This window comes from Saliphagus sp. LR7, assembly GCF_003344565.1.
In the GTDB taxonomy this organism is placed as follows: domain Archaea; phylum Halobacteriota; class Halobacteria; order Halobacteriales; family Natrialbaceae; genus Saliphagus; species Saliphagus infecundisoli.
The window spans coordinates 54,821-103,565 of record NZ_QPND01000014.1; the positions used below are offsets into that span (position 1 = coordinate 54,821).

Sequence of the window (48,745 nt, forward strand, 5' to 3'; positions counted from 1 at the left end):
GGACCGTTCGCAAAACCGAACCTGAGGTTCAGAGCCCAAACTATTTCAGCGGAAGGGAGGGGGTTGGCGTGAGTCGATCTACCTCCAGCACCGTACGCTACGAGCCCGACTGTCCGGAGTGCGGGTGGATCCTTCCCGAACACTGGCGGCTCGATCACGACCGGAGTCGCTGGGAGTGTCGGTACTGTCGGCGGATCTTCGGCGTTCACGAGGTGCTCCGCCCATGAGCGCGGAGACTACCCGAGAGGTCACTGTCGAGCAGTGGACCAAAGCAATCGAAGACTCACGACTCATCCTCGACGACGGTCTCACCCCAGCGGATATCGCCGCGGAGTTCGACGACGTCGCGCGCGAAACGATGGCTGATCTCTGTCGAGAGGCCGTGCTTCAAGTCGAACGGGATCGGTCCGCAGTGATCCTTGACGACTTCCGCGCGGCCCGTGGTGCGCTCGACGCTGACGACCAAGACGGCGAGGAGGACACTCTGTCGGCCGCGGACTCCCTTGAGGTGATGCTGGACGACGTCGACGGGCTAGCTGACAACGCCGATTCTCACCGTGACGAGCGTGACGGAGAACCAGATGCGTCCCCGCCGGCTGATCGCCAGTCTTCACTATCGAGTTCCGATACCGATTCTCCGGTCGAACCGATTCCGTCTGCGATGGATCGCGACGCGCTTGAGGGCGAAGTCAGTGACAACCGTGAGCGGATCGCGACTCTTGAGGCGCAGGTCGAGACACTCCAAGAAGTCGCGAACCGTGACGTCGCGATCATGCGTGGCGCGCTTCAGGAACTCCTCGGTGGCGACGTCGTCGATGACGTGTCCGATCTCCCCGAGGCCGCCCAACAGTTCCGGGCCGAACACGACCGCGCAGACCGTGTCGTTCGCGAAGGAGCCGTTCCCGACGGCGGGGAAGGCAGTCGGACGAAGGTCGAGCTCGCCACGGATCTCGCCAAAGCCGAGGCCGTTCGTGTCTCGACCAAGGGACTCCAGGGTGGGGCAATCGACTACCCGGACGTCCGGGATATCGCCGACCGCCAGCACGATACCGATCTTCATTCGGGGACGGTCTACGACGCCTTCGATCGACTCAAAGACCGATGGGACTGTTTCGAGGTGAAAACCGGTGGCGACGGGCCAAACACCCAGAACAAGCAGCTGCGGTGTCTCCGTGATGAGATCCCGCAATCACTGCTGAACCAACTACACACGGAGGGTAACTAACGGATGTTCCGTACAAGAACAGGGGATTAGCCCATTCAGCGGGGTTCGATTCACGCTGCTCTCGAGATAGATCCGCGAGGAAAGCCTCCGCCATAAACGCACCTGATACAGCCCACACAGCACCACACTGAAAACAACGGTCGAAGAGCGACGGGTCTCTCCGCTCACTCCGTCATCGTCCGATGATCGTGAGCGGGGTGGGGCCTCTCGTTCTTGTACGGAAGCGACGTTAGTTAACATGTCAAACCAACGATTGCCTGGCGGCGGACGAACGCGCGGTCTAGAGCGTGTTCGAGAAAGAGGCCGGAAGAACGCGCGTACGAACGACTCAGTCCAGCGGGTCTGTCCCGGAGACGTCACTCGTGTGGAGGGAGAATCCGATGTGTAGCTCGCCGAACAGCGATGACGGTCCAGTCCGACTCGAGGAGTGTCCGTTCTGTGGCGTGGAGATCGACGGAAAGGCCCCACCGTTTCATCTCGAAGAGTGCACAGCTTTCTCCCGGGCGTTCGATGTGGATCCACTGCGGGAGCAGACTGGGTCCACTGGTCAGGATTCTCGGGAGAACAGGCAGTCGAGATCACCGGTTGCCAGGAGCGAGACGATTCAACCAGCGAGAACGGCGGGAACCTGGGTTGGGCGGCCTCCATCGGGATTCACCGTCGTCGACGGACAACTCCGGGTTGACGTGCCCACGTTCGAGGCTATCGTTGAGGGGTTTGAACGGATCGAGACGGGCGAATCCCAGCGGACAGTCAGCCGCGAGATCGACGTCGTGCATGAATCGACGCTCCGGCGTCTCTATGCCGATGATGAGCGTCGGCAGATCTACACGGAGCATCGAGCGCCGAATGAACGCATCCAGGCAGCGCTCGATGGCTGGCTCGAAGCAACGAGGCAGGGCTGCTCTGTTGAATAGAGGTGTGGGTGTCAGACAACGGTTCTCATATCCGCGTTCTCCGCTTCCTCGATTTGGTCACTACGGCTGCGAACTGAGCACAAAACCAGCGAAATTTGTTGTCGCTATTCGTCAGTGACGATCAATGTCCCGCTCTCCTGTTCGTCGCCGGCGACAACCGTCCACTCGTTGTTCCCCACTGAGAGGTCACCACACCAGACGCTGTGGTAGCTCGCATAACAGTCGCCGGCATCGATCTCGACTGACGTCGACTCCGAGACGTTCCCCGCCTTGAACGTCACCGTGACCTCGGTGGCATCCTCATCGTGGTTCTGGACCACGATATCGACACTCGCTCTTTCCCCCCGGGCGATTGAGTCGGATGCCGTCACTGAGAGGTCAAGATCAACGGAGGGTGTGTTTTCGCTCGACTCGTTGCCGGCCCCATTATTCTCCCTCGAATTATCGTCCGTTCTACTATCCTCATTTGCAAACTCTACGCCGGCATCCAGCGCGTGGACCGTGGTCCGTTCGGTCGTAACGAAGACTGAACCGTCTGCGAACCTCGGATTGCTAACATCGTTATCGGCAACGAAAGTCCACTTTTCGTCGCCGGTGGCCGTATCCAGCGCGTTCAACTGATAAGCGTCCTCGAAGTCCGTATCAGTCCTGCTTACGACAAAGAGGGTATCCTCAATTACTGTTATCGTTGAGAGCAATAGATTACCGAGCAGAGAGCTCCATCGTTCTGTACCCGTCTCCGGATCTACCGCATGAACGATGCCGTCGTCGCCCTGCCAAACCGCAGTTCCAACGAAGAGTGTCCCATCTGCCTCGGTCACTCTATCGACCGAATTGTCGGCCTTGAACTTCCACTTCTTTTCACCCGAATCCACATCAACGGCGTACAGACTGGCGCACGGCGAGTAGCCGCCGCATGAATCTGATCCGGTATAGAGTGTGTCGCCGATCACCTTCACGAATTGAAGCTGCGGATCTACCCACTCGGGACCGTCTGACGTATCCACCGTAAATCGCCACCGCTCGTCGCCAGTGGCCGCATCCAGCGCGGAAACGTAATACTCGTGCTCGCTCCCTGCGTTCTGTTCACTAGGGCTGTATGCACCAAGGAACAGCGTCCCATCAGCTAGAGACAGGTCGGTCGTCACTCGATTGCCGATGTTGACGCGCCATTCTTCTTCGCCAGTAGCCACGTCCACGGCAAACATGTTTCCATCGCCATCGACGAGGTAGACTGTGCCAGCGGCCGTCTCGGCGAGGAATCCTGGTTCAGGATGGCCGGTGGATTCTACACCGTAACCCATCTTGAACTGCCATCGTTGTTCGCCGGTGCCCGCATCCACTGCGTAGACGCAAAATTGAGAGGGGATGAAGACGGTGTTCTCCGCAACGTGTATCGGCGCACTCAGCTGTTCAAACTCGTCAAACTGCCACTTCTGTTCGCCGGCGTTTGCGTCCAGCGCGTATACTGCGGTCCCCAACCCTTCCTCTACTTCCCGACCGAAGGAATCGTCAGTGGTAGCAAAGACGGTGTCATCAACGACGACCGGCGGATTATTAAATCTCGTGTCATCAACGCCGAATTTCCACTCTTCGTCACCTGTTGATGCAGACAGCGCGTACACACCATCTGGATTGCTCACAAAAAGGGTCTCATTTACCACGGGTGACAATTCAGGACCACGAAGGAAGTCCGAGTTATCGAACTCGACTCGCCATTGTTCTTCGCCTGCGTTCGATTCCGCCCCCTCGTCACCGGCGGCCGTCCCGATACCGAATCCCGAAAGAACGCCGACACCCGCAGCACCTCGCAGGATCCTACGACGGGTTGATGTGATCGATCGAGGTCCATCCGGCATACTGATATTTTCACCCATACTCTCACAGAATACGTTCGTCATGAAAAAACTACTCATTTCTGACCCTTGGCCCATCCTGAACCGAGTAGCGATAGCTTGTCCCCCTATACCGAGCACGAAATTCAGTCCAGGTAGGTCGAAAATAATCCACGAGAACACGCTGGAAGTCGGTCACCCGCGACTGGATCCAGCCGTCGTCGACTCGCTGCTCAGCTGCTAGCGCGTCGGCTATCCGCATAGAAGAGCGTAGTCAGGCCTGCTATCGGGAGTCTCCTGCCTAAATCGGTGAGCGACAGTGCCGCTGAGACCTTGTGCAACATGCCTTTGGAGGAACCGTCGCTGTTGCACAAGGCGAGGCGAAAAAAGGCCGCTTAGGGCCCGATTCGCGGCGGGCCCCGACGCCCGCGGTCGAGCACGCGATCGACGTCATCGCCGGTCGCGACCTCGAGCTGGGCGACGATCTCCGAGCCGGTGGGGATCCAGGCGCCGCGCCGGTACTCGTAGGTGATCCGATCCCAGCCGCCCGCGTTCCGAGGCTCAAAGGCGACCGCTCGGCGCTCTCCCCGATTGGGGACGTACGCCTGAAGAATTCGAGTGTCGGGGTCGGTCATCTGTCGCCCTCCAAGTGGCGTCTCCTGGCGATCGGGGCCGCCCTGAACGTCGCCGTACTCGGCGTCTTGAATGGGGTCATCGATCCCGCCAGGGCGGCCGTGACCGGGGAGGTCGTATGCGTCTGGTTGCTCGCGATCCATCGTCATTCCTCCCCGTCGGGCTGGATCACTCGGCAGACGTCGGCGAGCTCCCGCAGGTCTTCCTTGACCTCGTCCATGTCTTCGCGAGCGCCCTTGAGCGAAGGGGCCTTCACCTTACCCTTGATCTTGTCTTGGTCGCGGGTATCGGTCCCTCTCGTCAACTCAACGGAGATCGACACGCCGACATCGGTGCGCTCGACGCGCTGGGTTTCCTCGTCGCACATCGTTACTGATCTCCGTTGATCGCAGCCACGATGCCGTCTCGGACGAGGTCGGTCACGGCTTCCCACTCTGCCCAGTCGCCGAAGCACTCGACGCCAGGGGTCGGCATCACCTGCGCGACCTCACTGCGGCGGACGGTGGGCATCTCGGGGATGTCGTCGGTGGTCTCGGTCTGTGCGTCCGCAATCGTCTTGAACGTGGACTGTGTTTCGCTCATTGCTGGTTCCCTTCCAGCACGGGGTCGGTGTCTCAAGCACCGGCCTCAGAGTCGGTTTTCCGAGGCCTCCCGCGCTTATTATACAGTATACGACCCAGGCACTTTAATGTTACTACTTGTGCGATGTTGTTGGTCGATTAGTTAGACATATAGTAATCCGTAATGTACTACTTGTGTGGTCAGATAATGCACAATGTGGCGATCAAGATCACGAACGCGACGGAGAAGGTGCTCGACGTCCTCCAAGAGGGGCGGGCAACGCCAGGGTACATTCAGCGCGAGACTGACCTCGCACGGAACACCGTCCACGGCCAGATCAACCAGCTTCTCGCTGCGGACGCAGTGGTCTATATCGACGAACCGACGGGACTCTACGAACTCGTCGAGGATCCGCGTGGCGAGGATGTCAGCGATAGTGGCGACAGGTCCATGATCGAGGCGGTCTGTGGCGATCTCGAGCGCGCCCTCGAAGACCGCGAGTGGAGCGCTGTCGAAGACGCAGCGACTCGACTCGAGTGCGACCTTAAGTAATCAATTCTCTCACTGCAGTCGGTTCTCTCTTGTTGTCTTTGTCGCCACCTGCTCCCATGCCTGATAAGCCTCTCGAACCTTTCTCGCCGGACTGCACCTATATGACCCGCGAGACCCCCAAATTCACCACCCACATCAAGAGAACTACGGTGGGCGAGTTCCAGCGGAACGACTGGCTCACCTTCTCCAATCTGGAGTCTGAACAGTTCCAGTCCGGGATATATAAGGAAAATGAGAATTTATCCGATCGAGAGCCCAGACGGGGTGCTTGCAGGGGCGATCACTGATAGCCCGACATTCATATGACTGATTCTATACTCATGTTCACGGTTTCTGTATCGAACCGGATGAAGAGCCACTATGGGACAATGTATAACGTCTTCAGAGAAGTCTATGATTTGTCTTTTTCATATTGGTCCCGAAAGGAGAGCACGAGTATCTGTTCGGTGAAAAGGAACGGATAGGCTTTCATCTGAGGTGATCCGCTTTGGGGTGATATATGGGGGTTGACGAACCTAAGCCGGACGAAACACAATCACAAGAATTCGTCCTAATACGACTCCTGCATGAAGAGTTCTTGGAAACCTCGCCTCAGAAATTGAATTTACCGTGCGAATACCATCAAAATACTGGCTGAAAATCTTCTCTTGGGATCTCAATTCGAATGTGGCGGGTAAGTTCACTGAGTTGTGTCGGAACAATCAAGGACAAATATTCTTCGTTAGTTTGGTCGGTAGCATTGTCAACCATCCAGACCGGAATCTCTGTCGTTAACTTCCACTTTGGATCAGTTTTACTATTCTGTATGTCGAACTGAATCGCATTCGATGTTTCGCTCTGTTTGGTCACTGCAGAAGCATATAGGAAGTCACTGTGCGATAACCTTTCCTTGGGAAGGGCCCCTTCTAGAGCAATAGGGTAGCCGCCTGGAAAACTCGCAAAGTGTACCAATGTTGAATTTTCCTGAAAATACGTGTTGACGGCTTTTTTAGTGCCCTCATGTGTCGAAGGTTTATACCTGTCATTTATTTCATCTACAATAGTGCGGAGATGGCCGAGTGGGACTAGATAAATACCGTGGGCACGCGCTAGCATAGTAGCACTTGGCGAAAATCCTGATGTCGAAAAGACAGCAAAACACTCAATACGTCGGTCATTTCCTATATCCTTTGTTCTGCTCTCATAATTTTCATCGATGTCCTTCTGGACTGTGATTGCTTCGCGAATGATATCGACCCCAACAGAGTAATTGGCTTTATAACACTTAGCTTCACCGAACAGCCGTATCGGATGGACAAATGGTATAGAGTGCTTATACTGGCCGAACGCATCTAGTTCGTGGTCCGCCCCACGGCCCTCGAATTTGCCGGTGCTTGAGTCAAACTTGGGGTCATCTTCGTTAAGCCGCTCATAGCCTTGACTGAGTAGTATTTTCTGAACTATTCGTTCGAGGATTTTTCCTTTCATACAAATCAGATATGGCTACAGGTTTAAATCTGTATTTCAACTCATCCCCCAAATTTCATTTATTTACTATATTATATTTAATATTAGAATTCATGGCAGAATTTAACCGAATAGGGGATGAGAGTGTCCTAATCCCGAGGAATGAGTTTTTCTCTCCCTCCATCATTTCACCTTCATCATGTAGAAGACGATCATCGGAAGATCTACACGAGGTATCGGACTGAGGCCGAGGAAATCTATACGATCGGAGATGTTGCTTTCTGGTTTCACTCTGACCTCAAATTGGGTTCTGAACCACGCCATTTTGGTCTCAAGTCGAGACCAGCCAGTCGTTGCACTCCATGTCAGCACCGAACCGAATCAGTCAGATCGCAGCGTCAACTAGCTCGGAACGAGAGGCCTACCTCAGTCACGCTGGTTGGACTGATAACCCGTTCACTGGCCGGGCCACGATCAACGAGTACGTGATCCCGAGCGAGGGGACAGTCGCGGACATCGCAAGCGCTCTCCGCGACTACACAGGGCCGGTCCTGATCCACAGCCGGTACTCCGGCGTCGGGAAAACGACGCTCCTTCAGATGCTCCTCGACTCACTTGAGGACTCCTACGACACCGTCGAGATCGGCGAGCACAACATGAGCGCCTACGAACTCTCGGCGATCATCGCCGATGACCTCGGTGTCGGCAAGTCCAGTAGCACGAAACTCACCGAGGCGAAGATCCGTCGTGAGCTCGCAGACGCCGACCGACCCGTACTAATCGGCATCGATGAGTTCGGGCTCAATTCGAAGGACACGCTGCATACGATCCAATACCTGAACGACCTCCCGAACACGCGGGTCCTGCTCACGGGCATGTCCTCCCAGTGGGACGCGATCAGGAGCCTCGGCAGCGACGGCCGGGCCTTCCAGCGTCGTGTCTCCTACGAGGTCCAGCTCGCTCCGTTCGAGCGCGAGGAATTCGGCGAGCTAGTCCGGCGCCGGATTGCGACCTCAATACAAATCGATAACGGGGGGTGGCAGGAGGTCGAGCTCGACCCGATCACCGACGACGCCCTCAACGTCGTCTACGATCGATCCCATGGTGTCCCGGCCGTTGCGACGGCGGCACTCTCCGAACTCTTCGGGCTCGCCGCCTACCGCTATGCGGAGATCGACGATCCGACGATCACGGCGGACCTCGCGAACACGATCGACTACGCTGACCCCGAAGCCGACATGAAAGTGAAGTCAGACTGACCTCGAACAGACACCAGAGTGCAACCAATCAGACACCAAACTGAGACCAATGCCACGAGACAGTATCCTCGATGATGCAGCACAGAGCGACCAGAACGAGACGGACGCCGAACCCGACAGGAAAGGCTCCGACAACGCTGACGACGTCGCTAGTCAAGACAAGGGCGCGGAACGAACGCAGTTCACCCAGCGCTGCCCGCCGTCTGTCCTTGAGGACGTCAAGCACGTCCAAGAGGAGTACGGCCTCCCCTCCCGGAACGCGACGATCAACTTCATGCTGAAGCAGGCAGCAAGGGACCTCTGACCGGCTATATCTTCATATCTCACTTGTTGTTTGATCCCCAAAATTTAATATGTAAGACTTCCTCTTTGCTTGGGCATGTCTAACAAGAATGGGGAGGACGCCTCAGAACAGATCATCGATGAACTTGATGACACCCTTCCAGAAGGAGTTGATCGTCGAAAATTCCTTTACGGATCACTGGGAGTGATCGGTTCAGCGATGTTCGCCGGGTGTATGGGCGATGACGGTGGCAACGGGAACGGAAATGGTGGAAACGGGAACGGCGGCAATGGGAACGGCAACGGAAACGGTGGCAACGGCGGCAACGGCAACGATAGCGGCAATGGAAACGGAAATGGTGGAAACGGGAACGGCAACGGCAACGATAGCGGCAACGGCAATGGTACCGATGAAGAAGGGAACGATAGCGACGCCGAGAACGATAGCGGAAATGGTGGAGAGGGGTCGTTCCAGGATGATACCGAGATCACCTTCACTACACCATGGAACGCTGAACCCACTCACGGGACGGCCCATATTGCTGAGTTAGAGGGATATTGGGAGGATGCAGGCGTTCCCGGCGTTGATGGGGCCGCCGGTAACGGGTCTGACACGGAATCACAGAACATCGGGGTTGGGAATAAGGAGATGGGTATTGCTTCTTTCGCAACTGCAGTCTCTGTCTGGCCTGGTGACGAGGATATCGATTCGCTCAATATGAGCCTCGTGGGTATGGCCAAAGCGCGCCCGCTCCTCTCGCTGATCTGGCGGACTGACGAACTCGAAGACGAGACAGATATCGCCGGCAAAAACGTCATGTTGGCTTCTGGCTTCGCAGCCGCAACGTGGAGCATGTATCCGGCGCTCACCGACGTTGATGAAAGCGAGGTGAGCACCGAAGAGGCCGGAGAGGAAACCGGGCCGCCGGCGCTCGCCAATAACGATGTTCAGGCGATTTGGGGATCGATCGACTTGTTACCCGCCTACGAAGCTGAGACTGACGTTGAACTCGGTGTGACACCGCTGACTTCGTTCGGTGCCATTCCCGGCTTCCCTATCTGGGTTAACAACGAGTGGTACGAGAACAAAGAAAACAACGTTGAGTTCGTCTCGTCAGTTCTGACAGGCTACTATACGGCTCTCAAGTGGGTTCTAACCAATCAAGACGAGTATCTGCAACTCATGCAGGAGGAGGTGAACACCAACCTCCAAACGTGGACTGAAGAGGAGCTTACAGGCCAATATCAAGTGTTTGCTGCTCAGGCGGTTAATCTCGACTGGGGTGAGGAGGGTATCGGGTACTTCACCGAAGAGGGCGTTCAGACAGGGCTTGACGCGGCTGGCCCAGCTCTCCTTGATGATCCCGACATAGTTCCTGCTGCCAGCGAAATGGTCATCATGGAACCGTCTGAAGCAGCAGAGACCGTTGAGTTCAGCGATGAGGAATGGGACCAACTGGCTGAAACCGCCGGGCGATACTGGGATATCTTCGAAGAGGCCGAATCAGGCAACTGATTGCTCCCATCCCAATACAGGCCAGTGAGGACCTTTCGGTTATTTCGTCTCGTATACTTACCCACCGCGGAAAGAGGGATCGATACTTCGATCTGCGAGACGGCTAACGCTCGCTGCTCTGTCGGTCATACACATAGCCGAGACCGCTCCGGAGGGGAAGCCACGGATTGTTGCCAACCATTGGATGGCCTCTTCCTCTTGAACAAATCACTGATAGATCCAACCAACAATGATGGTAGTTAATCGTATAACTAATGTCCGAGCAAAAACCGCACCAAAACTAAGATCAATGGCTGCGAATCACACCCATAATGAGTAATGACACAGCGGACTCTATTACGTCGACGCCAGAAGCAACCGGCGAGAGTACGATAACGTTTGACGGTGTCGACAAAATATATGGAACAGACGCCACCGAAGAGACAGTCACAGCTCTTCAGGGTATCAACTTAGGAATTGAATCTGGAGAATTCGTATCGGTTGTCGGGCCGTCAGGCTGTGGGAAGACAACGCTGTTGCATTTGGCGGCCGGGATCTTGGAGCCAACCAACGGAATCGTCAAAATTGACGGTATCGACGTCCAAAGTTCCGAACACGATCGGAGCAACCTCGGTCTGGTGTTTCAACAGCCCGTCGCACTCGAGTGGCGCACGGTGAGGAAGAACGTATTGCTTCCCGTTCAGATCCTCTCCGATAACGGTGCCCTTGAGGAATCGATGGACTACTACCGCGAGCGAGCGGATGAGCTCCTTTCGTTGGTCGGATTGGAGGGTTTTGAGGACGCGTATCCGAACGAACTCTCGGGCGGCATGCAACAGCGAGTCACGATTACGCAAGCACTCATCTATGATCCCTCGGTGTTGCTGATGGACGAGCCCTTCGGATCCCTGGATGCAATGACCAAGGCCCAACTGAACCTCGAGTTGTTGCGAATCTGGGAAGAAACCAAGAAGACGGTGTTGTTCATCACTCACGATCTGAACGAGGCCGTATTCCTTTCCGATCGGGTGGTTATACTTTCTCCCCGTCCGGGAGAGATCGTCGATACGATCGAGATCGATCTTCCGCGGCCCAGAACGGAGGAAACCCGAGGGTCAGATCGCTTCGTTGAGCTATCTACCAAAGTGCACCAGCACTTCAAACACCAACAATGATCGGGGGGGCAATCGGGGAATTACGCAGTATTGTCTCAGGGGGAAATGCGGATCGCTCTAGAAGCACCCGGGCAAATCAGTGGGCGTTGTCAGTGCTCGGACTCGTCTTCTTCCTCGGCATCTGGCAGATGATTACGACCGTACTGGCACTCAACCCGCAGTACTATCCAGGCCCACTCGACGTTTTCCGGGAACTACAGCGGATCTGGGAGCCGATATTGACCGTATTACCGAATACGCTCACGGCGGCCAGTGTCGGATTCGTGATTGCACTATTTTTGTCGATTGTGCTCGCGATTCCGCTGGTCGCCAGCGATCGACTCGGTCAGGCACTTATGCCCTTTGTCATCGGTATCAACACGATCCCACGGATCGCCGTGACGCCGTTGGTCATCTATTGGGTTGGCTTTCTCGGAGCTGTCGAACTTGAGGCGGCAAACTATGTGATGGCCGTCTGGGTTGCGTTCTTCCCGATGCTGATCGCCGCCATCGATGGCTTCCGGAGCATCGACGAGGCGACGGAAAATATGCTCTCCGTCTATGGTGCTCGAACGTGGCAAGAATTCCGGTACGTTCGATTCCAACGAGCGTTGCCCTTTATTTTCGATGGCATGAAGACCGGGTTCATTCTTGCGATGATTGGAACGGTCGTGGGAGAGTTCGTTAGCGGCACCCCTGGCATTGGTGCGATGGCGAGTTCCGTGATCCGTCGGACTGCGGTCGGGCGAGCGGTCGCAATCGTCCTTGTTCTGGGGCTGATCAGTACGGCCGTTGTATTCCTCATCTATCTGATCGAAAGCCGCGTTATCCACTGGCGGGAATCATCTATCCTCGGGGAGGAATAACGATGGCAACTGAACCACAATCTCGATCACGGATCCGGGCCATTCAGGCGCGTACCTGGATCACCAGCAGGATTCCGACCATCTTTGCTGGGATCATCGTCTTGGTCTTGTGGCAAGTGACTGCGATGGTCATCGACAACAACCGGATCTTCGCGTATCCCGACTACACGTGGCGTCAGATAATGGAGCGCAGTGATACAGTCTTCATCCGAATCGTCGAGACGTTCTCGTCGGTGATCATTGCCTTCCTACTGGCGGTAATATTCGGTGTCCTCCTCGGACTACTGATTGCAGAAATCTATACACTCCGGCAGATGGCGATGCCAATCGTGGTTTTCGCGTATGCGATCCCACACCCGATCCTCGCACCGGTGTTCATTATCTGGTTCATCGTTATGGGCGACGAGATCGTTCTCCTGAGCTTTACGGGCCCTTCCGCATATTTACTAGATTCAGTGACAGCCGAGGAGGCGGCACAGACCTTCGCGATTAACGGCGTCACAACCTTTGGCGCCTGGGTCGGATTCTTCCCTGTCTTTCTCAGCACCATCACCGGCATGAATGCCCTCGAAGAACGTTTCGAACACTTCGGATCCGTCCTTGGAGCGACTCGGTGGCAAATGGTCAGGTACTTCCGGTTCTGGCGTGCGTTACCGAATATCGCTTCGAGCGTCAAAGCGACGGTCCAGCTCTCGATTATCGGCGTAATCGTCGCTGAATTCATCGCTTCCTCCGAGGGAATCGGCTATCAGATCGTCCTTGCCTGGAAGAGTGCTGACTTGGGGTATATGTTCGGTGTTCTGCTCATCATCATGATGGGGGCGTATCTGTTTTATCAGACTGTGGTATGGCTACTGAAGACGTTCACACCACCAGGAACTGTCCAGTGACCGTTCGAAAATCAACTCTACTGGGACCGGCCACAATCCGGATTCGGGTTCTCTTCGGCACGAATTACAGGTCGAAAAGATCTCGTGCGGTCTCTGTCGCAATCTTCTGCCGGTCCGCCTCGTCGGGAACGACCGCCTCTAGGTCCGCGACGATGGTATCAGTGTCCTCCTCATCGAACGCGTAATCAGTCCCGAAAACGAACTGATCAACTCCGACAGTCTCGATAGCCGCTCTCATCGCCGGCTGATGAAAAGAGATCGTATCGAAATAGCAGCCCTTGAGCGTCTCGAGTACCGAACGGGCTGGCGGTGCGTTTGGGTCGTCAATCTCTTGGCGCCCACGATCAATCCGGCCAGCGAGATGGAGGAGCGTCCCTCCCATATGAGGGAGAACGGTATCGAAGTCGTATGCATCGAAGAACCCGTCATAGATCAATCGAGCGATCTGGAAAGTCGTCTCCGTTGGGAAGACCACGAGTGGACTGAGGAACGATTCGTCGGAATCGAGCACGTCGCTTAATGGATTGCCATGCGGATGGAAGAACACAGTCAGGTCGTGTTCGTCGATCGCCTCGAACACTGGGGTCAGGGAGTCATCAGAAAGTTTCCCCTCCGGAAGCGAGGTCGGGAGTGCAATTCCTGAGAGATTCAAATCGGTTGCGATTCGGTCAACTTCATTGACCGCGATGTCGGGTTCCCGCAGCGGAAGCATACCCAGACCTGCGAAGACGTCTGGATACTGGTCCCGTACAGTAGCGAACCCGTCGTTGATCGCGGTAACGAGATCGGTCGACTGTTCGGGAGTAAACGCGCCAGCTAATGGATTCGGCGTTGAAACTGATACGACCGTGCGATCGATGTCGTGATCCTCCATCCATTCGAGCCGCTCCTGTACGTCTGTAAATCCATCATTCAATGGGATGCGATTTCCTGCTTTCACACTCGCCGTGCCCGACCGCTCATGGACCGCGTAGAGTTGATCGCCTGATCGTGTGAGTCCAACTGCTGTGTCCATTTTCAGAAGGCGATCGATGTATGGCTCGGGTAGGAAGTGATTGTGAACATCAACGTACATGGGATTATAATGTGTGTGCTTCACATTAAATGTAGTTGTCGAATATTCAACCAGTGCTATTTCGCTCCAGAATTCTCACGTGGAGCCTTGATCCTTCTCACCTCTATCAACTCGGTCGCCTAGTCAGCAGTTGACGTCTCCTGCACTAATCCTCGGCTCAGGGGAGTCGTTCTATCCGTACCCTCCCGGAACGCGACGATAACTTCATGCTCACCCACGCTGCGAACGATCTCTAGACGGTCTCTCAGGGTGGTTCAAAACCTGGGCGTACCTTCTTCGCTCGTGTTCGTGAACACTGATCGCATGAACCGGCGACAGTATCTTGGCACTGCTGGGACAGCGTTCACGACAGCCGCTCTCGCTGGCTGTGTCGGCTCCGGTAATGAAGGGGAGGACGGCGTCTTCGTCGAGACGGCAGTCAACGAGACTGCGCTCGACGTCGAGTTCCCCGAAGACTCGTCGATCCGGCAGGTGAACCTACTCCAAGACGGCGAGCTCGTCAACCAAGCCAGCCTCCAGGCCGGCGAATACCGCACCTCGATCCAACTCGTGCAGCATGACGACACCCAGATCCAGGGGATCTACCCGCCGGGAGACCTCACGTTGGTCGCAACCGATGACGCCGGCGAGGAGTACGAGCATGAGCAGACTATCGAGCCTGCTATGGAGATCGCTGACGTCCGAGTCCCCGATGACGACTTCCAGCGGCTCTTGGTCGAGGTCGAGAACACCGGCAACGGGCCTGGTGCCCTAGCCCGCCTGGGCGTTCTCGGAGAGGAACTCCACGAGGGGTTCCCCCTTGAGGACGACGCCGCCGGGGCCAACTTCCTCCAGCACCCCGCTGACGAGAGTCCATGGTTCGATAGCCACCCACTCTCGGCCAGGGAAAGCATCGATATCGTGCCGCCGGACCCGGTGCTTGGCTTCGTCGCGATCACCAGCTACGAGCCCGATCCCGAGCCTCATTGGTATGACGACCCGGAGACGCTCGCGGACGAGCTCGGTGGAGAGACGATCGCCGTCGACGTCCCCATACTGACGGCGACCCACAATCTCACTGCCAGCGTCGACGTGCTCCTAGCGGGCGACGTCGTCGAGCGCGGCAGGATGCACTATTTCACCGAGGCCCAGGTCGACGACATCGAGACTTCCACCAAGGCACTGTAGCCGATCGCCCCCTCCCGCCGACCGACCCTGCTGATCCTGTTCTTCACTACTTCCAATAGACGCTCGCGCTACGCTCAAGGAATACAACTGATTCTATCATATGACGGACTACTCTACCCCGAATCGCATAGGCGTGACGAGTGTCCTATAGATCTTCCCCGCCACGCGATCCGTAACTGATCGATCGTTTCCAGGATTCATGAACAAAGCCATGGGAACATCTTATACGCTATGAGCGAGTAGGAGGGAGTAACAACGAGGGGTTTGTATGAGCAGTAACGACACCAAGCACGTCCAAACCGAGCTGAGTGAGGACGAATATAAGCAGTTCCGGGAGTTCGCAAAGGAACACGGATTGTCTCTCAAAGAAGCCGGACACGAGGCACTCATCGAGTGGGTCAACCGACAGCGGAAAGCAGACCCGAACGATCGTGCATTTACCGTTCTCGACGAACTCGAGGCGGACTCTCTCCCGCCTTCGGCGGAGACGGATGCCCGCAACGAAGACGATCTCGTTGATGACTGGCACGGCAGCGATGAGTCGTTCACACTCGCCGACGATCCCTCTGTCCAATCCTGAGATCGCATGGCAGACCCAGTCGAAACATCAATTGGAACGGTCACCGCCGAGCATTTCCGACCAGGTCATGTTCGCCACCAAGTCGCTGTCGGCCCGAAATTCTTGTACGCATTGTTCAATCCTCGCGATCAGATGCATGGCGTCTCACGGGCGTTTATGGCGTTCGTTCGTGACGGGGATCTCCCCTATCGCCGACTCATCGTCAACGATCATATCGTCGACGAGGCAGCAACCCGGCTGAAAAAGCAGGCGTCAATGCAGAACGCAGCGTCGTTCCTGACCACGCTCGACGAAAGCACGCTCTATCGGTTTGAATCCATCTCCGAGGACGTCTTCCGTGACGCCAAAGTGACGTTCGTTGAGTGGACCGATCTGGGTGCCTCATTCACTGATTTCATTGTCGCCGCCCACATGGACGCGTTAGAGATCGATCACATTCTCACCTATGACAAACATTACGATGCATTTGATGTGACGACACTCCCGTATCGTAGTCAAAATTAGTCCGTGCTCGCTTAGTCGCCTAGCCACGCCTGCTGTAGCCAGAGACACCCGAATAGTTGGGCGCCTTTGGAAGTTGCCCTAGCATTCGTCCATATCCATAACGACGCCATCAAGCGAATCGGTTCAGGATCCCCCTCTAAAAGACGTCCCGGCAACTCCTCGCTTTGCGTTTATAACGACCCGTGACTGTCTTTCATTTGTCGGCCCCACCGTTGGTCGACACACCACCCACCGTTCCCACCTTTCGAGACCCTGCCGCCATCCCTGGTTCTGATCCAGGGAGCGGCATTCTCTCTTCCCCCTTTGGCAGCGCTTAGCCGTGCTTTACTCGGTAGAGAGAGTAGAAAGTGAGGAATATTTATATAAGATAACATCCTATAAGCAGTGCGAAATGACACCTACTAATAACGGTAGTGGTGACGACGACCGATACAACGCGAACGTAACTCGGGACGCGCTGCCGATCGGTCGTCGTGGCGTTCTCTCAGCCGTTGGCGCCGGTACGATGCTCGCCGGCTTCGGAACCGGCGTCGGTGCGGCCGATGAACACGGTGACACGCTCCCTACGGCCGAGGTCTCCGGCGGCGAGGTCCACCCGGTCTTCGGGTTCGCGGCGCTCTCCGGTGAGATCGAGCCACCGCTCACTCCCGATCATGAGGTTCAGGCACTCATCAGGCCCCGTGAGGACCGTGAGATTCCGGAGTTCTTCTTCGAGCCGACCGGCTTGGCCGTCGAGCCCGGCGACACGGTCAGGTTCTCGCTTGTGACACCCCACCACTCGGTGACGGCCTTCCATCCCGCGATGGGCTTTGCCCCGCGCGTACCCGAGAACGTGCCGCCGTTTTCCTCGCCCGTCCTGCCTGTCAACGCCTACTGGCTGTATACGTTCGCCGAGGAGGGCGTCTACGACTTCCACTGTGGACCCCACGAGATGTTCGGTCACGTCGGCCGGATCGTTGCCGGATCGGCGACCGGACCCGGTGCGGAGCCCGTGCCCGGCCCCGAGAGCGAGTCGACGGGCGGTGGAGGCGAAGACGAGAGCGAGACTACCGGCCCGGAGCTACGGTCACCGACCGGGACCGCTGCCAGCGTGCTCAACGACCGCTCACTCCAGCCCGAGTGCATCCTCCGCAACGGAACCGTCAGCTGGGAGAAAATCGACGACGAAAACAAACAGCTGGTCCTCTAACCACGCGCTCTCTCCAACGAGAGACCATCGAGCAAGTGGGTTTTACCGAGTGCTTCGGCCGAACCGGTCATTGCAGTCTCCGAACAAAATCCTCTGATCCTCGCGAGAATCGGCAAGAGTAGACCCAGTGAGTGATTGGTGAACCGTTGAGACCTGTCCGTCGACATCAGCCTTCGCTTGTTGGTGGGTTCGAACCAATCCGGCCCCACCACTCATTACCACGTCTCTGACCTGGAGGTTGTCTCTCTCAGATTGCCACTCAGGTCTTGTAGTGGAGCGCCACTCTCGCCGACAGAGCCTGTTCACCCCGCCCGACTGACGCTCGTGTTTCGCTTCGCTTCACACTCGCTTAGTGGATAATCCCTCTTGCTGTAGCCAAGGATCAACCCCCATAGTTGGGCTCCCTCGGAGGTCGCCCAGGACTGCTTTAGATCATCTGAAATCCGGTGTTCAGCACTCCTCCTGATAGCCCATCATCGCTGTTCACAGCCTGGCCTGATAGTCCACTTTTCTCTGATAGTTGATAGTCAGATTTGGCTGGTGCACACACCACTGTTTCCGCTGTTCTCGGAGGGGCTCTCCCACTGCTATAGCACGCCCAGTTTCCCCTCCTCGAGGAGTGACTTTCTCATTCAGTGTCACTGGTCTTCTCCTCTCTGGTGGTGGCTTCGCGCCGCACTGCTCATGGTCTCCCTCTCTGAACTTGGTGGGATTCCCCCTTCTTTTTCTATCATATCTGATAGTCGTTCTGGCTAGTGCTCCTAGACCCATCCGCTCAACTCCCGATGAGGGGGGTTCCTCGAGCTATATACTGTCGGTAACTCAAAACTGACGCAAACTGACGCCAGTTTTTACTATAAAGAGATTGAACCAAGGGTATGGAACCAACCCAGGATCCACACGAAATCGCAGCAGAACTATCGAGGAAGACACATCGAATTCTGGCAGCGATTCGGAACCGAGGTGGCGAGGCAACCACCTCTGAGATCACGTCGGCGACGAACCTCGACAACTCGCTCGTCAATTACCACTACAAGGGGCTGCTTCGCGCCGAGGTCATCGAGAAGATCAGTGAGGGAGACACCTCGCAGGGACTTCCTCGCGAGGGGTTCAGCTATCGGATCACTGATAGAGGCCGCGAGGTACTCTCGGCAGCTCAGGAAGACTACGATATGACGGCCCTCGAGGAAGGGGCAGTTCGCCGGCGCTTCGATCGGATCGAGGACCGGATCGGTGGGATCGAAGATTCCCTCCAGGCACGCAGCGAAGCCGACGACCAGGACGATCGAGACGGCGATCTCGAAGAGCGCGTGGCCTCCCTGGAGAGCGACTTCGAGGACCTCGTGGAGGACGTGGGTACGGTCGTGGAGCGTCTAGAGGAAGTCCGCGAAGAAGTCGGTGTGAGTGAATTATAACAGAAAAGTTATAATTTGGAAAGGTTACCCCTGGCTCGGATTGAGTTCGTCCGGTGCATGATCCTTCCAGACGTCCTTTGCTTCGTCGTCCAGTTGCTCGTTGAAGAAGGCAGTCGCACGCTCATAGTCACTGTATTCTTGGAGACACTCCATATCGCTCATTATCGCCCAGTACGTGCCCTTGTGTTAGACGAGCTCTCGATCCTTGAGCTGAGAGAGGGCCGTACTTACCACCTGTCGATTTGATCGCCGTCCAAAGGGGAAGGAGGGCGACCGGATGGGACACGCAATCTTCATAACCGACCCGCTCGGCTCGCGACTAGCCACGATCAACGGGAATCAGGGGGCTTCAAAGCCATCACTGGGTTCCGCTCGTGAGTGATCGTGTGCCAGTAGAGCACACCGAAGATAGATTCTTCATCACTGAATTAGTTCGGTTCGTCTATGGACGATATGGAGGATTATATCGCGGAGAATCGTGACCATTGGGACGAACTCGCCGAACATCATCCCGAGACCAGCCACTACGATGTCGAGGCGTTTCTCCACGGTGAGTCGACGCTCCGCCAACTCGAACTCGAGGAGATCGATCCTACGAACCAACGCTTGCTCCACCTCCAATGTCACTTCGGTCTCGATACACTCTCGTGGGTTCGAGATGAGGATGTCGGTCATGCAACGGGCGTCGATTTCTCACCGACCGCGATTTCGACCGCACGAGAGCTCCGTGATCAGATAGGCCTGTCCGAAGAGCGGGCGCGCTTTATCGAGAGCGATCTCTACGAGCTCCCGGCCACGCTCTCGGAAGCGTTCGACGTCGTCTTCACATCATATGGAACGATCTACTGGCTCCCGGATTTAGATCGCTGGGCAGAGGTCATCGCAACTCATCTCGAGCCAGGCGGCATATTCTATATCGCCGACGGCCATCCTTTCGCAAACCCGTTCCACTACGAGAGTACTATCGATGATCTTGATGTCGCCCATCCGTACTTCAACGAGGAGGCGATTACCGAAGAGCACGATGGGAGCTATGCTGGCTGGGACTTCGGCTTGGAGAACAAACGTTCACATGGGTTCTCACATCCGATTGGTGAGATCGTAACAGCCCTGAACGATGCCGGCCTACGGATCGAATTCATCCACGAGTTCCCATGGTCGTTCTTCCAGCGCTTCGAGACGATGGACGTCGACGATAACGGACGGTGGTGGCTCCCAGGAAGTGACCACGATCTTCCGCTCACGTTTTCGCTGAAAGCCCAGAATCCGGCCTGAATATAAGGGGGATGGGGGCACGGTGACGGTCCGAGATGATAATCCCAACCGTCGTGGTGGATGAACGCTCCAAGGTCTATACGCCAGTACGAAACTGGAGGGCGACCTCGATGACGTAGACGATTTCTGAGAGATCATTCAGCGATTTGAGGAAATGGGGCTGGTCAATAGAGGGGGTTTTGAACACAATTTGTATAAGCCAAAGCAAAGACTCGAGCTACATGTCTCGCTCGCATTCGCGGCGTGACTTTCTCCAGAAAACCGCTTCGATGGGTATTCTCAGTGGGGTTGCCTCGCTCGCCGGCTGCATGGGGATGGGAGATGGAACGGGCGGGGTGACTACCCACCAGCAACAACACCAGGCGAGCATCTCAGGAAGGGGGCTGAATACTGTCCCGTCAATCAACCCATCCGCAGTCAAGGGCCGGTTTGATGACGTCGAGAACTACGGCGCCGATCCCACCGGCGAGGAGCCGATCAACGAGCACCTCGAAGCCGCCTGGAGCGATGACACGCTGATCGTCCTCCCGAAGGGTGAGTACAAGACGAACCGGAAGTTCCGACAGACGACGACCTCGAACGTCGGTCTGATCGGGCAGAACGCGGTCATTCGTCACGGAGAGGTCAACACGATCCACGGTCACCTCGTCCTCGAGGGCGGGTACCAGGGCGGGACGATGATGTTCCGCCTGGGGACGCCCAGCAACCCCCATGGAGATCTCCTCATCGGGGGCCTCATCTTCGATTGGGGATGGTCCGAGAACGCCGGGATGCAGGCGATCAATGCCTTCGTAGAGGGGGAGGGAGAGATCCGGAATATCGTCTTCAACGGCACCCACTCGCTCGGCACGCACGGGAACATCCGGGCCGCGGCGGGGTCGCCCGACTCGGTCATGCTCGTCGATTCAGTCGACATGGCAGGGGGCGGCCTCCACTTTCGAGATACGATCAACACGCGAACGACCCGCCGGTACGGGGGCTACACCGACCGCCTCCCGTTCGGGCAATCCTGGAGCACACAGGGCGTTGTGGGCCACCCCGATCAGGAAGGAACGTCGGTCTTCAGGAATATCGTTACTGGCCCCTGGCCGGGGAGTCCGATATACGTCCGGGGAGGGTCGGGTCGGAAGATCGTCTCCAAGTGTATCGTCTCGAACGGAGGAAGCAACCAGATCCGAACGAACGGCGGGAACAACTGGGAGCCGGTTGAGTGGCTCGACGGTACGGCTGACTGGCAGGAGGCTCGTGATGGTCCGTACGGGCAGACGACCATAGAGAACTGCCTGTGTGGGGTCGAGGAGGACCCCGAAGGCGTGTATCTGACGCAGACAGGGATTCTCCTTCAGGACGGCCCACAACTCGTCCGGAACTGTGAGATCGAGCTCGGACTCGCTGACGGTCGTGGGGGCGGCGGGACGTACGGCGTAGGGACCCGCGGCGAGAGTGGCGCAGCGCCGGCTGGTCCGGGGAGAGTCGAGAACACCACGATCACGCTCCACGAGAGCACCGATGCGTTCTACGTCTCGCCGTACACAGCCTCCCTCGAGGTCGAGAATGTCGCAATCAATACGGTCGGGTGGGAGGGAACTCGCAGCAACCTCATTGGTGGCGTCGGTCCAAATCTTCTTCAGAACGTAACGCTCAACGGCGAGCCCTTGTAGCGCTGGTTGCGTTCTGGTCTCTGGTTGGTTTCCGACTGGTGTGCTCTGTTGAAGAGGGATGTTCTTGTCCGACCACCAGTTCAGGCTGGCTCATGCATGGCCTCTCGCTACTGATCCTCACTTTGGTGTTTCTCGAAAGGGAAAATCAATCGGGCTATAGAGCGATCTAACGCGATTCCAGTGGAATCAATTGAAGAACAGAGATTCTGTGCGTCCGCCTCATTATCCTCCTGCAGCGTTGTCAGCCCACTCAGGCACTTTCTGGATCTAACTCAACTACCGTCTCAGTCGGTTCGTCGATATCATGCTCAACGGTGAGTGATTCTGAGGCGTACCCCTCTGCGTCCACGCTCACTTCCCAGGTCGCCGCAGGCTGCTTGAAATGGATAATTCCCTTTTCTGCGGTTGAGCCACTAATTTCCTCACTTTCGTCGCTCTGCTGATAGGCTGACACCTCAGCCCCTTCAACCGGTTCATCCGTCTCAGCATCAACTATCTCGAATGTCAACATTTCCGTTTCAAGCTCTGGCCCCAGTACGAACTCTACCTCACTGTCATCGTCAATTTCTCTCGTTTCGTTAATTGATTCATACCCGTCTGCTCCAACACTGATGTGCCAATCACCACACATCGTTTCGAGGGTTGCGGTACCGTTAGCATCAGTGACTGCCGTATCACTGCTGACCTCAGTAATGGCATCTGGTTCGCTCTGGGCGGTCAGGTCTGCGCCCTCAATCGGTTCCCCCTCTTCATCTACCACCTCTGCAGAGACTGTACACGAGTCGGGCCACTCAACAGCCTCAAGCTCAACAGTTTTCGGTTCGCTGCCGACCGTTACGCTGTAAGACTCTGCGCTAAAGGTCGGATGGAATCCATCCGTCACGACGACTTCGGCCTCCCCACTTTCCTCGATTTGGACGGTCAAGCTACCATTCGAATCGACTTCATATGGCGAAGGAGTCGAAGCCAGAACATCCCCATATACCGCGACACGGGCTTCTTCCATTGGCTCGCCAGTAGTCGAATCGATAGCAACGATCGTCAGCGATGTTCCTGCTGACCCAAGAGTCACCTCGCGCTCACGATTGCCGTCGTGAGTATACGTGAGTGTCTTCGAATCGTAGTCAGAATGCGTAATCTCAATTGTATACTTGTTCTCATAAATTTTGTCTGTATATTCTCCATTCGAATCGGTCTCGCCGCTGAATTCCAGGGGGATGTTGGCCTCTTGAGGTTCACCCTGTCCAGTGATCATTGCGCCTTCGACCGGCTCACCTTCAGGATTTGTGACTGTGAGCATTAGAGTAGAGGTATCGACTGCTGCCTCAAGTTCGACTCTCAGTTCACTCTCACCGTTGTGAGTGTGCTCAACGGTCGTTGCTTCGTAGTCAGGATGATCAATCTCAATAGTATATTTGTTCTCGTAAATCCGACTCTCGTGAACCCCATCCGAATCCGTCTCGCCGCTGAACTTAAGAGGAATATCTGCCTCGTGAGGATTTCCCTCGCCAGTTACGGACGCACCTTCAATCGGTTCGCCAGCAGGACCAACGACTTGGGTGGTGATCTCCGACAGGGGTGGCTCAGATGGCGTATCTTCACCATCGGCATTTTCCTCTTCTTCCGTCGCTGTCTCTTCCTCGGCCGGTGTTTCATCATCGGCCTCTTCCTCAGTTGGCGTTTCTTCCTCAGTGGGTGTCCCAGTCGCTTCTTCAGTCACCGTTTCTTCTTCAGTTGATGACTCGTCTTCACTACCTTCAGTCGGTGTTTCTTCCTCAGTAGAACTATTCTCTGAAGTCTCTGTAGCTTCTTCGTCCTCATCGCTCTCTTCAGACTCGTTTCCTAATTCGCCCTCCGTATCAGGTTCTGTACGGTTGCCCTCGTTAGATTCTGATTCGTTTCCGTCTGTATCAGTCTCATTTTCACCCAGATTACCTTCCTGCTGCTCCGCAGTGTCGTTCGATTCTCCGTTCCCGTCGTCCTCAGAAGATGTCTCAGGTTCTCCTTCCTCTGTGGGTTCAGCAGCGCAGCCCGCCAGTATGGTCGTTCCTCCTGCCAAAACTAGGAATCGTCTCCGGTTCCATTGATCTCGATCTGCCATACCGATGGGTGTCACATCCAACAAATAGTTCTGACTGTTTGTTCGTTACTCTGAACAGTAAAATAACTTGTATAGAGCGCTTTGTTGAATAGGGCCATCCCGACCAGTCGGGGACGTCAATCTTCGCGAACATCGTCACCGGTCCGTGGCCGGGGAGTCCGCTGTACGTTTGCGGGGGTGGCGGCCGGAAGATCGTCTCCAGGTGCGTCGTCGCGAACGGCGGGAGTAACCAGATCCGAACGAACGGGGGAACGATTGGGAGCCGATCGAGTGGCTCGACGGGACGACCGACTGGCAGGAAGCTCGTGACGGTCCCTATGGACAGTCGACGATCGAGGACTGTGGGCGCGGTTGCACAAGATCCTGAAGGGGTCTACCTGACTCAGACGGGGTTCCTCTTCCAGGACGGCCCGACGATCCTCCGAAACTGTGAGATCGACCTCGGATTCGCAGAGGGTGGGGGCGGGACGTACGGGATCGGGACCCGAGGAGAAGGCGGCGCAGCGCCGGCCGGACCAGTGACAGTCGAGAATACGACGATCACGCTCCACGAGGACACCGACGCAGTCTACGTCTCCCCGCACACGAACTCGATCCACGTCCAGGACGTCGCGATCGAGACTGTTGGGTGGGAGGCGGGGCTCAACCTAGGGTGTCATAAAACGGTTCACAAGGCGTTTGATTTCATTGCCGCTAAAAGTGAATCCTGTGCTACATACAGGGAATACTCATATCGGTCAGTACAACGAAATAACTATCAGGATATTGGATTCTTACTAAGTATGGAACGCAGACTACTCAAGACAGCTATTGGGATAGCAATGGTGGGAATAGGGCTGGTGCAGGTGTCTCTCTATGCCGTGCAAAGCGAATGGGTACCTACCGGTTTGGGTGTATTCATCTCGCTACTTGGGATTGTGTATCTATGGGCCGAGGTCTACTCAACTGCACAGTAAGCACCCGTACTTAGCAAATAGAGGAACTGAGAACGCGGGTATGAGAACCGTTGTATGACACCCTTGGGGCTCAACCATCTAGTAGGGGTGTGGGGGTCGATCAGGTCCAGGGCGTAACGATCAATGGCGATCAACTACACCGATCGGTGTCAAGAGTGTCATAGAACTGTTCGAATCCCTGTTGTCGTCTCCGAGATATGCTCACTATCGGTACTTCCCAATGTATCGCTATTCCTGAGTGATTTTGCACCGGTTTCCTCAGTGCTGAGGTGGTTCTGATCAATGAGCTGCTGCTTCGAGTGAAATCAGTTCACAACTCACTCAAGAGAATCGTCTCAATCACGAACTGGAACAGAGCTATCGCTCCCCCGTCGATTCGGGTTCGCGCCTGTCGCGGGCTGATCAGCCCGCGACGGCGCTTCGATTGGCCACCGGAATGCCGACGCCGTTTGTCGGCACCTCCCAGATTCGGGCGAGACGCTCATCTAATGCGTGTTCGATCCACTTCCGGAAGCGTTTGAACGGGAACCATGCTGGGCGTGCTCGCCCGCCGCAGCGCGGCTGGGCGAGCACTGCCCAGCCAACCAGCACCCAGAGATTCCGCAGTACGAACGCGACACCGACGTGTACCAAGCGGATCCCAGGATCGCGAGTGGAGGTTGTCGCGAGTGCCTCTCTGAACGTCCGGAAGCTTGTTTCGATGGCTGAGCGCTGCTTGTAGGCGTATTCGACTTGTTTTGGCGTGCGAGCGTCCTGCTCGCACGCCGCGTACGCATGGATGAGCAAGCCAGTCTTTCCTCGCTTTCCTTTGCGATAGGAGACGCAGATCGCCACCGGAAACCGCACTTCTCGCGGGGTTCCCTCGTACATCGCGTATTCGGTCCAGTAGGAGACCTTCGTGTCGAGCAGTTTCATCAGCTTCTTGCCACGGCGGATGAGCGGTGTGATCACCGGAGCGAGTGACTGCATGTGGTCAATTCCGGCGGCGGAGGCGAAGCCTCGATCGGCGACTAGACAGCGGATCGTGAGCCCGAGATCGCCGACGCGGCCGAGAACGCGCTCGGCCGCATCGGCTTTGGTTTCGTCACCGTGCATCCAGGTGAACGCGAGGATGAGAGGCTTGTTTCGACTGATCACGAAGCCAGCGCAGTAGCGATGGCAGTTAGTGGTGCCATCACGAGGAGTAGTTCGGCAGAGTTCGGTGGGGGAGAGATGGTGGCGGCCATGGTAGTGGATATCGACGAAGTCGAGACAGATGCTCCTCGGCGTTGCCTTGAGGAGCATCTGTTGAGCTTGGCGAGCGAGAATGTCGTTAACCGCGTTTTCGAATTGGAGATGGTCGACAGTGGCGAGCCATTCAAGAACGCGATCGCTGCAGGGTGTATTGATTGTCTGGGCGCAGATATCATGAATAGAGGTCTGTTCGACAGCAGCGGAGAGCACGGCAGCCCAGGCCTTTTCGGGGTCGAGGGCCCGACCCTCGACCCCTGGGACAGGAAGTTCTGTCAAGTGCTGAAGCGCTAAGCTTTCGAGGTCTGCCGCCGTAATAGTGGTGTCTGGGTTGGTCAGATCCATACAACCTAGACGCGTTCTAAGATCGTAACGACAGCAGTCATGACGCTACGCTAATCGATTGGGAACTACCGACTATAGGTGCGAACTGAACGACTGCCCTGGCCAAGAATTTAGTACGCAGCCCGTGCCTTCTTGCCATGGACGTTTCAGATTACGTGGTGCTGTTTGTACTCGATGTGATTGCGACCGTGGTCGAATATTTGCTTACATTGCAGTTGGTGGATCGTTCTAATCTGCAGTTCTGAGCGTTACAATCACTCCCTGGACGTACTCGAGAATCATCCCCGCCCGTGAAAGATAGGCCTCGCGAGTTGGGCTTACTCAGCTCAATCTGATTCTCGCGTTACTTTGGACTGCGAACGTCCCAAATCTATATCGGATACCCCCAAAGTGTCTTTTTCCTCAGGGGTGTGTGTTACCTGCCCATGATCCCGAACAGGGACGATGCCAGGTGGTTGCAGTCGAGAGGCTGGTGGTGGGCGTTCGCGCTCGCGCTCGCGACCGTATTGGTCGCTGCCATGAGCGACTACCTCGGGTGGATCGTCTTCGGGGTCTTCCTGTACTACGTCGCTCGACCCGTCTCAAGGCGGCTACACCAACGAGGACTCTCGTCGGGAACGAGTGCCGCTGTGACGCTCGTTCTCGTTATCCTCCCGTTCGTCGGTGTCCTGTTGGTCATTGTGTTACTTGCGATCGTTCAGATCGCCACGCTGGAGGTGACAGATTTTGACGCCGTCCTCGAACGATTCCTTCCGAGAGTAGATACCGACGAACTCCCGACAACCGAACCCGATCTGTATCCGTTCGCGGAGGATCTCGCAACCGATCCACGGCTTAACACCGTTGTACAGTGGATCAGCGGGCTCGTTAGCCGGTTTCTCACTGCGTCGTATCTATTGTTTGTGATGTTTCTGTTCGCGTTCGTTCTGATCCGCGACGAACGCCGGATCGAACGGTGGCTTCGAACCGAAATCATCAGGGAGAAACCCAACGTAACGGCGTACCTACGGCACGTCGACGAGGGGTTGCAGTCGATATTTTTCGGCTATACGCTGACGATTCTCGCGATCATGTCGTTGGCAGGCGTCGTATACACGGTGCTCAACGCAATCGCACCGGCGGACCTCGAGATTCCACAAGTCCTGTTGCTGGCGATCGTGACCGGGCTCGCCTCGGTGATTCCGCTCGTCGGCCGGAACGTCGTGTACGCAAGTATCGTCGGCTACCTCGCACTGACAGCGATTCGAACGGATCCCAGCACTCTCTGGTTTCCCGTCACGTTCTACGTCGCCATGGGTGTCTTCTTTGACGGCATCATCCGGACCTACGTGCGACCGACGCTTTCGGGACGAAGATTTCCGATGAGCCTGATCCTCTTTGCATACATCTTGGGTCCACCAATCTTCGGCTGGTACGGAATTTTTTTGGGCCCGATTATCATGGTCCTCACGGTAGTGTTTGTTCGACGTCACTTACCGAGATTGCTCCACGGCGGTCAAGTCATTCGCGAGACGTCTACCGATCACGATTCGCGGAATCACTGATAGACCGCACTTCTCTCCGAGATAGTACATTGGGGGTATTCCAGCCGTGGCCGATTAAACTGGTTGTCACACCGTTAATTTCGGCCCGAACAGACCCCGATGCACGAAGTTGTTGTATCGGATCGTGCGTTATCTCGATCTGCGAGCCTAACGTGCCTGACTTTACCAGTTAATTTGGATATGTGAGAGTCGTGCCAAATACAGGGTGTGGATCGGTCGCGGAGGGCAACTGCTATATACCGAGTTAAGATCGGTCGGTGTCAATCGAAGGAACTCATCAATCGCTGCAGAGGTTCAGGCTGAATCATCAGATTGAATCCACCAATGAAGTTGTTCTTCGGGGTGGTTCCGGTCGAGGTGTTCTCCCAGAAGTACTCCGGTTTCGAATTCTCGACCGCAAATATTACAGTAATAATGATGGTTGCGCCATGGAGTGGACTCTTTCGTGATGTCTCCTGGTACATGTTCGGTATGTGAACCGTTGTTGCCCAAGATTGACGATCGGATAAACATAGATAGCCGGTCAAAGTGTAGAAATTTCGGATGGTCAACGATGAGTTCGGAAAGGATGGCAAACGGGATGGCGATCAGAACAACTACGATGACGATATCAGCAGAAAGTTCTGCATCAGTTGCGATTAACACCGCTAGAATATCTTCAGTTACGCCAAAGATTATCCCTATTATAAAAAAACTCTAACAATCGTTTGAGTCTGCTGTGATCCATGAGTTCTTTTCACCTTATTGAGATAACTATCCACGTTCGGTCGGTAATAAGTGTCGTACTGAGTGAGTGCCCATTCAATTGGACCTGAACCAGTCAAATTTTTAATGTGTACCGCTTAATTGACAGTTACCGTACAATTCGTACGTTCACGGATTGGCGGACTCAGTATATCAGAATTGACCCGAACGCGATCACCATGCTGCATACATCCTCTCTATTCAGCAGGCATCGCTGGACAACTATCGAAAATCCGATTGGATGCGCCGTTGCCTAATTGACCTGGATGTAACGATGAGTGACCCGATCGCCGTGATCCAACTACCGCGTTTCGATGAGTCACGACTCTATCGGTTGATGGCTGAAATCCCGATATCTGAGCGACATATTTTTGTGACCTTGTATACAAATTCAGCCATGGCAACGCGAACGGGGACCGGGCTGGGTCAGCCGAACGCAGAGTCCCCGGATGCGTCATATGCAATCGTCGCTGGCCTCTACGTCGCCGTTCTCCTCGCTCCGCTCGCTGTTCTCGTCTTCGCACGCGCGACGTCGAACGGCGGCCTCCTCTATCTCGGATTTCTCACTGTACTCACAGTCATCGCCACTGTAGTTGGCTGGACTGTCTCCCGGACGTCCGGACTCGCAGTTAGCCTCGGCGGACGAACCACCGCGTGGCTGCTCGTTGTCCTCCCCTTCATCTGGTTCATCGGCGTTTTCGGTGTGGCTGCCATGGGAACTGAGCTACCGGGCATTACGGTTGGTCTCGCGATTGTCAGCACGATCGGTGGGATGTTTCTCGGCCTCTTCCTGACTGGGATGAGTCGGACCCGGTACGCGGCGGCCGTTCTGATCGGTGCTGAGGACGTCGTCGAATGGGAGGCGCGCTGGCCGCGGCGCTGGCGGCACTTCTCCGTGGCTTGGATAGTCATCGCGAGCGTCCTCGGCGTTGGCGGCGTCATCGTTCAGCTCGTGTGGAGCGACTTGTCCTGGGCAGGAAATCTCTATTTTCTCATGTTCCTATGGACACCCTTCGCGGGGGCCGCAAACCCACGGACGTTCCGCGTGACCGACGTGGGGCTCGTTGTCGAACGCCCACTCCAACAACGTCTCCGACCGTGGTCCGAGTTCGAAAGCTACGCGGTTACCGACACCGCGCTGATCATCCACCCGTCTGCGTGGTGGCGCCCGGCCTACCGATCCGACCGTGAGGATGTTGAGGATCTGGATGCTGCCGTCGAGGCGCTCGAAGCAATCCTTGGAGACGATGAGTAGTACCCGAAACAACCCGGAAGCGATGGAGCGCTCCCTCGCACTGTTACGGGGTATCAGAAACACGACGACCGTCGGGGCGGTCGACGCCGAGGACGGCACCTACTACGTCGTTGAGGGCTCCAGAAACGACTCATCAGCCGTCGAGAACGGGGGTGGGACGGAGATTGAGGTCCGAGCACTCGTTCGCGAGGACGGTCTCGTCCGCCAGACAGTCGTCAACGAAAGCTACGACATGGACGGCGAACGAACCACCACCAACCGGACGGTCGAGATCGTCGACGTCGGCGAGACAGTCGTCGAACGGCCCGACTGGTACGACGAGGCGTTGGCGGCCCAGCCCGAGGAGTCAGGATCCGACGAAACCAACGAAACTCCGGGCGGAGTGGGGGCGACGAACGAGACGTCAATCTCCCCGTCCTGACGCTCGCTCACGCTCGCCTCTGAGAACAAGGTTTGTCCGTTGCCGCACTTCGACCCTCTCATAGGCTCGGAGGAAACGATTTACCGACCGATCGTATCAACGGGTCACGATCGAAGGCGCAATGACTTTTCTCCGACCCTATCAGACGATTCTATGAAAGTAGATAGAAACGATGCGGGGTGCACTGGCTTGAGGAACGAGACGACGTCTCACCAGGGCTTGGACGCTTAGAACCCGCCTGCACTTCTCTCATATCTCCACCTTGTCGCCAGAGACACGTAAAGCGAGAACGGAACCCGTCTGGATTACCCCACGAGAGAGGGAAGAGTCTAGATTCGTGAGGTAACTTGGTAGGTCACCACCGCCACGACTATCACCTTCCCCACGTGACATATAGCTGCACGGCCTGCTTGTCAAACAGACCCGCTTGGCCGTGTCGATGTCAGAGGCACGCCACGGGCGGGATCTCCCCTGGCTCTCGCCTGTGCCCGTTCGATAGCCGCTGCGACGCGGGCCCTGAGTTGTGCTGACTGAGATCATCCAATCGTTACATCGAGCGTGCGTACTGAGTAGGGAATTCGCGGGCTTATCCGGATAGGGTACGTTTTATAACTTATCGAAATTATTCCCATCTTCCGGTAGTTTCTTATTCGGCCCTAATGTATATCTTATACGATGTCTCTTACTACGATTTTGTTGGTGGGAATCGTCGCGTCGATCTTCGTCGGATTCAACATCGGTGGTTCCTCAACGGGGATTGCGTGGGGGCCCTCGGTCGGAGCGGGGATCATCTCGAAGACAGTCGCGGCGGGATTGATGACGTTCTTCGTGTTTCTGGGTGGCTGGACGGTCGGTCGAAACGTCATGGACACGCTCGCCGGTGACATCATCACGATCCCGATCTCGCTCGAAGCCGGCGTCGGCGTCCTCTTTTTCATCGGGCTGGGGATCCTGATCGCGAACGTCTTCGGCGTTCCCGTCCCGACGTCGATGACGACCGTCGGCTCGATTGCCGGACTCGGCCTCGCAACGGGAACACTCAACTTCGAAACGATCGGGTGGATCGTCGCCTGGTGGATCGTGACACCCGTTATCGGCTTTTGGGTCGGCGGGACGATCGGGCGCTATCTCTATCCCGAACTCAACCGGCGCTTCGAGATCGTCTCCTCGGAAGGTCCGCTACTCACCCTCGACCGAGACGGAGCGGTGCCGACCCCGATACTCGGACCGAACACGACGCGCCAGGAACTCGCCGGGACGATCGTCGTCCTCATGATCGGCTGTTACATGGCGTTTAGCGCCGGAGCGAGCAACGTCCCGAACGCGGTCGCGCCGCTCGTGAGTAGCGGCGCACTCGAAGCGAACACGGCAATCGCGGTCGCGACGGTGGCGATCGGACTCGGCGGCTTTACGATCGCGCGGCGGACGATGGAGTCGGTCGGCACCGAACTCAGCGACATTCCACTGTTGGCCGCGCTGATCGTCATGACGGTTGCAGCGACGATCACGACTGCGCTTTCCTGGATCGGGATCCCGATCAGCCTCGTGATGGCGATGGTGATGACGATCGTCGGACTCGGCTGGGGCCGGGCGACTCGACCGATCAGGGCAAGAGACGCCTTGCGCGGCCAGGCTGACGCAGACATCGCACCAGGTGCTCTCACTGCAGAGACGGAGACGCCCGTTCGAACGATCGACGAGGATACGAACGAACCCTCCGAAACCGATACCCCGACCGCCCGAAACATCGGCGAAGAGGAGCCCAGAGAAGTTCGGGAAGCGGGTAACCTGTTCAATCCCCGGGCAGTCATCAAGTACATCTCGATGTGGATTATCGGCCCAACGGTCTCGATGGGGCTCTCGTACGCGTTCTTCGTCGCGATCCCGGTCGTCGGATAACTGCCGACAGGGCACTTATCCAGAGACGGAGCGTAGACCAGGTATGATCTCCCGGGTTCTTGTTCCGATGGATGACTCCGAAATGGCAGAGCGGGCGCTGCGATACGCTCTCGAAGCACATCCCGATTCGGAAGTCATGGTTTTACACATCGTGGGCGAACCGTCGGCCATGTGGGGCGAGGCGACGAGTCTCGCGCTCGCCGATAACATCGGCGAGGCCGCGGACGAACACGCCAAAATCGTTCTTGATGGGGCTCGTGAGATCGCAGACGAGTACGACCGAGAAATCACGACGGAGGTACAACTGGGACATCCAACTCGGGCGATTCTGAACCGGGCCGACGGCTTTGATACGATCGTGATGGGGTCACACGGAGGGACGCTCGCCGATCGATTGCTCGTCGGAAATGTCGCCGAGAAGGTGTTCCGCCGATCACCGATTCCCGTTACCGTGGTTCGGTGAACTGCCTGTATGTAACACGAGATTCAGTCCAAATGGCTCGAAAATATCCTTTGCGATGGGTTCTATGACACGCTATGTCGGTGTTGGTTTGATACCAAGGTGGTGTCAGGGTGGTTTCTCCCTGGTTTCACAGTGCCATCCCGAGCGCGAAGCCAGCCGAGAGAAACCAGACCGTCCCGACGACGGCTCGTCGAATGCGCCCCTGTTGATGCTCATGGCCGCCGAAAACCCAGTAGAAGACGCCGGAGGCCATGAGGAGCAGGGGCGCGGCGATCCCCCACTGGCCAAACTGGAGGAGTCCGGCCGCTACCGTTCCCGCCGCGAAGATGCGAACGGACATGGCGTGAGAGCGAGCAATCAGTCCCATCTTCTATGAGACGTATATCTTATTGTATTTAGAGTTTATCCGTGGTCAAAGTTTTGATCGCTACTCGTCCGTGAGGTCGCGAGCAGCGAACAGCAGCATCCCCTTCCAGGTGAACCCGTGGCGCTTCCGAGTGGCGTTCAGGAGGTCGTACTGGCTCTTCTCGTCGTCAAGCCCATCCGAGACTCCGTGTAGTTCCCGGTGAGTGTGCATCAGGAGGCCGCGCCAGGTCAGTCCGAACTCGCTTTTGAGATCATCGAGCTCCTCGTACTGCTCCGTCGGCATATCGACTGATACGTAGCGCTTCCGATCGTTTCCAGGCACTTCGAGATTGATCGCGGTCATGCCGTCGTCCTCTCCATCGTTCGAGTCAGCCATGGAGACCACAGGGGATTCTCCGCTGCCACCGGTACTTAGAGATCTGAGTCACAATATCCTGAGTTGCCTATCTCCCCCCTTAAACCTACTCGCCGAAACTCTCCCTATTGCGACAACAGTTTTAATGTAAAAGTGAGCGGGGTGATCTTATGGTGTTCTCATTTGACCCGTGCTCAAAAAGTAAGATGGACGTGGGTTCCGATGAGTGCCATTCGTGTCAGACATAACCATGCAAGACAAAACGCTGCGGACAGTGCGAACGCTACGGGAGAATCGGATCGATCACTAGGCACGCGGCTCATCGTCTGGGTTCTCACGCTGGTAACGACGTCGTCGCCCTTCGGCGCCCTCAATGAGACGGGCGATCGGATGGCGCCGGCGGCGAAGGCACTGATCCTCAGCGCCGTGGGGGTCATCGTCGCGAGCAATCCGGCGGCTGCCCAGGAATACTGCGATGAGGGGGTCGGGCTCTTGGTTGCCGACACCCAGGTCATGCTCTGGCAGATTGTCCTGGGGATGCTCGTCATCATCGCCATGCTCGGTCTGATCCTCCGAGCGTTCCCGCTGTTCACGGGCGCAACCGCAGCGGGCAACCTGATGATCGTCGGCGTGATTGTCGGGGTGATCGGGTTCGTGTTCATTCTGACGTTCATCGACTTCGCCTTCGGGGTCGTCGGCGGGCCAGGGATCGGCGAAGGCTGCTCGCCGTTCCTCTGAGGGCCCGACGAATGCGCCTTCGCCGATCGACTCGCGGTATGGCGGTACTTCTTGTTTCGCTGGCGCTAGTCGCTTCGCTCGGCGTTACAGCGGTCGCTGTCGCCCCGGCTGACGGGGGCGTTGTCGCCGCCCAGGAAGATGGCGACAACGGCAACGAATCGGACGGCCCGGGCGACCAGTGGCCCTCCGGAAATGAGAGCGCGGGCAACGAAAGCGAGAACGAGAGCGGGAACGAGTCGGGCGGTGGTGACGGTAGCGGCGGTGGAGGACTCCTTGATCGGGCCGGATCGGCTATCGGGTCGGCGAATCCCGTTCCTTCGCCGGCGGAGGCTGCCGAGGACGTCTGGGAGTGGATCTCCACGCAGCTCCAGGAGATGATGACGACGCTCGTCGATACCGTCTTCAACGAATTGCTCGGGACGCCAACGATCGAGAACGACGGCGCCATGGGCATCATGGGCTCCCCGGTCGATCCCACGACGGCCGAGGAGATTGACGCGAACGACGATACCAACGGTGGATTTGCCACGCAGAACTACACGAACCTCTACCACTCAGTGTACCTGGTCTACGTCATCCCTCTCGTGGGCGGGGTCCTCGGAGTGATGGCGCTGACCGTGCTGGTCGGTCCGTCGCTGTCGGCGTTCACCCAGCGTCGGATGTTCACCACGGTCGGGACGGCTGCGCTCGCCGTGTTCCTGGTTGTTGCCTCTTGGGAGTTCGCCGCACTGATGCACGCCTTCTCCGACGGCGTGACACAGCACTTCCTCCCCACCGGCGGCGAAGTGCTCGACTTTAATCGGACAATCTACAGCGGTCCCCTCGCCGTTACGATCGGGCTCCTCGCCAGCGGGGGGACGACAGGGATCGCCCTGCTCGCCCTCCACGCAGTCCGGCATATGCTCCTCTACGTCGCCCCGATCGCACTTCCGGCGTTGATCTTGCTGGCCTACTGGGGTGGCCACCAGCGCGTGAAACAGGTCGGGTCGTTCTTCATCTGGCAATGGTACGCTCTGTTGGTGTGGAACTGGCCGACTGCGGTGTTGCTGCGCGTGGCCTACGAACTCAACTGGATGTTCCACTCGAGCGACCTCATCAACATCGGGATGACGATGGCGATCTTCCTGATCGCGGTCGCGATCCCCTTGGCCGTCTCTGGGTCGTTCACTCTGATCGGCCTCTCGATGCGCGGGGCCGCAGCCTCGGCGGCCGGGGGCGCGTTCGCAAGCATCCGGAACCGGTCGCGCTCGGCGGCCCCCGAACCGACGGGCGAGTCGCGGACACGCCGTGCCGGTCGGCGACTCCGCTCGGGCGCGTCGTGGGCGGGTGCCGGTGCTGCGAACCGAGCGTCAGGAGCCTACGGTCGGGCAAGTGCGGCGGTCAATCGGCGCCGTGGGGTTGACAATACAACGTCGGGGCCGGCGCCCTCGAAAGACAGGGTAGGGAAGACGCCCTCGTCGAGACGGGCAGCGGCTGATGGTGGCTCGATCATCTCGCGAAGCCGGTCGCGCACTTCGAGGACGGGAATCACGCCGGGGCAGCGCCAGCGGACAAATCACAAGGGCGCGACGGCTTCGAAGCCAAAGAAGCGCCTCCAGCGGACGGACAACGGCAACTATCGAGTGATCGACCGATGAGTGACGACTCCACGGCCGACGGCGAAAGAATCGACTACAAGGTGTTCGGCGGTGCCTCGGGCGACCAGGTCGTCCTCGGTGTGAACAAACTCGAGCTCGGCGCCGCGTTGCTCCCCACGGCCGCGATCTGGTTCGTGGCCCGACAGGCTATCCCCGCCGGCGGTCGGCTCCCGTTCTACCTGGGGGCGATCGCCTGGACGGCCGTCGGCCTTGGGTTCATAGCTGCGAAGGAGCCCTGGCAGTCCGCCCTCGAGTACACCGAGACGATCGTCCGCTTCGCCACCCACCAACAGACCATGCTCTACGACAGGAACCCGAACGACTCCGGTATCGAACAGCCTACGAACGACTCGATCTTCGCGCGCCTCGCGCGCCTTCCCGGCCTCGAGGCGATCCCGTTCGTCGGCGGCTCTGGAGGTCCCGAGAAGAAGGCCGACGAGGATGATCGGCCGCTGCGCTCTCAGGACATCGTTCAGTTCGAGCGCGCGTACAGCGGCACTCCGGCCCTCGAGACTGATGAGGGGACGATCGTCGGCGCCATCGAGATCCAGCCAGCGAACATGGTCACGGCGAGCGATGATGCCTGGCAGCGCCAGGCCAAGATCTACGCGAAGATCCTCAACACGGCGCTCTCGGGCTCGATCCAGGTCTCCGAGTATATGCGGATGGTCGATTACACCCCGCGCATCGAGCGCTACCTCACGCGCCACGACGAGATCGTGACGACCGGCGACGGCCTCGCCCAGTCCGGCGAGATCGCCTACGACGACCTCCCGTTCGGGATGCAGGTCCACGCTGATCTCTGCGAAGAGCGGGCCGACGCGTCTCCACCTACGACCTCTCGACGCTCGTCGTCGATCCGTACGTGATCGTCGAGGTCGAACCCGCCGACGTCGTCTCCAACGAGGACGTCGAGGGTGGCCTGACGTCGATCCCGCTCGTCGGCCGGGCCTATACGAACGTCAAGCTCCACCAGCTGAAGAAATCGAGTGAGCACATCCCTGAGATGATCGACCTCCTCGAAAGCCGGCTCGACACGCTCTCCGACGCGATCCGGCGCCTCGACGGTGTGCGAGCGAACTCGATCCCGAGCGAGAAGTTGGCGCAGGTCGCGGCCGATCACTACCAGGCGGCGAACGTCTACGCCCACGCCGACTACACCTCGCTCGTCCGGCAGAACCCCGTTCCCGTGCCGGAGGAAGCCGCCTCCCCGGAGATCGACACGGATGCCGACCGCGATTACGCGAGCGATCCCGAGTACGAGCTGACCTACGCCCACCTCGACGCCGAAGCTGAGCGCGATCCGACGTCCACGCTGTCGCGGACGCACTCGCGTCTCGCGACCGCCGAGAAGCACGCCCAGTTCGCCGCTGCTTCGGAGTCGCGTGGGGACGACGTCGAGGACGGCCCGGCGCCGAACGGTGGCGACGACCCCCGACCGCGAGACGAGTCCGGGAAATTCGTCGCATCCGATGAGACGGGGGCTGCTGAGGCCAGCACGGACGGCGGCGAGGCGGTCGTCGACGAGGGCGCCGAGTGGGGCGCGGGCTTCCCCGACCGCGCCCCCGGGGTCACCGAGGTCGCTGCCACCCAGGAGGAGCTAGACGAGCAGTTCCGGTCGCTGCTCGCCCCCGAGTCGTTCGACCGGAGCGATCCCTCCCACGTCACGATCGACGAGGATCTCCACTCGGCAACGCTGTTCATCTCCTCGTGGCCGAAGGACCCCCCGCAGGGCATCCTCGAGACGGTCCTCCGGTTCGATGACGCGGAGATCGCGACGAACGTCACGACCCACATCGACGTCCTCGACCAGGAGAAAGCCGAGCGGGAGCTCGCCGACCTCGAGGACGCCCTCAAGTCGAAAGCCGAGCGCGTCGAGGACTCGAAGCTCTCGATGTTCGGCGAGCGCTACCGGGAGGACCAGGAGGAGGCGAAGGCGATGCTCCAGTCGTTCCTGGCGAGCGGGCACGATATGTTCGAGGCACAGACCTACATCGAGGTCCAGTCTCGCAACCCGAGCGCCATCGAGCGCGCCATCCGGTCGATCCGCTCGAACTCGCCGACGAGGGCGCGGACATCACGGTGCTGCACCGGAACCACGACCGGGGCCATCAGACGCTCTCGCCGGCGTGCCAGGACAAGATCGACCAAAAGGTGAAGATGCGCGCCGACGGGCTCGCGACGACGAACGCTTGGACGACGAAGAACCTGTACGACCCGACCGGGATCGAGGTCGGCGAGAACATGGCGACGAACGAGCCCCTCTCCGTGGACATCTACAAGCGTGACGCAGGCTACAACTGGATGATCGTCGGCAAGACCGGCGCCGGCAAGACCGTGACCTCGAGTGAAGTCCTCTGGCGTCAGAAGACGAGCAACCCCGAGATGTTCATGGCGGTGATCGACCCACTCCAGGAGTTCGCGAACCTCCAGGAGGTCTTCGACGGCGAGCGGATCGTCGTCGGGTCGACGAATTTGAACCCGTTCGACATTTCGCCGACTCCCGAGGACAAACTCGACGTGATCGGCTGGGACGCGCCCTACACGGAGTGGGTGGACTCGAACCTCGACTTCGTGGAGCTCTACTACAATACGCAGAATTTCGACTTCTCGACCAAACGCGCGGTCTGGAATCAGGCGATCAAGGAGGCCGGCGATCGGAAGGGAATCGAGAAGGACCCGCAGACCCACGCCGCCGAGCACCGAGAGGACGAGGGTTACGATGGTACACCGCCGACCGTCCTCGACGTCATCGACGTGATACGGGAGATGTCCGACGACGCTTCCGAGTTCGTGGACGACCCCGAGAACGAACGGCAGCTAGAGGATCGGGAGGCAAAAGCGACGGACATCATCAACAACCAGGTCGAGCCGTTCAAAGAGGGCGGCCACCTCGAGCACCTGGCTCACCAGACTGAGGTCGACCTCTCAGAGACGGACGTCGTGTGGGCCGATCTTCAGCTGAAGGAGGGCGACGAGCAGGGTGGTGGGCTGATGATGCACCTGCTACTCGATCTGCTCTATAACGAGGTGAAAGCCCGACCGGAGCCGGGGATGATCTTCTGTGACGAGTTCCACTACCTGCTTCGGGACGACATGACGGTGAAGAGCCTGAGCCAGAAGTACCGTCACCATCGCCACTGGGATCTATCGATCGGCGCCGGCACGCAGTCCCACAAGGACTTCTTTGGCACTGACTCGGAGGGGAACCACCACATGACCGATAACGCCGAGACGATGATGGAGCTCTCCTCGATGGAGATCTACCAGTTCGTCGAAGGCATGAACGAAAAGTGGGCGAAACAGCTCGGCCTCTCGGCCGAAGAGGGGGAGATTATCGCTGACCTTCAGAAGGGGAACAAGGCCGACGGCTACTCCGAAGCGCTGTTGCGCGTTGATGACGAGGGATGCTTCCCCGCTCGGGTCCGAATGGATCGTGACCTAAACCCCCGCGAGTCGGTCGCGCTCATGTGCGATCCCTCGACACACGGCGAGGACTACCGCGAGTACCTCGATAAACACGATGACGTCTGCAACTGGAGGTGGACCTGAGATGGGGCTCGGGAACCGGGTGATCGGTGGAACGAAGCGAAAGCTCGGGATCGGCTCACCCTACGGAACACTCGAGCTAGACGGCGATCGCATCGACCGGCTGTACGACGAGACGCCGGCCCGTCACTCGGTGTCGATCCAACCGAACAAAGACGGTGGTGGGATCACGAATGCGATCGACCTCCTGACGGCCGTCCACACGGCGGGGAAGAAGGGCTTCCCGGTGATCGGCTCGGCGGACGTCCCGACGCACGCTTTCGAGATGCGGAACATCAACGGTCGGATCGGCTTTCAGTACGTGATGGGCTCGGAGAAGGCCCAGGGCCAAATCGAACGGTAGTTAGAGACGTTCTACCCGAACGCCCACGTCAACGTCAGCGAGCACCCCCATCCCGGCCTACTCCCGCTGGAGGAGGGGCGCCACGCGGCCGCTGCTGTCCTCAAGCTCCGGAAGCGGAAGGACGGGAAGCATCTCTACCCGATCCGGCACATGGACATCGAGGGCTTCGAGAACGACCCCTACGGCTCGATCACAGCGGAAATGATCGGCGAGCGAGAGAGCGACGTCGTCTCCGATATCGCGGTGCAGACGATCTTCGAGCCGGCGCCGGGCGACTGGTGGAAAGGCGGTCTCCTGGGAACGTCGATCGACGACGTCGCCGACGAGCTCAAGAGTCCGACCAAGGAGTTCGGGATGGTCGACGCGCTGAAATACGAAGCGAAGCCCGAACAGAGCACCCTTGAGGGCGAAACGCGGGAGGCATCCGAGAAGGATCGGACAGCCTCAAAGATCGTTCGCGAACAGCGCGGCGAGAAGGGCTTCCGTCTGAACGTCCGTATCCTCGCGGTGAGCGACGACCCCGACCAAGCGACCGCGCGGGTTGAGGAGACCGCGCAGATGTTCGACGGCTACTACGAATCGGCGACTGAGCAAGGCTTCGAAATCTGTCCTCAGTGGGACAAGAAGCTCCGGAAGACCCTCAATCGTGCCTTCGGTCGCGAGCGGGCCGACCGACGAATGATCATGGGCGTCCGCGCCGCTGCCGGGCTCATGCACATCCCGAACGATACGATCAACACCCAGGACGTCGACTGGTCGCTGACCTCTCACGCTGGCGACGTCCCCGCTGACGCACCTCGGTTCACCGACTGGAACCACCTCAAGGTCGTCACCTGGGAGGACGCCGACCGCTCGCACGGCGCCGGTGATGACTGGGATTACGCGATCGCATCGACGTGGACGCCACCGGACGAACGAGAGCCCGAAGCGCTCAAAGAGTTCGACGTCGAGGGCGACCCCCGACTCGGGGCCGGACGAACCGGACGACCGACCGAACGAGGACGGCGACACCGAGGCCGAAGCATGAGTCTGAACCCGTTTTCCGAGAACCAAAGCGAGGCAGAGAGTGAGAAGTTCGGGGTGCGCATCGAGGGCGAGGATGACCCCTCGAAGCCCGTCCTCATCAACTCGAAAGAGTGGCAGATCAATCGCTATGACCCCGTCTCCGAGGAGGTGGAAGCTTTCGCGGGGGCCTGGCCGCGGGCGATGATCGAGAACGCCCAGGCCGAACCGAAGCAACCGCTGTGGATCGGCGTCTCCGAGAGCACGGGGCGAGAGGTTCCCATCGAGTTCGACCGGCTGTTCCGGCACGTTTTCTACGGGGGATCGACGGGGACCGGGAAGACGACGAAGATGTACAACGACGCCGTGGCGCTGATGTACGCCGGCCACGGCATCACTGTGATCGACCCGAAGGGCGACGACATTTACGACCTTCTTCGCCGGGTCCCCCGCGATCGGTGGGACGACGTGATCTACATCGCTCCCGGCGACGACTACATGGATCGGACGGTCGGATTCAACCTCTTTGAGACGTTCCACGAGCCCGACGAGTCGGGGTTTGACGAGGAGATCGAGGGGATCGTCGACGACTTCAAGAACCTGATCGTGGGGGGCGAGTACTGGGGGCCGCGAATGGACCGGATCATGAAGACGATGGTCCGCGGCATGGTCCGCCACCCGCGGGACTTCACCCCTATCGAGATGTACTACACGCTCCTTGAGGACGAAAACCGCGCCGAGTATGCTGGGTTGATCGGCGACCAAATCGAGGACGACGACATCATGTTCCTGGAGGGATTCACTCGACGAATCGCGGACGAACTCTCCGACAGCGACCTGGACCCCCTCATTGGGCGGCTGAAAGACTGGGTCGAGAACCCGATGACCCGCCAGATCATCGCCCAGCGAGAGAGCAACGTCTCGATCGCCGAAGCCGTCAATGAGGGCAAGATCGTGATCGTGAAAAACGACCTCCCGAGCGAGGCCCAGACGATGGTCGCAACGGCGGTCATGCGGCGGGTCTGGACCTGCGTCACCGATCGGGTGCCGGAGTCCGAACGGAAGGTCCGGGAGCTCGCCGGCCTCGATGATACCGGCGCCGAGTACGATCCCTACTTTCTAATGATCGATGAGTGCGACGATGTCCTCACCGAGGCCTCACAGATCGACACAATGCTCACGAAGGCGCGCTCGAAGCGCCTGAGCCTGATGCTCGCCACGCAGACGCTTCACCAACTGGACGAAAGCGCCCAGCAAGCAATCCTCTCGAACTGCAACACACTCGTCTCACTAAACCCGCTGCTACCGGCAGAGGCGAGTGCGCTCGCAAAACGGTTCGGTGGGAAGGACCCTGACGATCTGACGCAGATACCCGACTACCACGCCCAGACGAAGCTCCGACACGAGGAGGAGAGCTTCATGGCGAAGCTCACGCCGCCGTATCCGCCGCTGTACACGATCCAAGAGGCGTTCGAGTTGATCCGGCAGTCGATCGACGACTATGGCGTGGAGCGCCAGTCGGGGCGTGAGATCATGGACGAGATGTTCTTCGCCGACACGGGGCAGTCTGCCTGTGCCAAGTCGGTCGGCCTCGAGAACACGGAGAGCCCCGACATGGACGAAACGATGGACGTCGACGACACCAAGACGGCACGCACGGCCGTGAAGGCGGTCTACGACGCGACCATTCGCGCCGGCGAGGACATGACGGCAATCGACTCGACGGAGGCCCGCGACCTGATCAGGGAGGCGACCGGCCTCGGACCACGGCCGGCGTCGAACATGACCGAGCGCCTCGCGGCGGTCGGCGCGATCGAACAGCGCTCGACGTCTGACGGCCTCGAACTGACCGTCACGCCGGAGGGGCGAGAGATTATCGGCCTCCAAACCGGGAGTGGCGGCTCCGGGGGCGTGGACGCTCACCGCTTCATGCTCCGCCGAGTGTACGAGTGGGGGACACGCCTGGGCTACGACATGGACCTCCCGACCCAGGACGGCGACGAGCTTCCTGATGCCGTGGGAGAGATCCCGCCGAACGTCTACCCACCGGACGGGTTCGGCGACCTTACCGACGACGAGCGCGACCAGCTGCTCCGGGGGCGCCTCGAAGGGGAGTACGAGGAGATCCTCGAGCTCTCGGGAACGGGCACGTTCTACATCGAAGTCGAGTCGAAGGGGATCACGAAGCCGGCGGGGCCAATCAAGAACGCCGCGAAAGCCCCCGGCCCCGAGCAACTCCTGTTCGTGGTTGAGGACGGCGGCGGCAAGGGGCTGACCTCGAAAGCCGAGACGCTCGCGGGGATCTTCGGGATCGGGCCGGACGCGAACCCCTATGTCTCCGGTCGGGCCCCCGAGGGAGTGTCCCGGAAGTTCTACACGCGAAACCGCGTGACGATGAACCCCGACCTCCTTGATCACGAGCCGGACAAGTTCGCGGTGGTCCGTGGCGACGTCTCGACCGAGTGGGTCGAGTACCCGAACGGGAAGATCGCCTGTCGTGAGCGTGGCGATGGCGAGACGTTCCTCACGTTCGACGGCGCCGATGAATACCGCGAGCGAGATCTAGAGGATGCCCCCGCAATCGTCTACTACCACGCCGATCGAGAGGGCTACGCGGTCGAGGTCGGCGGCGAGATCGAGCGCGTCTACGGCTCTAAGGCAAAGCTGACCGAGGACTGGTCGTGGATCTATGAGCCGCTGATCCCGGAAGTGATGTTCATCGATTACGGCTACGAGGCCGTTCCCGAGCCCGAGGCGTTCCGCATCGGCATCGTTCCCCACGACGACCGGGACCTGGACGCCGACCTGTTGATGTACGATCACGCGACCGGCGAGGTGTCGGACGACTATGCGACCGCTGCGGACGCCTCTCGGACCGAGAGCGCGGCGCCAGTGTCGGACGGCTCAGAGTCCCCGGAGGATCGTGACAGCTCAGAGAGCGGTGAAGAGTGCGCCCTGGCGGAAGCGAGAGTGGTCGCTGGCAAAGAAGAGCCCGCCCAATCCGACAAAGGTGGTGGTGGTGATCCGACCGTAGTACGGACGGGTGAGTGCCAAGGTGAAGGCGGCGACGTCGACTTCGAGAAATATTCGGACGATAACGACACTGACGACGGCGACAGCGGGATGGGCTCGGGTTACAATCTGTATTAGATAGCGTTACTCATACTCACGAATATAAGTACATGAAGACATCTGGTATCTCGATGCTGTCAAGGGCGGTAAGTACGGCATCACGGAGGTCGTCCAGTGTTTCAAACAGGCGGTTGCCGAGTGCTTGATCGAGTTGTCGCCAGCACCCCTCCGCGGGGTTCAGCTCCGGGAACCCACCTCCGCGAGAGCATTGCGGAAGTCTTCGAGGGTTGCGGCGGCGAGTGAGCTCATATCTGCACATGAGACTCCATCCTAAAGAATATTCAGCTACGCTCATGAGAAGCACGTTGTTGGTGAGTTAGAGTACGGCTCTGACGATATCTTCGAGAGCTTCTCGACCGGGTTTCCGGAGGAGACGTCGGCGGAGCTGAAACGCTCTGAGACACGGCGTCAGTTTGTCTTTTGAGACGCCTCGGTGAGGCGAGAGCCACCGTCGCACCAGCGACGCGTGGCTCTCGCAGGTATTCACGTGTGCGTCTCCATCGACGTACTCTCCTTCACCGTGAATGACGGCTTCTCGCTGGTAGTTCTCGTCATCGTCGAGTGGGTCGTACGCTCGAAATCCATCGGTGTAGACGGTGAGCGACTCCTTCTCGGAGTTGCCGAGAAGGAGTCGCGCGGTCGATTCGTCGGCGGACTTCGTTGGAACGACGTACCGCTGACCGCTGCCGCGATCAACGAGTGTGAACACTGGTGGCTTGTCTTCGTCGTATGTTCCTCGACCACGTATCGAGAGGCCACGCGAGCGCGACCGAGAGTCGCGCTCGCGACCTTTCAGCCCCGCAGTCACGTAGAGTTCATCGATCTCGACTGGTCCGACGAGATCAATGGCTGGCGCGTCAAGCGTTCTGGCGAACTGCTCGACGCGCCGCCGAAGCGTTCGATACGACACGTCAAGTTCAGCGTCTAGCTGGCGAATACTCGTGTTGAACCGGAGTAACGAGTAGAACGCGAAAAAGAGCTTATCGAGGCCGATCTTCGCGTGCGCGAAGATCGTGCCGGTCTTGGTGTTGAACGTGCGGTCGCAACTCTTACAGAGATACCGCTGATACTGCCGATAGCTGCCGTGTTCGATCACTGACTCAGACCGGCAGCGCGGGCAATAGAGGCCATCGCGCCAGCGAACCTGCTCCAACAGGTTCGCGGCGCTCGCCTCTGAGCTAAGCACCTCAAATGGGAACATATCGGGTGACGCGAACGCGTCACCCTTGCTCGCTACGCTTCAACAGTGCCAGCTCTACTTGACCAACAATCTGCTTCCGAAGAGCGATTCAGCTAAGAGTATGAATATTAGGTCGTATTGACGACGACACGGCCTATCCATTCGTCACCTTCGCGGACGAGGTCAACACCGTCCTGCAGATTCTCTAAGGCCACCTCGTGGGTTAGTGTCGGAGAGATATCCACTGTTCCGGTTGCGAGCGTCGTAAGTACCTCGATCAGTTCCGAGCGGCGGTGGTCGCCAGAGACCCGGAGTTGGCCCTCGCGCACGTCGCCGAATTCGACCGAGATGTCCTCTGTCTGGATACCGACGCTGACGACGGTGCCCGACTCATAGCCGTTCTTCCCGTTGATGGCGTCTACGGCCTGCTCCATCGCAACTGGCGATCCGGAACATTCGATTGCGGCGTCGGCGCCCCAGCCGTCGGTCTCGTCGGCGATCCGTTTGAGGATGTCGTCGCGCTCGGGGTTGAGCGTCACGTCCGCGCCGTAGGCCTCGGCGCCATCCAGTTGTGGATCGGCGAGGTCAACGGCGACGATAGTTCCGGCACCGAGGCTATCCGCCCAGAGCACGGAGTGAAGGCCGACACCACCAGCACCAAAGACGACTACCGTATCACCGGGATCGATCTCTGCGCGCTGGAAGGCATGGTAGGCCGTCGAGACCGCGCATCCGGCGACGGACCCTTCGGCGAACGAAACCGCTTCCGGAAGCGGTACGACGGCGCGTTCGGGGACAGCGATATACTCGGCGAACGTGCCGTCGACGTGATGACCGATCGACTGCCGATTGCGACAGCGGTTGTCGTTCCCCCGCGAGCAGGGCCGACAGGTTCCGCAGGACTCGATATAGTGAATTACGACTCGGTCGCCCGCGGCGACGTGGTTGACGCCGTCACCGACAGAGTCAATGATGCCTGCACCCTCGTGGCCAAGTGTGATGGGATCTGACGCGGGGTCAGTCTTGCCGTTCAGATAGTTCATGTCGCTACCACAGAGGCTTGCAGCCTGCAGATCGACTAAGACCTCATCCGGTTGGGGATCAGGTTGATTGACGTCCTTAATTCGCAGGTCTTCTTTGTCATAGTATCTTGCGGCGCGCATAGCTCACCCGATTGAAGGAAAGGATATAGGTTCTGTGAAAGGCTTCCGATAAGATATCAGATGTTGCTACTGAAACATGTTTGAGATAATTGACATGACCTTGAGTACAGCCAGTCATGGTGGATCATGCGGAGTACGATTACACGGACAAGATGGCTATCTTCACAGGATCAACGAAGGTGCCAATCATGGCGACTGGCCAACGCAGGCGCGAATGTCATCGTCAACGCCCGAGCCTAGGACGAGGTGGCCGAATCAAACTCGACAAGACAAACGGCAATCGAGTGGAGGACATCGATGACACGACGGTGCCTTTCACCCCTCGAGGTATCTCGAAAGACAAGCAAACACAGGATCTCAGAGCTTTTCAGCCCGCCGTGAACTCCATGGCAAACCAGACGACGAAGCTCTCAAGCATGCTCTCGACGCCGCGCTCTGAAAGTCAACAACGTGCTTCCTACGAGCGACCCTGATTATGCCTTTGCCTATACGACCCGTCTTGATGAGAGCTAGAACCACGAGTTGAAGAGGATTGGCTAGGGGACACATTGTTATGGCCCCGCTTCTCTAATCTGGCAACGGATGAAGTTGATCGATACACACACCCACGCTTGGGGCTTGGACACGCCGGAACTCCCCTGGCAGGCGGAGGTTCTCCCGCCGGGCTGGGAGGGGACGTACACCCATACCGATCTCGTCGGCGACATGGATCGAATCGGAATTGATGAGGCCGTTATCGTGACGACGCCGCTGTACGGCAGGGGACCTCGGGCCAACGAGTACACGATGCGGGCGGTTGAGGCTCACCCCGACCGACTCTGGGGCGTCGGGTTGATGGAGTTTTTCCCGGAGGACCCGGACGGGGCTCGCATTGCCGTTGAACGGATAACCGGCCATCCGCGGATGCTCGGTATCCGGATGCACGCCGCCCTCGAATACGGAGAGACCCCAGGTGATGTCGACCGAAGTGGTGACTGGATTACGGACGAACGGCTTGAGCCGGTGTGGGAAGCCGCAGGTAATCTTGGAACCACGATATTCGTCTTCCCCAAAGCCCAGCAGTTAAGCCAGATCGAGGACCTCGCCGGCCGCTACCCGGGAACAACAATCATCGTCGATCACATGGCCTGGCCGGACGAAACGACCGCGGCCGACGAGGGTCCGTGGACTGGTTTCAAGGCTCTCGCCGAGTACGACAACGTCTCCGTGAAGGTAAGCTCTGTTCCTCGCTCGGCAGCCCTTCAGGAAGGAGGTGACGGCCGCTGGCCCTACGAGTCGATGCATGGCTATCTCCATGCTCTTTTGGAGTGGTTCGGCCCCGAACGACTCATGGTCGGCTCTGATTACCCCTGGATGGACAACTGGGCAAGCTACGGAGATTGTCTTTCCTGGCTCGAGACCGTCGACATTCTTTCAGCGCGTGACCAGGCCTATCTCTCCTATCGAACGTTCGAGCGCGTCCACAGTTAACTCGATCGCGGTTCAGGGTTCGAACGACCAGATCTCCTCCATGTAGGGGACTCCACCGTCGTCGGCCTCGACATCTACGCCCTCGGTCTTGAACTCGGCGACGCGGCGCTCCCATTCCTCGACTGCCGGATCGGATGCCATCGCTTCGTCGTATCGCTCGACGTCTTCGGCCTCAAGGATACAGATGGCGATTTCCCTGCGTACGTAGAGTTCAAACCGTTCAACACCTGCTTCCTCCATTGCCCGCGTAACGCCTCCGGGCACGTCCTCGTGGGCCTCGAGATACTCGTCTCTACGCTCGGGATCGATCCGTTGGAGGTATACTGCACGTTCGATCTCTTCGCCTGGCATACCCGGTTATCTATGGCGAAGAGGCAATAATTTTTGGTCTCCATAGAGACCCATACACGAACCCCGGCCCTGATCTACCAGGAGGTGACGGTGACGTCCCGGAGCGGGCGCGCCAGCGGAATCTCGACCTGTCCGTCCGTGTAGTGAGAGAGGTAGAACGCAATGATGATCTCCAGCGAGCGCGTCGCCTCCTCGCCGGTCGAACCGTTTTCGGCCTCGCCCTCCAGAACGTCGACGATGTGGGCGGCCGCGTTCGCGAACGCGCGCTGATAGTCGTCGTCCCACGTCCAAGCGCCCTCGATGCCCGGGAGGGGCCGTTCGACGTGATCGCCGTCCTCGAGACTCCAGTAGCGCCACTCGCCGTCGTCGTTGTTCATGTAGAGCTTTCCTTCAGTGCCGACGACGTTGAACGTCATCGAGGAGATTTCCCGGGGAAGCGTGCAGTCGACGGTGACGAACGTACCGTCGTCCATCACAACGAACCCGCCCCCGCCCGAATCGTCAACCTGTTCGCCCGCCT

At 58.2% G+C, this 48,745-nt stretch carries 47 protein-coding genes and 3 pseudogenes; 32 read left to right on the forward strand and 18 right to left on the reverse strand.

The features are described from left to right. Positions 1-68: 68 nt before the first annotated feature. The 3 genes from DVH23_RS24345 (at position 69) to DVH23_RS16845 (ending at position 2,142) form a co-directional block, all read left to right on the forward strand. A complete protein-coding gene (locus tag DVH23_RS24345; RefSeq protein ID WP_198667963.1) occupies positions 69-227 on the forward strand; it encodes a hypothetical protein in 159 nt (52 codons plus the stop codon). Continuing rightward, positions 224-1,225: a hypothetical protein gene (locus tag DVH23_RS16840; RefSeq protein ID WP_114578588.1), complete on the forward strand. Its 1,002-nt coding sequence runs from the start codon at positions 224-226 to the stop codon at positions 1,223-1,225. Before DVH23_RS24345 ends, DVH23_RS16840 begins: the two co-directional genes overlap by 4 nt. A gap of 380 nt (positions 1,226-1,605) precedes the next feature. Next, entirely contained in the window at positions 1,606-2,142 is a 537-nt protein-coding gene (locus DVH23_RS16845; RefSeq protein ID WP_157972454.1) for a hypothetical protein, read from the forward strand. Positions 2,143-2,246: 104 nt separating this feature from the next. Here DVH23_RS16845 and DVH23_RS16850 read toward each other — a convergent pair whose 3' ends face one another. The 4 genes from DVH23_RS16850 to DVH23_RS16865 all read right to left on the reverse strand — a co-directional run bounded on the left by DVH23_RS16850 (position 2,247) and on the right by DVH23_RS16865 (position 5,192). Further along, the gene (locus DVH23_RS16850; protein ID WP_232833793.1) at positions 2,247-4,019 is read right to left on the reverse strand and encodes a PQQ-binding-like beta-propeller repeat protein; all 1,773 of its coding nucleotides are present in this window, start codon (positions 4,017-4,019) and stop codon (positions 2,247-2,249) included. Between the two features lie 353 nt (positions 4,020-4,372). Then, positions 4,373-4,753 (reverse strand): hypothetical protein, encoded by a 381-nt coding sequence (locus tag DVH23_RS16855; protein WP_157972455.1) that lies wholly within the window; start codon positions 4,751-4,753, stop codon positions 4,373-4,375. 2 nt (positions 4,754-4,755) lie between these two features. Continuing rightward, positions 4,756-4,977 carry a hypothetical protein gene (locus tag DVH23_RS16860; protein ID WP_114578591.1) on the reverse strand — a complete coding sequence of 74 codons (222 nt, stop codon included), beginning with the start codon at positions 4,975-4,977 and terminating at the stop codon, positions 4,756-4,758. A 2-nt stretch (positions 4,978-4,979) separates the two neighbouring features. Then, positions 4,980-5,192 (reverse strand): hypothetical protein, encoded by a 213-nt coding sequence (locus tag DVH23_RS16865; protein WP_114578592.1) that lies wholly within the window; start codon positions 5,190-5,192, stop codon positions 4,980-4,982. A 195-nt stretch (positions 5,193-5,387) separates the two neighbouring features. On the opposite strand from DVH23_RS16865, the gene DVH23_RS16870 reads away from it, so the two are divergent. After that, positions 5,388-5,723 carry a hypothetical protein gene (locus tag DVH23_RS16870; protein ID WP_157972456.1) on the forward strand — a complete coding sequence of 112 codons (336 nt, stop codon included), beginning with the start codon at positions 5,388-5,390 and terminating at the stop codon, positions 5,721-5,723. Between the two features lie 621 nt (positions 5,724-6,344). Here the strand turns inward: DVH23_RS16870 and DVH23_RS16880 are convergent. Continuing rightward, entirely contained in the window at positions 6,345-7,190 is an 846-nt protein-coding gene (locus DVH23_RS16880; RefSeq protein ID WP_114578595.1) for a restriction endonuclease, read from the reverse strand. A 341-nt stretch (positions 7,191-7,531) separates the two neighbouring features. On the opposite strand from DVH23_RS16880, the gene DVH23_RS16885 reads away from it, so the two are divergent. The 6 genes from DVH23_RS16885 (at position 7,532) to DVH23_RS16910 (ending at position 13,115) form a co-directional block, all read left to right on the forward strand. Beyond that, entirely contained in the window at positions 7,532-8,428 is an 897-nt protein-coding gene (locus DVH23_RS16885) for an ATP-binding protein (RefSeq protein WP_232833794.1), read from the forward strand. Between the two features lie 49 nt (positions 8,429-8,477). Continuing rightward, positions 8,478-8,732 carry a hypothetical protein gene (locus tag DVH23_RS16890; RefSeq protein ID WP_114578596.1) on the forward strand — a complete coding sequence of 85 codons (255 nt, stop codon included), beginning with the start codon at positions 8,478-8,480 and terminating at the stop codon, positions 8,730-8,732. Positions 8,733-8,807: 75 nt separating this feature from the next. Next, positions 8,808-10,226, forward strand: a complete 1,419-nt coding sequence (locus tag DVH23_RS16895; protein WP_157972457.1) for an ABC transporter substrate-binding protein — start codon at positions 8,808-8,810, stop codon at positions 10,224-10,226. 311 nt (positions 10,227-10,537) lie between these two features. After that, on the forward strand, positions 10,538-11,380 hold the full coding sequence (locus tag DVH23_RS16900; RefSeq protein ID WP_114578598.1) for an ABC transporter ATP-binding protein: 843 nt from the start codon (positions 10,538-10,540) through the stop codon (positions 11,378-11,380). A 92-nt stretch (positions 11,381-11,472) separates the two neighbouring features. Beyond that, positions 11,473-12,225 (forward strand): ABC transporter permease, encoded by a 753-nt coding sequence (locus tag DVH23_RS16905; RefSeq protein WP_157972458.1) that lies wholly within the window; start codon positions 11,473-11,475, stop codon positions 12,223-12,225. Positions 12,226-12,227: 2 nt separating this feature from the next. Then, on the forward strand, positions 12,228-13,115 hold the full coding sequence (locus DVH23_RS16910) for an ABC transporter permease (protein ID WP_114578600.1): 888 nt from the start codon (positions 12,228-12,230) through the stop codon (positions 13,113-13,115). A gap of 64 nt (positions 13,116-13,179) precedes the next feature. Here DVH23_RS16910 and DVH23_RS16915 read toward each other — a convergent pair whose 3' ends face one another. Then, a complete protein-coding gene (locus DVH23_RS16915; RefSeq protein ID WP_114578601.1) occupies positions 13,180-14,190 on the reverse strand; it encodes an amidohydrolase family protein in 1,011 nt (336 codons plus the stop codon). Positions 14,191-14,493: 303 nt separating this feature from the next. Between DVH23_RS16915 and DVH23_RS16920 the strand changes: the two genes are divergently transcribed. The 5 genes from DVH23_RS16920 (at position 14,494) to DVH23_RS16940 (ending at position 19,045) form a co-directional block, all read left to right on the forward strand. Then, complete coding sequence (locus DVH23_RS16920; protein ID WP_114578602.1) at positions 14,494-15,357, forward strand: hypothetical protein; 864 nt, start codon at positions 14,494-14,496, stop codon at positions 15,355-15,357. 268 nt (positions 15,358-15,625) lie between these two features. After that, the gene (locus DVH23_RS23730; protein WP_157972459.1) at positions 15,626-15,937 is read left to right on the forward strand and encodes a hypothetical protein; all 312 of its coding nucleotides are present in this window, start codon (positions 15,626-15,628) and stop codon (positions 15,935-15,937) included. Positions 15,938-15,943: 6 nt separating this feature from the next. Beyond that, entirely contained in the window at positions 15,944-16,441 is a 498-nt protein-coding gene (locus tag DVH23_RS16930) for a type II toxin-antitoxin system VapC family toxin (RefSeq protein ID WP_198667964.1), read from the forward strand. Between the two features lie 391 nt (positions 16,442-16,832). Then, positions 16,833-17,630 (forward strand): plastocyanin, encoded by a 798-nt coding sequence (locus DVH23_RS16935; protein ID WP_198667965.1) that lies wholly within the window; start codon positions 16,833-16,835, stop codon positions 17,628-17,630. Positions 17,631-18,508: 878 nt separating this feature from the next. Further along, positions 18,509-19,045, forward strand: coding sequence for a hypothetical protein (locus tag DVH23_RS16940; protein ID WP_114578604.1), 537 nt, complete (start codon positions 18,509-18,511; stop codon positions 19,043-19,045). Between the two features lie 24 nt (positions 19,046-19,069). Here the strand turns inward: DVH23_RS16940 and DVH23_RS25045 are convergent, their stop codons facing one another. Continuing rightward, a complete protein-coding gene (locus tag DVH23_RS25045) occupies positions 19,070-19,198 on the reverse strand; it encodes a hypothetical protein (protein ID WP_255565267.1) in 129 nt (42 codons plus the stop codon). Positions 19,199-19,465: 267 nt separating this feature from the next. After that, positions 19,466-19,666 (reverse strand): hypothetical protein, encoded by a 201-nt coding sequence (locus DVH23_RS24350; protein ID WP_198667966.1) that lies wholly within the window; start codon positions 19,664-19,666, stop codon positions 19,466-19,468. Between DVH23_RS24350 and DVH23_RS16945 the strand changes: the two genes are divergently transcribed. Next, entirely contained in the window at positions 19,652-20,320 is a 669-nt protein-coding gene (locus tag DVH23_RS16945) for a bifunctional 2-polyprenyl-6-hydroxyphenol methylase/3-demethylubiquinol 3-O-methyltransferase UbiG (protein WP_198667967.1), read from the forward strand. The two genes, DVH23_RS24350 and DVH23_RS16945, sit on opposite strands and share 15 nt — an antisense overlap. 314 nt (positions 20,321-20,634) lie before the next feature. Then, positions 20,635-21,981, forward strand: a complete 1,347-nt coding sequence (locus tag DVH23_RS16950) for a hypothetical protein (protein WP_232833795.1) — start codon at positions 20,635-20,637, stop codon at positions 21,979-21,981. Positions 21,982-22,231: 250 nt separating this feature from the next. On the opposite strand, the gene DVH23_RS16955 is transcribed toward DVH23_RS16950, so the two are convergent. Then, a complete protein-coding gene (locus DVH23_RS16955; RefSeq protein WP_114578606.1) occupies positions 22,232-24,082 on the reverse strand; it encodes a carboxypeptidase-like regulatory domain-containing protein in 1,851 nt (616 codons plus the stop codon). Between the two features lie 341 nt (positions 24,083-24,423). On the opposite strand from DVH23_RS16955, the gene DVH23_RS16960 reads away from it, so the two are divergent. Beyond that, positions 24,424-25,038 (forward strand): hypothetical protein, encoded by a 615-nt coding sequence (locus DVH23_RS16960; RefSeq protein ID WP_157972460.1) that lies wholly within the window; start codon positions 24,424-24,426, stop codon positions 25,036-25,038. Positions 25,039-25,440: 402 nt separating this feature from the next. Here the strand turns inward: DVH23_RS16960 and DVH23_RS16965 are convergent, their stop codons facing one another. Continuing rightward, complete coding sequence (locus tag DVH23_RS16965) at positions 25,441-26,613, reverse strand: ISH3 family transposase (RefSeq protein ID WP_114578608.1); 1,173 nt, start codon at positions 26,611-26,613, stop codon at positions 25,441-25,443. Between the two features lie 518 nt (positions 26,614-27,131). Between DVH23_RS16965 and DVH23_RS16970 the strand changes: the two genes are divergently transcribed. After that, positions 27,132-28,157, forward strand: coding sequence for an AI-2E family transporter (locus tag DVH23_RS16970; RefSeq protein ID WP_232833796.1), 1,026 nt, complete (start codon positions 27,132-27,134; stop codon positions 28,155-28,157). A 294-nt stretch (positions 28,158-28,451) separates the two neighbouring features. On the opposite strand, the gene DVH23_RS16975 is transcribed toward DVH23_RS16970, so the two are convergent. After that, positions 28,452-28,802, reverse strand: a complete 351-nt coding sequence (locus DVH23_RS16975; RefSeq protein WP_114578610.1) for a C2H2-type zinc finger protein — start codon at positions 28,800-28,802, stop codon at positions 28,452-28,454. Positions 28,803-29,298: 496 nt separating this feature from the next. Here DVH23_RS16975 and DVH23_RS16980 point away from each other — a divergent pair, with 496 nt between their 5' ends. From DVH23_RS16980 to DVH23_RS16995, 4 genes are all read left to right on the forward strand, one after another. After that, on the forward strand, positions 29,299-30,156 hold the full coding sequence (locus tag DVH23_RS16980) for a hypothetical protein (protein WP_198667968.1): 858 nt from the start codon (positions 29,299-29,301) through the stop codon (positions 30,154-30,156). Then, positions 30,149-30,577: a hypothetical protein gene (locus tag DVH23_RS16985; protein WP_157972461.1), complete on the forward strand. Its 429-nt coding sequence runs from the start codon at positions 30,149-30,151 to the stop codon at positions 30,575-30,577. The genes DVH23_RS16980 and DVH23_RS16985 overlap by 8 nt, the downstream gene beginning before the upstream one ends. A 675-nt stretch (positions 30,578-31,252) precedes the next feature. Further along, positions 31,253-32,476, forward strand: a complete 1,224-nt coding sequence (locus tag DVH23_RS16990) for an inorganic phosphate transporter (protein WP_114578612.1) — start codon at positions 31,253-31,255, stop codon at positions 32,474-32,476. A 43-nt stretch (positions 32,477-32,519) separates the two neighbouring features. Further along, positions 32,520-32,939: a universal stress protein gene (locus DVH23_RS16995; RefSeq protein ID WP_114578613.1), complete on the forward strand. Its 420-nt coding sequence runs from the start codon at positions 32,520-32,522 to the stop codon at positions 32,937-32,939. Positions 32,940-33,066: 127 nt separating this feature from the next. Here DVH23_RS16995 and DVH23_RS17000 read toward each other — a convergent pair whose 3' ends face one another. Further along, entirely contained in the window at positions 33,067-33,279 is a 213-nt protein-coding gene (locus tag DVH23_RS17000) for a hypothetical protein (protein WP_157972462.1), read from the reverse strand. 87 nt (positions 33,280-33,366) lie between these two features. Next, complete coding sequence (locus tag DVH23_RS17005) at positions 33,367-33,681, reverse strand: hypothetical protein (RefSeq protein ID WP_114578615.1); 315 nt, start codon at positions 33,679-33,681, stop codon at positions 33,367-33,369. A gap of 201 nt (positions 33,682-33,882) precedes the next feature. Between DVH23_RS17005 and DVH23_RS17010 the strand changes: the two genes are divergently transcribed. The 7 genes from DVH23_RS17010 (at position 33,883) to DVH23_RS17030 (ending at position 44,079) form a co-directional block, all read left to right on the forward strand. Then, positions 33,883-34,398 carry a hypothetical protein gene (locus DVH23_RS17010; RefSeq protein WP_157972463.1) on the forward strand — a complete coding sequence of 172 codons (516 nt, stop codon included), beginning with the start codon at positions 33,883-33,885 and terminating at the stop codon, positions 34,396-34,398. A gap of 38 nt (positions 34,399-34,436) precedes the next feature. Further along, positions 34,437-36,035, forward strand: a complete 1,599-nt coding sequence (locus DVH23_RS17015) for a hypothetical protein (protein ID WP_114578617.1) — start codon at positions 34,437-34,439, stop codon at positions 36,033-36,035. Further along, positions 36,032-36,904 (forward strand): DUF2157 domain-containing protein, encoded by an 873-nt coding sequence (locus tag DVH23_RS24630; RefSeq protein ID WP_232833797.1) that lies wholly within the window; start codon positions 36,032-36,034, stop codon positions 36,902-36,904. Before DVH23_RS17015 ends, DVH23_RS24630 begins: the two co-directional genes overlap by 4 nt. Beyond that, positions 36,901-38,193, forward strand: a complete 1,293-nt coding sequence (locus tag DVH23_RS24635; protein ID WP_232833798.1) for a hypothetical protein — start codon at positions 36,901-36,903, stop codon at positions 38,191-38,193. Before DVH23_RS24630 ends, DVH23_RS24635 begins: the two co-directional genes overlap by 4 nt. Further along, positions 38,118-39,587 (forward strand): hypothetical protein, encoded by a 1,470-nt coding sequence (locus DVH23_RS24640; protein WP_232833799.1) that lies wholly within the window; start codon positions 38,118-38,120, stop codon positions 39,585-39,587. The genes DVH23_RS24635 and DVH23_RS24640 overlap by 76 nt, the downstream gene beginning before the upstream one ends. A 1-nt stretch (position 39,588) precedes the next feature. Next, a complete protein-coding gene (locus DVH23_RS17025) occupies positions 39,589-39,927 on the forward strand; it encodes a hypothetical protein (protein WP_114578618.1) in 339 nt (112 codons plus the stop codon). 150 nt (positions 39,928-40,077) lie between these two features. Then, positions 40,078-44,079 (forward strand): type IV secretory system conjugative DNA transfer family protein, encoded by a 4,002-nt coding sequence (locus DVH23_RS17030; RefSeq protein ID WP_114578619.1) that lies wholly within the window; start codon positions 40,078-40,080, stop codon positions 44,077-44,079. A 16-nt stretch (positions 44,080-44,095) separates the two neighbouring features. Here the strand turns inward: DVH23_RS17030 and DVH23_RS17035 are convergent. The 3 genes and pseudogenes from DVH23_RS17035 to DVH23_RS17045 form a co-directional block, all read right to left on the reverse strand. Further along, positions 44,096-44,254, reverse strand: a pseudogene (locus DVH23_RS17035) (IS630 family transposase); the annotation flags it as partial. A 123-nt stretch (positions 44,255-44,377) separates the two neighbouring features. Continuing rightward, entirely contained in the window at positions 44,378-45,262 is an 885-nt protein-coding gene (locus tag DVH23_RS17040) for an IS1595 family transposase (protein WP_114578620.1), read from the reverse strand. 107 nt (positions 45,263-45,369) lie between these two features. Beyond that, positions 45,370-46,404: a zinc-binding dehydrogenase gene (locus DVH23_RS17045; RefSeq protein ID WP_114578621.1), complete on the reverse strand. Its 1,035-nt coding sequence runs from the start codon at positions 46,402-46,404 to the stop codon at positions 45,370-45,372. Between the two features lie 282 nt (positions 46,405-46,686). Here DVH23_RS17045 and DVH23_RS17050 point away from each other — a divergent pair. After that, a pseudogene (locus tag DVH23_RS17050) lies at positions 46,687-46,843 on the forward strand (IS1595 family transposase); the annotation flags it as partial. Between the two features lie 143 nt (positions 46,844-46,986). Beyond that, a complete protein-coding gene (locus DVH23_RS17055) occupies positions 46,987-47,874 on the forward strand; it encodes an amidohydrolase (protein ID WP_114578622.1) in 888 nt (295 codons plus the stop codon). Positions 47,875-47,886: 12 nt separating this feature from the next. Here the strand turns inward: DVH23_RS17055 and DVH23_RS17060 are convergent, their stop codons facing one another. Both DVH23_RS17060 and DVH23_RS17065 read right to left on the reverse strand, forming a co-directional pair. Continuing rightward, positions 47,887-48,225 carry an L-rhamnose mutarotase gene (locus DVH23_RS17060; RefSeq protein ID WP_114578623.1) on the reverse strand — a complete coding sequence of 113 codons (339 nt, stop codon included), beginning with the start codon at positions 48,223-48,225 and terminating at the stop codon, positions 47,887-47,889. 74 nt (positions 48,226-48,299) lie between these two features. Continuing rightward, positions 48,300-48,745 (reverse strand): annotated as a pseudogene (locus DVH23_RS17065) (gfo/Idh/MocA family oxidoreductase); the annotation flags it as partial.

Excerpts from the sequence above, each read along its gene's own strand:
- DVH23_RS23730 (WP_157972459.1), top strand. The coding sequence starts at position 15,626 with ATGAGCAGTAACGACACCAAGCACGTCCAAACCGAGCTGAGTGAGGAC.
- DVH23_RS16900 (WP_114578598.1), top strand. The coding sequence starts at position 10,538 with ATGAGTAATGACACAGCGGACTCTATTACGTCGACGCCAGAAGCAACC.
- DVH23_RS16920 (WP_114578602.1), top strand. The coding sequence starts at position 14,494 with ATGAACCGGCGACAGTATCTTGGCACTGCTGGGACAGCGTTCACGACA.
- DVH23_RS16940 (WP_114578604.1), top strand. The coding sequence starts at position 18,509 with ATGGAACCAACCCAGGATCCACACGAAATCGCAGCAGAACTATCGAGG.
- DVH23_RS17045 (WP_114578621.1), bottom strand. The coding sequence starts at position 46,404 with ATGCGCGCCGCAAGATACTATGACAAAGAAGACCTGCGAATTAAGGAC.
- DVH23_RS25045 (WP_255565267.1), bottom strand. The coding sequence starts at position 19,198 with ATGGAGTGTCTCCAAGAATACAGTGACTATGAGCGTGCGACTGCCTTC.
- DVH23_RS16930 (WP_198667964.1), top strand. The coding sequence starts at position 15,944 with ATGGCAGACCCAGTCGAAACATCAATTGGAACGGTCACCGCCGAGCAT.
- DVH23_RS16995 (WP_114578613.1), top strand. The coding sequence starts at position 32,520 with ATGATCTCCCGGGTTCTTGTTCCGATGGATGACTCCGAAATGGCAGAG.
- DVH23_RS16890 (WP_114578596.1), top strand. The coding sequence starts at position 8,478 with ATGCCACGAGACAGTATCCTCGATGATGCAGCACAGAGCGACCAGAAC.
- DVH23_RS16990 (WP_114578612.1), top strand. The coding sequence starts at position 31,253 with ATGTCTCTTACTACGATTTTGTTGGTGGGAATCGTCGCGTCGATCTTC.
- DVH23_RS17015 (WP_114578617.1), top strand. The coding sequence starts at position 34,437 with ATGGCGGTACTTCTTGTTTCGCTGGCGCTAGTCGCTTCGCTCGGCGTT.
- DVH23_RS17040 (WP_114578620.1), bottom strand. The coding sequence starts at position 45,262 with ATGTTCCCATTTGAGGTGCTTAGCTCAGAGGCGAGCGCCGCGAACCTG.
- DVH23_RS16865 (WP_114578592.1), bottom strand. The coding sequence starts at position 5,192 with ATGAGCGAAACACAGTCCACGTTCAAGACGATTGCGGACGCACAGACC.
- DVH23_RS16880 (WP_114578595.1), bottom strand. The coding sequence starts at position 7,190 with ATGAAAGGAAAAATCCTCGAACGAATAGTTCAGAAAATACTACTCAGT.
- DVH23_RS16980 (WP_198667968.1), top strand. The coding sequence starts at position 29,299 with ATGGCAACGCGAACGGGGACCGGGCTGGGTCAGCCGAACGCAGAGTCC.
- DVH23_RS16895 (WP_157972457.1), top strand. The coding sequence starts at position 8,808 with ATGTCTAACAAGAATGGGGAGGACGCCTCAGAACAGATCATCGATGAA.
- DVH23_RS16860 (WP_114578591.1), bottom strand. The coding sequence starts at position 4,977 with ATGTGCGACGAGGAAACCCAGCGCGTCGAGCGCACCGATGTCGGCGTG.
- DVH23_RS16935 (WP_198667965.1), top strand. The coding sequence starts at position 16,833 with ATGACACCTACTAATAACGGTAGTGGTGACGACGACCGATACAACGCG.
- DVH23_RS17025 (WP_114578618.1), top strand. The coding sequence starts at position 39,589 with ATGGGGCTCGGGAACCGGGTGATCGGTGGAACGAAGCGAAAGCTCGGG.
- DVH23_RS17055 (WP_114578622.1), top strand. The coding sequence starts at position 46,987 with ATGAAGTTGATCGATACACACACCCACGCTTGGGGCTTGGACACGCCG.
- DVH23_RS16970 (WP_232833796.1), top strand. The coding sequence starts at position 27,132 with ATGAGCGACTACCTCGGGTGGATCGTCTTCGGGGTCTTCCTGTACTAC.
- DVH23_RS16910 (WP_114578600.1), top strand. The coding sequence starts at position 12,228 with ATGGCAACTGAACCACAATCTCGATCACGGATCCGGGCCATTCAGGCG.
- DVH23_RS16885 (WP_232833794.1), top strand. The coding sequence starts at position 7,532 with ATGTCAGCACCGAACCGAATCAGTCAGATCGCAGCGTCAACTAGCTCG.
- DVH23_RS16850 (WP_232833793.1), bottom strand. The coding sequence starts at position 4,019 with ATGGGTGAAAATATCAGTATGCCGGATGGACCTCGATCGATCACATCA.
- DVH23_RS17030 (WP_114578619.1), top strand. The coding sequence starts at position 40,078 with ATGGACATCGAGGGCTTCGAGAACGACCCCTACGGCTCGATCACAGCG.
- DVH23_RS16965 (WP_114578608.1), bottom strand. The coding sequence starts at position 26,613 with ATGGATCTGACCAACCCAGACACCACTATTACGGCGGCAGACCTCGAA.
- DVH23_RS17060 (WP_114578623.1), bottom strand. The coding sequence starts at position 48,225 with ATGCCAGGCGAAGAGATCGAACGTGCAGTATACCTCCAACGGATCGAT.
- DVH23_RS17000 (WP_157972462.1), bottom strand. The coding sequence starts at position 33,279 with ATGTCCGTTCGCATCTTCGCGGCGGGAACGGTAGCGGCCGGACTCCTC.
- DVH23_RS16845 (WP_157972454.1), top strand. The coding sequence starts at position 1,606 with ATGTGTAGCTCGCCGAACAGCGATGACGGTCCAGTCCGACTCGAGGAG.
- DVH23_RS16955 (WP_114578606.1), bottom strand. The coding sequence starts at position 24,082 with ATGGCAGATCGAGATCAATGGAACCGGAGACGATTCCTAGTTTTGGCA.
- DVH23_RS17005 (WP_114578615.1), bottom strand. The coding sequence starts at position 33,681 with ATGGCTGACTCGAACGATGGAGAGGACGACGGCATGACCGCGATCAAT.
- DVH23_RS17010 (WP_157972463.1), top strand. The coding sequence starts at position 33,883 with ATGAGTGCCATTCGTGTCAGACATAACCATGCAAGACAAAACGCTGCG.
- DVH23_RS16840 (WP_114578588.1), top strand. The coding sequence starts at position 224 with ATGAGCGCGGAGACTACCCGAGAGGTCACTGTCGAGCAGTGGACCAAA.
- DVH23_RS16950 (WP_232833795.1), top strand. The coding sequence starts at position 20,635 with ATGGGAGATGGAACGGGCGGGGTGACTACCCACCAGCAACAACACCAG.
- DVH23_RS16985 (WP_157972461.1), top strand. The coding sequence starts at position 30,149 with ATGAGTAGTACCCGAAACAACCCGGAAGCGATGGAGCGCTCCCTCGCA.
- DVH23_RS16855 (WP_157972455.1), bottom strand. The coding sequence starts at position 4,753 with ATGGATCGCGAGCAACCAGACGCATACGACCTCCCCGGTCACGGCCGC.
- DVH23_RS16915 (WP_114578601.1), bottom strand. The coding sequence starts at position 14,190 with ATGTACGTTGATGTTCACAATCACTTCCTACCCGAGCCATACATCGAT.
- DVH23_RS24630 (WP_232833797.1), top strand. The coding sequence starts at position 36,032 with ATGAGTGACGACTCCACGGCCGACGGCGAAAGAATCGACTACAAGGTG.